Source organism: Eubacteriales bacterium mix99 (genome assembly GCA_038396605.1).
Classification (GTDB): domain Bacteria; phylum Bacillota; class Clostridia; order Caldicoprobacterales; family DTU083; genus UBA4874.
This window is the reverse complement of the sequence record CP121690.1, coordinates 2,710,558-2,768,228: the sequence shown is the minus strand read 5'-3', so window position 1 is coordinate 2,768,228 and position 57,671 is coordinate 2,710,558. Positions and strand designations below refer to the sequence as shown.

Genomic DNA, 57,671 nt, shown 5'->3' with positions numbered 1-57,671 from the left:
ACATATTTCGTATTTCTTTGATGAATCTCTTCCCGCGTCTGCAGACACAGTGCATCCGGGAAAAGGCAGACCTGAACTTTGATCTTCTCTGCATGGCGTATAAAGGCCTCTATGACGATTGCTGCACGTATGAAAAGACGAAAGAATTCATAGACAATGTTGTATACGGCAGAGACAATGTTCGCAAATACGTGAAGCAGCGTATCAAAGATGTCTCTGTTATGGCAGAAAAGGCTCAAAACTATAGGGATTGGATCAAGGTCGCGGAGACAAAATCCGAGATTGATGTCTTCTGTGCAGCTTATGAGATCGACGCGAATGCCGAGTTCGTACAGGAACCATTCTTGAAATTTATACTTGAAGGCTTCGGCAAGCTTTCAGGAAAGATTACTTCAGATCGGGAAACACCGGTGCTCGTCAAGGGCGCGATGGATTACATACATAATCACAGTGACAAGTTCGTGATTATTGTCATGGACGGAATGTCAGAATTTGATTGGACCATATTGTCGCGAAGCTTCGGAGACATAAAGTACGAACGATCTGCGGCTTTTGCCATGATTCCGACGATCACATCACTTTCCCGGCAGAGCCTTGTTTCCGGCAAATATCCACTTCAGCTTTTGAGCCCGTGGAGTACCAGCAAGGAGGGTAAGGAATTCACCGATTGCGCCATAAGCTTTGGCCTGCGTAAAGAGCAGGTTGAATATCATCGAGGATACGATGCCGACTTTGGGCCGACGATTCGGTGTGGTTGCGTCATCATCAATGACATAGATGATATGGTTCATGGTCAACAGCAGGGGCGCTCTGGCATGTATCGTGATGTGGAATACCTGTCCAGTACCGGAAAGCTCGCGACACTTGTCCGGAAACTACTCAGTAAAGGCTTTGATATCTATATATCAGCTGATCACGGTAATACTCCATGCGTCGGTCAGGGGAGACTGATGAAGCTTGGCGTCGAGACAGAAACAAAGAGCCATCGTATGTTGGTTCTGGAGAAGTTTGCAGACAAAGAGAAAATGAAGGAACAATATGACATGATCGAGTATCCGAAGTACTTTCTTGACAAGCAGTACGATTACTTGATCTGCAACATTGGGAAATCCTTTGATGCGAAAGGTGACAAGGTGATGACACACGGAGGCATAACGGTGGACGAGGTGATCGTGCCATTTATTAAAATAAAGGCGGTGGATAACAATGGGTAAGATGGTCGGACTTTCGAGAAATTTGAAGATGACATGGCTTAATAAGGCCGTCGAGCTGTTATCCGAGAATCTGCCAGAACAAGAATATAAGGACAGGCTGAATGAATACCTCAGCTTTGAAATCAAGAGTCCTACAAACTTACGTAAAACCAGAGAGATTCTGATGAACTTATGGTATTACGAGAATCCGGAGACGAAATCTCTACGTACACAGGCACGGGCTCTTATCGAAAAGGATTCTGATAATTCGCTTGCAGCACACTGGTGTATTATCCTCGCCACTTATCCGATATTTGTAGATGTATCGAGGATCATTGGTAAGCTCTCCGAATTCGAAAAGGAGTTTACACTCCAGCAACTAAAGCAGAAGATCTTTGATGAATGGGGTGAACGCGCTACGCTGTTCCACTCCATCGACAAGATCATCGCAACAATGAAAGCAATTGGTGCTTTAAAAGCTGAGAAGCCGGGTCGCTACACTATCGTAAAGCATGAAGTGCGAGACGATAAAGTAAATGCACTTCTGGCAAGTGCCGGTATGACTGTCGAAGATAAAGGAAACTTTACCCTTCAGGACTTACGCGAAATGGGCTATATGTTCCCGTTCCAATACCAAATTGAGAGGGAAATGCTTATGATGAATGACACGTTTACCATCACGAACATCGCTGGCGAAATGATAGTGAGCCTGACGGCGAGCTTATGATGACCTGGAAACAATTCTACGATGGTTATCTTTGCTGGTCTGATAGCACTGTCTCTTCCAGACTTTCACAGATATCCGACCTTCAAAATGCGGATACCACCGAGATTGTAGATTGCTGCCAATGTATAGATGAGGCTCTTGCCCGCCGCCTTCTTCGCAAGGCAGAGAAGGTACAGCTTTCCTTCACCTATGCTCAGGTTGCGGAGCTTGCTGCATTTATCGGCGACGAGGAGCTTTTGAATACTCTCGCGATAGCGGCAACGGGTCCTTGTACGCAGGAGGTTCTGGAAGAACTCAATAATAACGAGATTCGGGACGATGTGATAACAAATATCGCTAAGCGATACAATCTGCAAGATCCGAATGAAGGTGCTATCTGGCAGCCGGGAGTTCTTCAGAAACAGATCGACGACCTCGCGGAAAGTGCGGGACAGCTTGCGGACAACCTGAACCGGATTAACAAGAATCTCGAAAAGCAGAAACGAAAGAAAAAATCAGGATGGTTTGCTTTTCTCGGTGTGCTCGGAGATTCAAACCGAGCCAAGTCGTCGTCTGGCTTTAGAGTTGGTGATCATGTGCGAGTGAAGTATCGCGGCCAAGAAGGAACGATAATTGACATCAATGGGAACCTGATAATGGTTTCCCTTGATGACGGAAAACATGTGGATTCCTACGAGGCGTCAGAGCTTGAGAAAGCATGGTGACGCCGAGTAACCTTTCAACGATAGCCATACCTTTTAACGATTGCAGATTGGGGGGAGGGTGTCGCTTTTGACTACAGAAGCCACGGCAGCATATACATACAGGACCACAGACGTAATCCTGCTCTATACTCTGAGACGAAGAAAAGCCCAGAAACAGCATGGTTTCCGGGCTAAAAGCACATATGGGCATTGTATCCGAAGATGAGGTCTTGATAGACAAGCCTAACAGCCGAAATCAGAGGTACAGGAAAAAGCAACTTGATCGGTGACCGACCAAGATAAGCGACCAAGATGCCGACCAAGTTAACGGCATACTGGGTTGAGGCCTTGATCATAAACCGATTGAGCAGAGGAGAGCAGGTCGAGACGATGGCTTCCCTCCTGCCCGCCGTATTATAGGTAGAAAAAGCATGTGGACAAGTTCCCGCAAACGGAGAGCACCTGTAAAAGCGCCGATTTTCGGCTTAGAGCAGTTCCCGCGAACGGACGGAAATGTGTACGGAATCCAGACATTCAGGTGCTTGCCTCGTGCCATGTTGAGTGTGTCGTGTTGATGTCACGCAGAGATAAATAAATAGGCCCAGAAATGGCTTAGTCAAAGGTTTTCAGACTTTCGGTAACAATCGCCGATTGCTGGAAGCCTTATTTTTTGCTCGTTTAGCTAGGTCGGAACCTAAAAAAAGGTAGTGTTGAGACTAGGGAACTACTTTTTGCTTTGCGAGTTTAGAGAACTGTTGTTTTTAGGATAGGTTGAAACTAGAGAACTGTTGTCAAGTGGGTAAAGAAAAGGCGGCAGCCCTTTTATAGAACTGCCACCTCGTTTTTATCTTGCGAGATCTTCGCGATTTACTTGCTGCTGGAGTATTGTACGCATACGCTTAATCATATAATTTACAGTTGTTTGTGGCTTACCAATAAGCTCGGCTATAGCATACTGAGATTTTCCATCATAAAGCATCTCGAAGATGTATAATAAGTTTGCATTAATTTTTATATTTTTAATTTCGCTTGACATATTTTGCATGTGGTGTTATACTCATATATAACACTATTATACAATAACACTACAAGTGAAAGGAGGACGCCATGAAGTCAGCTCTGGACAGTAACCGTCCCATTTATCTACAAATCAAAGAGACGATTGAAGAGGATATTCTCAACGGGCGGCTGGAACCTGATGAACAAATACCCTCAAACAGCCAGCTTGTCAGCCATTACAACATAAATCCTGTCACCGTACTGAAAGGAATTAATCTTCTGGTAGATGAGGGCATAATTTATAAGAAACGCGGGCTTGGAATGTATGTGAGCCCCGATGCCCCAGAAAAGCTTAAAAAACGATTTTCACAGGCTTTTTTTCAGGAGCAGATAGAGCCTCTGACAGCTCTGGCAAAACCCCTGGGTTTTTCCCTCAAGGAGATTCATGAAATGATCGATAGTGCATGGAAAGGAGAAAAAAATGATTAATCTCGAAAATGTATCACTTAAATACGGAAATACCGTTGCGCTCAATAATGTAAGTTTAAAACTTCCCGAGCAGGGAATATGCGGGGTGCTTGGCAGGAACGGAGCAGGAAAGACCTCACTTTTGTCGTTGCTCTGCGCCTATCGCAGGGCAACCTCAGGAACAATAACTATATCTGGCGAAAATCCTTATGAAAACAGGAATATAATGCCACGAGTTGCCTTTATCTATGACGATCAGGGTGAAATAGAAAATGCCTTTAAGGTAAAAGACCTTTTTAAAATAGCAGCTGCACTCCGTCCTAACTGGGATACCGCTTATGCAGAAAAACTTATAAAGCTGTTTGAAATACCTGCAAAAAAAGACAATGGGAGACTTAAGTCACGGTATGCGTTCGGCAGTACGTGTGATTATCGGGCTAGCAGGACAGACGCCGATTACCATATATGACGAGGCATATCTCGGCATGGATGCCGCCATGCGCAAACTGTTTATCAGCGAGCTTTTATCAGACTATACGCAGAGACCAAAGCTTATTTTGTTTTCAACACATTTTGTTAATGAGATGGAGGGGCTTTTCAGTGATGAGTATTCCGGTTCCGGTGACACCACCTGTCCGGTATTAGGAAACCGTCATTCCGGAATAACGGAAACCACGATTCCGGTAGTGGAAACCGTTTATAAATATCCTTTATAATGTATCCATGCACCGTTGGTGTAAATACATTTTAAAGGAAGTCACACCATGACCAAATACCGAGAGATTCTTAGATTATCTCATCTGGGGCTCAGCCAGCAGAGCATTGCAGACAGCTGCAGTGTCTCAAAGAAAACGGTCAATCGGGTTCTTAAGCGGGCAAAGGATATTCAGCTTTCCTGGCCGCTTGAAGCGAACCAGACTGATCAGGTATTGGCAGATATATTGTTTCCGTCTGCCAATAAGCATTCGGCATCTTCGCAAAAGCGTATGCCGGATTTCAACTACATCCGCAAGGAGTTGCTCCGCAATGGGGTCAATAAAAAGCTCCTGTGGACGGAATACATGGAAGAGTGCCGTTTAGCAGGCGAGAACCCGCTTATGTATTCCCAGTTTTGCTATTACATCCAGCAGGATGAGCAGAAACGCCGTGCAACAATGCATATCGACCGTAAACCCGGCGAACAGATCGAAGTAGACTGGGCCGGAGATCCGGCGCACATCATTGATCCGGATACCGGTGAAATCATCGACGCATGGCTGTTTGTTGGTGTTATGACCTACAGCATGTATCCTTATGTGGAGGCTTTTATTAACGAGAAGCAAAACGCATGGATTTCTGCCCATGTCCATATGTACGAATACTTTGGCGGTGTCGCTAAGATTCTTGTACCGGACAACTGCAAAACAGCCGTTATACACAATAAGGACTGGTATAACCAGCAGGTCAACACAGTTTACCATGAAATGGCTGAGCACTATGGCACAGCCATCATCCCAGCCCGGGTCAGGGCACCCAAGGACAAGCCGAATGCGGAAGGCAGTGTGAATGTCATTTCCACCTGGATTACCGCCGCATTACGCAACGAACAGTTCTTCTCAGTGGTCGAATTAAATCGTGCTATCCATGAAAAACTGGAAGAATTCAGCCATCGCCCTTTTCAAAAGAAAGAGGGCAGCCGGTTTGAAATCTTCCGCAACGAAGAACTGCCATTGCTGGCTCCCTTACCTGCGTCCCCTTACGAACTGGCGGAATGGAAACAAGCCACCGTTCAGTTCAATTATCACATATCTTGCAACGGAATGCTATATTCAGTTCCGTATGAATACATAAAACGCAAGGTTGATGTACGGATAACCGATAAGACTATTGAGATTTTCTATAACCATAACCGCATTGCCTCCCACCGCCGTCTGTATGGCCGTAAGGGGCAGTATGCCACCATTGTGGAGCACATGCCGGAAGACCATCAGAAATACCTGGAATGGAACGGCAATCGATTCCGCAGATGGGCTGAGCGGATTGGTGCCAATACGTACCAGGTCGTGGATGCCATCCTTACCTCCAAATGTGTGGAACAGCAATCTTATCGCAGCTGTATGGGGCTACTGAAGCTGGCAGACAAATATTCAGCTGACAGACTTGAAGCCTCCTGCAAAAAGGCCCTTAGTTACACGGCCTCGCCCAGCTATAAGAGCATAAAGAACATACTCTCTGCCGGGCGGGATAAAACAGCTGATACGTCCGTCGACAAAACGACGGAGTCCGAAACCACACAGAACAGATACGCCATCACCAGAGGCGCTGATTATTACAGGAGGTAAATGACCATGACCAATCAAAGTACGATTGATAAATTAATTGAAATGCGTCTGACATCCATGTCAAATGCATTCATCAACCAGCTAAACGACTCCAGGATGAAGGATATCCCTTTCGAAGACCGTTTCTCCATGCTGGTAGACATTGAATACAGCAATCGAAAGAACAACCGCTTAAAAAGGTTGATCAAGAATGCTGGATTCGACCAACCGGAAGCGTACATCGGAGATATCGATTACAAATCCGGCCGCAAGCTGAACCGGTCTCTTATCAGCAGACTGGCGACTTGCGAATATATCATTGAACACCGAAATCTTTTTATTACCGGTGCAACAGGCAGCGGTAAGACATACATGGCTTGTGCTTTTGGCATAGAGGCGTGTAAACACTATTTTACGACCAGGTATGTCAGACTTCCCGACCTTCTAATAGAACTGGAGATGGCCAGGAATGAAGGCACTTACAAGAAGGTTCAGGCCAAATATGCCAATCCCATTCTTCTCATCATTGATGAATGGCTGCTGTTGAAACCGACTGAGACAGAGCAGCACGACATCCTGGAGTTGCTTCACAGGAGGCGGAAAAGATCATCAACCATCTTCTGCTCCCAGTACCATGATAATGGTTGGTTTGATCAACTTGGCGGGGAGTCCAGCCCTCTCGCAGAAGCAATCCTTGACCGCATCAAATATGATGCCTATAAAATCAGCATAACCAGCACGGATCCGAACAACTACAGATCCATGCGTGAGGTATATGGACTGGACAAGTCCTTAAGCGAGTAAACTCGCATGCGGTTTCCCAGTTCCGGACTCTCGGTTTCCAATTTTCCGGAACTGCGGTTTCACCGCACCAGAATATTCAAGTGAAGCTATAATTATTAACAAAGGCCAAATAATAGCCCACGACGACTGTGATACCTTACGCTCAAAAGGAACAGCCGTAACAGGATTTAGCGAAGTTGTAGACAACTTCACAAACGGTCGTGAAATCCTGTCCCAGCGAGCCTTGGGACGGCAGAAAGAGGTTGTATTTTTTGGGGAGCTGTCAGAAAATGATCGCCTTGCTGCTGAAAAAGCAGGTCTTGAATTCTCTCACCCCTCGCTGCAGGATTTATTCATCTATATGACCGAAAAAGGAGGGAAAGAGTAATGACGAAAAAAGCTTTGAAACTTCTACTTTCAATACAGGCTAAGAGCACATGTTGGTTTATAGGTATCTATGCCTTAATAATGGCTATACTTCATATAGTGTTTTATTTTGTACCAATTGATGATACTTCATGGATACCGATTTCCATCGTATATGCCCCTAAAATATACCTTCTGGTAATAGGGATTGTATATCCGTAACCGTCAACCCGGCCGTCACATTGCAGGAAAGGCGTCAGAAAGGGTACAATTTACTTCAAAAGAGTTCAAAACGCTCTAAGAAGTGTTTTGAAGCAAATTGGAGTGAATTGAGTGGATACACAAAAAATTGTGACGAGGTTCCGGCTGTCGGGCTGGGGTGAAGAGGTAAAAGAACGGATAACCAGCGGGCAGACCGTAAACGCATTCTGCGAAGAAAAGGGAATCAGCAAAGCCACCTATTACTACAGACAGAAGAAAGTACGGGAAGCTGCCTGTAGGGGGCTGTTGGAGAAACAAGGCGGCGAGGGTGGGCTTGTGCCGAACGGATGGACGCAGCTTGAGGAGCCTAAACTTGCCGCCGGTGCCGAAAGTATGCTGACCATCGAAATCGGCGGCTGTCATATCAAGGTAACTGCTTCGACGGATTTGGAACTGCTGGCGAAGGTCTGCCGCGTACTGAGGTCGCTGTGATGCGCTTCGACGAAAAGCCCGTGATGTCCTCGCGTTTGAAGCCGCTGTGAGAATTCAGGAAGTTTTTAAGTATGGCGTGAACGCGGTTGACCGGATTCATAGGGTTCACATTGTCAGGCATCCCTTTTAAGGATTTAGAAGGATGCACTACGCTTTTCAGCGAAAGCTTCTTAATCAGGCGGCTGTGCGAGGTGTCGCCGTCATGGATTAAGAGCGACCCTTGTCTGATATGTTCCCCGAATGCCTCAAATGTCCTCTTTTGCGAAGGTTTGCCCGTGCCCTCCAGCAGAACCACACTGTTTTTCTTGTCTGTGGCAACGCCAATGCAGAGCTGGTTCACAGACAGCCCTCTCAGCTTGTCGCCGTTGTCCTTCCGCACCATGTCTTCCGCCCGGACGGAATAGAAGGTTTCGTCGAGCCAGATGTCGCCCGACAGGACGACCCCGTCCTGCACCCCTTCGAGCGTCAAGAAGAGCTTCTGAAGCCAGTATCTGGACGTTCTGAATGCGTTTTTGTTGTTCCAGGAGTCAGCGGTGATGCTTACGTGGTGGAATAAATTTAAGCAGTAGTCAGTCCATTCGCTGATTGGGATCCGGTGTTCATCGAAAATCGTGCCCGTAGTGGGCAGGAAGGTTTTGCCGCAGATGCACATATAGCGTTGCACCCCGCTGCGCGTATGGCCGCTCTTCTTAAAGCCTTCCGCCCCGCAGTATGGGCATTTAGCGGGGATGTGGGAATTAATCATCTCGGCTTCGCAACTATCGGCAACCTTCTGATGGCGGCTTTCGTAGCTGGCAATGTAGCGTCCCTGCAAAAATTTCTGTGTCGCAGTCATGTTTTCAGTCCCTTCCCATGGCGTTTTCCTGCGTGATTTCGCCCGTTCCATTCTATCCCTCCTGCATTTCCGTATGACGAAAGCATATCATACGAACAACAGAAAAGCAACACTATGCATTAGGGGATTTTAAAACATATATATTATGCGGTAAGCGGTAATGCATCAAAGATAGATGAAACCCAAAGGCTCATAAGGTTCTGTAGCAGAAACAGAATGGCATTGAAATTTAACGATAATGTTTTTGAGGATTTTGTAGATGAGATAGTTGTAAATTCCAGGGAGGAGATTGTATTTAAAGTGAAATGCGGTCTTTCCTTAAAAGAAAGGCTGGTGGATTAATGACACATACACCATATGGTTACCGCATTGAAGGCGGTAAGGCAGTTATAGATGAAACGGCAGCAGGTCAAGTAAAAGAACTCTTTGAAAGTTATAACTCTGGGTTGGCTCTTACAGTGGCTGCCGAAAAAGCAGGACTTAAATTATACCACGCTTCAGCAAAGAGAATGCTACAAAATGAGCGTTATGTTGGGGATGATTATTACCCTTCCATTGTTGATAGCGAAGTTTTTAATAAGGCAAACAATGAAATACGGAGACGGGCACTGGCTCTTGGAAGAATAAAGGAATATAGAGAGCCATTACCGCCCACTCCACAAACAAGATTTAAAATGAGCAGGCAGACGAAGTTTTTTGATGATCCTTTTGTACAAGCTGAATATATGTACGGCCTGATAGAAAGCGAGGTGGAGTGATGGCCAATATAAATGTAGGCAAAAATGTTACTGTCATTCCGGCTCGAAAACGGGTTGGCAATACAGTATCAACAGAAAATATACCGAAACTCAGAGTTGCAGCCTACTGTCGTGTTTCTACGGATACAGATGAACAGGCTACAAGTTACGAGGCACAGGTGGAGCATTACACAGATTTCATTAGGAAAAATACTGAATGGGAATTCGCAGGCATCTTTGCTGATGATGGTATCTCAGGCACAAACACGAAAAAGCGTGATGAGTTTAACCGTATGATAGATGAATGCATGGCGGGCAACATTGACATGATTATTACCAAATCCATTAGCCGATTTGCTCGTAACACCTTGGATTGTCTAAAGTACATTCGTGAGCTAAAGGCAAAGAACATTCCGGTATATTTTGAAAAGGAAAATATTAATACAATGGATGCCAAGGGTGAGGTGCTCCTTACCATTATGGCGTCCTTAGCACAACAGGAAAGTCAGTCACTTTCACAGAATGTTAAACTTGGCCTTCAATATAGATACCAACAAGGCAAAGTGCAGGTCAACCATAACCGATTTCTTGGATATACAAAGGACGAGGATGGAAACCTTATCATTGAGCCAAAAGGTGCTGAGGTTGTAAAGCGAATTTTCAGAGAGTACCTTGAGGGCGAGAGCCTCGCAGGAATTTGTAAGGGTTTGATGAAAGACGGAATTTACACAGCGGCGGGCAATTCAAAATGGAGACCAGAAACAGTCCAAAAGATACTGCAGAACGAAAAGTACATGGGAGATGCACTGTTACAGAAAACTTACACGGTGGATTTCCTAACAAAAAAGCGTGTCAAAAATGAAGGCATCGTTCCACAATATTATGTTGAGAATAATCACGAGGCTATATCATTCCAAGAGAGTTATATCTGCAAGTGCAAGAAGAAATGAAACGCAGGAGCCTTTTATTCAAAGGCAAAGAAGGAAGGAGAAGGATATATAGTAGTAAGTATGCATTATCCTCCATCACCTTTTGTAGTGATTGTGGAGACATTTATAGACGGACTTATTGGAACAACCGTGGCAAGAAGTCTACTGTATGGAGATGCGTTACACGATTGGAAGATGGGCCGAAAGGTTGCACATCAAGGACTATTTCTGAGGAAGACCTCCATGCTGCAGTAACAGATGCATTTAACCAGGTTCTTAGCGGTGGCGAATCGATGATTGCGATTTTACGAGAGAATATTGAGTCGTTGGTCCGCGAGAGCAATGAACAAGCCATTGCCAACATTGACAAGCAAATGGAAGAGAAACAGATGGAACTCATCAGCTATGCTAATTCCGGCAAGGACTATGAAAAACTTGCTGATGAAATACAGGCTCTTAGCGAAAGAAAGCAAGCCATCCTTACGGCGGAGGCGGAAAGCCAAGGTGAGAAAGAACGAATTACAGAGATGATGGAGTTTATAGAAAAACACGTCGACCAGAGCCTCAATTATGATGAAGAATTGGTAAGGCTCTTAGTTGAGAAAGCAACTATATTTGAAAACAACGTAGTTGTTAGGTTTAAGTCAGGAATTGAAGTAGAAATCTGATTAAAACCGAAAAATGCGGCACACCCTTTAAACAATAATGTTTTGGGGGTGTGCTTTTTGTCTGTAACTTTTTTGCGAATTTTAATTAATACATATTGACAACTATCGATATGCTTGATATTATTATTTTAGGATATCGAGAACCTTCGATGTCATTGATACATATAAATATATAGGGAGGTAATTTTATGGAGCGATTATATTCTGAATATGTACCTGCAATTAAGGCTATGTCAGATGAAACACGGTTAAAGATTATTGATATGCTATCATGTGGAGAAATGTGCGCATGTGATATATTAGAAGAATTCAGTATTTCCCAATCCACTCTTAGTTATCATATGAAAATTTTAACAGAAAGCGGACTTGTAAATGGAGCACGCGACGGGGCATGGATGAGGTATACGTTAAACAAGGAAAAAACAAATGATATCATAGCTTTTTTTACTGGCATAACTTCCGAGGAAGAAGATTGCATTTGCAAAAAGTGTAAAAATAAAAAATCAGATAATCAATGTTGTTAAGGAGGTATTTGGCTTTAAGAATATTAAGTTCACACCGAAGCAACAAAGTAACAAAAAGTAAAAAATAAGTTTAATGGCCTATATAGGCATTTGAGGAGATATTATTATGAGCAATGAAAAAACACAAGGTATTAGTTTCTTTGAGAAGTATCTTACAGTTTGGGTCTTACTATGTATGGCTGTGGGGATTTTAATTGGCAGGTTTTTACCGGGGGTTCGTTCGATTTTAGAAAGTATGCAAATAGGTGGTCAGAACATTCCTCTTGCAATACTTATGTGGATTATGATTTATCCAATGATGTTAAAAGTTGATTTTAAGTCTGTAAAAAATGTAGGAAAGAATCCGCAAGGCGTCATCATATCTACCCTTGCAAGTTGGGGTATTAAGCCCTTTCTGATGTTTGGATTGGCTACGGTATTTTTTCAGTATATATTTAGTTCCATCATTCCGGCAAATTTAGCAACAGATTTTGTAACGGGAGCTGTGTTGTTAGGAGCAGCACCTTGTACCGCTATGGTGTTTGTTTGGAGTACGTTGACAAAAGGCAATCCCGCACAAACGCTCGTTCAGGTTTCTGTCAATGATTTGCTTATTTTAGTATTGTTTGTACCAATCGTTCAGTTCTTGCTTGGCATTAATAATGTGGTGCTACCAATTGGTATCCTTATTATGTCAATTGTCTTATTTGTGGTAATACCTTTGGTCGCAGGTGTTCTGTCCCGAGTTTTAATTACAAAGCATAAGGGTGAAGATTATTTCAATAAAAAGTTTGTGACTAAGTTTGATGGTGTAACAACTATCGGTTTGCTATTGACACTTGTTATTATCTTTATATTCCAAGGAGATATTATTGTAAAAAATCCTCTTTATGTACTGTTAATTGCTGTACCGCTTGTTCTTCAGAATACCATTTCATTTGCCTTGACATATGCCGTAAGTAAAGCAGCAAAATTACCTCGTGATATTGCAGCACCCGCTTCTCTGATTGCTGCTTCTGATTTCTTTGAATTATCAGTGGCAGTCGCAATAGCACTCTTTGGTGTGGATTCACCGGTGGTTCTTGTTTGTACTGTCGGGGTATTAACCGAGGTTCCCGTAATGCTTCTGCTTGTCAAGTTTGTCAATAAAACGAAGCGTTGGTTCCCTCAAGCAACGACCGATAGCAAATTACCCCATCAATCATAAAGGAGTTGTTTTCTATGAAAGAAATAACTATTGATTACCTTTATCTCGATTTAAATACCTGCGACCGCTGTGTCGGAACAGATGAAGTTTTAGACGAGGTCTTAGATGTTTTAGAACCGGCATTGCAACTGGCTGGATATATAGTCGTTCGACGTAAAATAGAAATGTCTACAGCGGAGATAGCGGCTGAATATCAGTTTCTATCATCCCCGACTATTCGTGTAAACGGTAAGGATATCTGCCTTACCGTAGAAGAAAATGATTGCGGGTGTTGCAGTGATATAGCCGGATGCGACGTGGAATGCCGCGTTTTTCGATATGAAGATGAAGTCTACGAAATTCCTCCGAAAGAATTGCTCGCATATGCCATTTTGAAAACCCTGTTTTCCGACAATATTGACATTACCAAAACAGATTATATCATGCCAGAAAATCTTAAAGAGTTCTATGCAAGTAAAAATAATAATAATAAGAATGGAGAATTTACTATGAAAAAAATATCTATTTATGAGCCAGCTATGTGCTGTGAAACCGGAGTTTGCGGAGTCGGCGTTGACCCTGAACTGCTTCGCATTTCAACTGCATTCAGTAACTTGAAGAAATACGGTGTAGTGGTCAACCGCTATAACTTGAGCAATGCTCCACAGGAATTTATAAAGAACGTTGAAATCAATAAACTTATTATGGGTGATGGTGTTGAGTCACTGCCTGCAACGGTAGTGGACGGAAAAATCGTTATGACAAAGAAATACCCGAGTAATGCTGAGATTGCAGAATTGCTTGGTGTTCCGAAGTCTTATCTTGGTGAAGAAAAAAAACCAAGTGGCGGTGGCTGCTGTAACGGTGGAGGTTGTTGTTAATGAAAGACTTTGATGTAAAGAATATTCCCCTAACCAAATATATGTTTTTTACCGGCAAAGGTGGCGTTGGAAAAACATCAATTGCCTGTGCTACTGCGGTTACCCTTGCTGATAACGGTAAAAAGGTACTACTCATTAGTACCGATCCGGCTTCCAATCTTCAGGATGTATTTTCTACTGATCTAACAAGTAAGGGAGTTCCGATTAATGAAGTCCCCGGTCTTATTGTTGCGAACCTTGATCCAATTCAAGCCGCAGCTGAGTATAGAGAAAGCGTAATTGCCCCTTATCGAGGTAAGCTACCTGATGCTGTCCTTGACAATATGGAGGAACAACTTTCTGGTTCCTGTACAGTTGAGATTGCTGCATTTAACGAGTTTTCTAATTTTATAACTGACAAAACAGCCGAGAGAGAATATGACCATATCATATTTGATACAGCACCTACAGGACATACGCTTAGAATGTTGCAACTTCCGTCTGCTTGGACTAATTTTATTAGCGAAAGCACACATGGTGCATCTTGCTTAGGTCAACTTTCAGGGTTAGAGGAACGAAAAGATATATACAAACAGGCAGTCAATACGCTTGCAGACGGTAATGCTACTACGCTTGTATTGGTATCTCGACCCGATAAAACACCACTAAAAGAAGCAGAACGTGCTTCCGGTGAGCTTGCAGATTTGGGTGTGAACAATCAAATACTTGTCATAAACGGTGTTATGCCTTCCTTTGATGATAGCGTATCTGAAAGCCTTTATAATAAACAGCAAGCAGCATTGGCCGAGATACCCAATAATATTAAAAAGCTTGACTTGTACTCTGTTCCGCTACGGGCATATAACATCACAGGAATGGATAATGTTCGCGCACTTCTGTCTAAGGATAGTTTTGAAATCAGCGAAGAAACTATAAATGCAACTACAGTACCTTCTTTGAAAAATGTGATTGATGATTTGTATCAGAATGACAAAAAGGTCATTTTTACAATGGGAAAAGGCGGAGTCGGTAAAACCTCTATTGCTGCAGCAATTGCATTTGCTTTGGCTTCTAAAGGCAAAAAAGTACACCTTACAACTACCGATCCAGCAGCGCATCTGAAGTATGTTGCCAAAGAAACAGAAAACATCACCATGAGCCATATCGACGAAGAAGCGGAATTGAAGCGCTATCAGGACGAGGTGCTTTCCAAAGCGCGTGAGACAATGTCAGAAGATGATGTTGCTTATGTTGAAGAGGATCTACGTTCACCCTGTACACAGGAAATTGCCGTATTCCGCGCCTTCGCTGAGGTGGTAGAAAGGGCCGATAATGAGGTTGTTGTCATAGATACCGCACCCACAGGGCACACGCTTTTATTGCTTGATTCCACGCAGAGCTATCATCGTGAGGTGAAACGGACGCAGGGAGATATTCCTGAGAATGTTAAAAAGTTGCTGCCTCGCTTGCGCAACGAAAAAGAAACCGAAGTTATTATCGTGACGCTTGCAGAAACCACTCCTGTATATGAAGCTATGCGTTTGGAAGAGGATTTAAAACGTGCAGAGATTTCCACAAAGTGGTGGGTAATTAATTCATCAATGTACGCTACCGAAACCACTAACCGCTTACTAAAAGCAAAGGCCAGTCATGAAATTGAGTGGATAAACAAGGTCGATACTCATACGGAGGGTAACTTTGCTGTTATCAGTTGGAGTGCAGAGGATATAACAGGAAGTAAATTATTAGAATTGATAAAATAATGGAGATACGATTATGAGAGAAAATAAACCAAAGGTCGCATTTATATGTGTTCATAATTCATGTCGAAGCCAAATAGCTGAGGCACTTGGTAAACATTTTGCGGGAGATATATTTGAAAGCTACTCTGCTGGCACAGAAACAAAACCACAAATTAATCAAGATGCTGTTCGCCTAATGAAAGAACTTTATGGTATAGATATGGAGAAAACTCAACATTCAAAGTTGCTTGAAGAAATCCCTTCAGTAGATATCGTTATTACAATGGGATGCAATGTGGAGTGCCCTTACCTTCCATGTAAACACAGAGAAGATTGGGGACTTGATGATCCAACTGGAAAGAGCGATGAGGAATTTAAAAAAATAATCTCTACAATAGAAACAAAAATCAACGAGCTAAAAGGCAGACTAAAGTCATAATATTTATAACGCCAATTACAAATATAGTAGTTGGCGTTATAGTATTATATTATCGAAATGTGCGTAACCGTCAACCCGGCCGTCACATTGCAGGAAAGGCGTCAGAAAGGGTACAATTTACTTCAAAAGAGTTCAAAACGCTCTAAGAAGTGTTTTGAAGCAAATTGGAGTGAATTGAGTGGATACACAAAAAATTGTGACGAGGTTCCGGCTGTCGGGCTGGGGTGAAGAGGTAAAAGAACGGATAGCCAGCGGGCAGACCGTAAACGCATTCTGCGAAGAAAAGGGAATCAGCAAAGCCACCTATTACTACAGACAGAAGAAAGTACGGGAAGCTGCCTGTAGGGGGCTGTTGGAGAAACAAGGCGGCGAGGGTGGGCTTGTGCCGAACGGATGGACGCAGCTTGAGGAGCCTAAACTTGCCGCCGGTGCCGAAAGTATGCTGACCATCGAAATCGGCGGCTGTCATATCAAGGTAACTGCTTCGACGGATTCGGAACTGCTGGCGAAGGTCTGCTGCGTACTGAGGTCGCTGTGATGCGCTTCGGCGAAAAGCCCGTGTATCTGTGCTGCGGATGCACGGACATGAGGAAATCCATCAATGGGCTGATGACGCTTGTGCAGCAGAGCTTTTCTCTGGACCCTTTCGCCGATGCGCTGTTCGTTTTCTGCAACCGAAACCGTGACCGCATAAAAATACTTGAATGGGACGGCGACGGCTTCTGGCTGTATTTCAAGCGGCTGGAACGCGGACATTTCCGTTGGCCGTCGTCGGATGGAGAAGCGACAATGGCGCTGAACAGCGAAGAATTATCCTGTCTGATTGACAGTGCAAGGCTTGCAAAGAAGCTCAGCCGAAGCGAGGTTTCCGAACGTAAAATTTCGTAAAATATCGGGTGCAAAAAAGCCGATATTTCTTGATTCCATGCGGTTTTTACGGTATAATTAGAGTATGGAAAAGCGAGAGAAAACAGTTGAAATTCCGCTGCATGTTTATGAGAATTTTCTCAAGCAGGCGGAGCAGATTGCCGAGCTGAAACAGCAGGTAGAGTGGCTGACGGAACAATTTCGACTTGCCAGTCACAAACGATTTGGCACGTCCAGTGAGCAGACGGACAACGGACAGTTGTGCTTATTCAACGAAGCGGAGGAAACCGCCGATTTGACCGCACCGGAGCCGGAGATCACTAAAGTCAAAGCGCATTATCGCCGGAAGACCCGTCTGACCACCGACAAGCTGCCGGAAGATTTGCCCGTCGAGGTCATCCTGCATGAGCTGCCGGAAGAAAAACGTGTCTGTCCTGACTGCGGCTGTCCTCTGCACAAGATGGGCGAAGAGGTGCGCGAGGAACTGAAAATCATCCCGGCAAAAGCCGTGCTTGTCCGCCATGTACGGCATATTTACGCCTGCCGGCACTGCGAGGAATCTTCCGACCGTGTGCCGATCGTCAAGGCGAGCATGCCGGAACCCGTCATCAAAGGCGGTTTCGCATCGCCCGAATCGGTCGCCCACATCGCTGTGCAGAAATTTGTGATGGGCAGCCCGCTTTACCGGCAGGAGCGGGAATGGGCACAAAACGGCATTCTGCTTTCCCGTCAGACGATGTCGAATTGGCTCGTAAAAGCCAGTGAAGGTTGGCTGGAGCCGATATACAAAGAGATGAAACGGCAGCTATGCGAGCATCAGGTCCTTCACGCAGACGAAACCACCCTCCAAGTGCTGCATGAGGACGGCAAGCCCGCCCGGAGCAAGAGCTATATGTGGCTTTACCGGACAAGCGGCGAGGCGGAACACCAAATTGTGCTGTATGACTACCAAAGGGACCGAAAGTATACCCACCCGGAAACCTTTTTGAAAGATTTTTCGGGTTTTCTCCATACGGACGGTTATGACGGCTATCACAAACTCCCTGACCGGATTACCGTTGTGGGCTGTTGGGCACATCTGCGCCGAAAGTTCGACGAGGCGCTGCAAACGCTGCCGAAAGAAAAACGTGACTCGTCCGATGCCCAAAAAGGGATCGCCTACTGTGACAGGCTGTTTCATTTTGAGAAACAGTTTGCTTTGCTGTCCCCGGAAGAACGCCGGGAAAAGCGTGAACAACTCTCCAAACCGATGATGGAGGCTTTTTTCACATGGGCCGATTCGCTTCGCGCGCTGCCAAAGTCCCTGCTGGGCAAGGCGGTCTATTATGCGCAGAGCCAGCGCAAATATCTCAGAGCTTATTTATTGGACGGCAGGCTTGAAATCAGCAACAACCGTGCTGAAAATTCGATCCGTCCCTTTGTGATGGGACGCAAAAACTGGCTGTTTTCCAACACCCCTAACGGCGCGAGAGCCAGCGCGGTTTATTACAGCCTGATCGTTTCCGCCAGAGAAAACGGGCTTGTGCCGTTTGAATATCTCACGAAGATTTTCACTCAAGCCCCGAACGGCGTCGATCCTAAAACCCTTATGCCATGGAAGGTGTCACCCTTGGCTTGACGGTTACTATACTTTGTATTGATTATCGTATTTATTGCTACGCTATACCCTTTTTATTATTCTGTCATTATCTCATTCAATGAGGGAATCGATGCGTCCAGAGGAGGGATTTTTTTCTGGCCGCGTAAATTCACATTGGAGAATTATAAAGCTGTGTTTTCCAATGAAGATCTTTTAGGAGGGTTTGCCGTCACAATCGCGAGAACTCTGATCGGTACGGTTACCGGTTTGTTTTTTACCGGATTGTTTGCTTATAGCTTGGCACATAAAGACTTAATGTATAAGCGGGTTTATATTGCCTTAATGATTTTCTCTATGTATTTTTCGGGAGGGCTGATACCTTTTTTTATATTGATCAAGAATCTTGGATTGTTTAACTCTTTTTGGGTATATATTATACCGAATTTATTAAGCTCTTTTAATACGATGATCATGATGAGCTTCTTTCGAGACATTCCGGCATCTCTTGAGGAATCCGCTAAAATTGATGGAGCAAACGATTTGGTGATCTTTTTTAGAATAATATTTCCGATATCGTTGCCGGTTTTTGCGACGATAGCTTTATTCATTGGAGTAGGACATTGGAATAATTGGTTCGACGCGGCTTATTATGTAACGGACAAAAAATTAAAGACGGTAGCATTTATGCTTATGGAGCTAATTAATCAGGCTAATCTGACGGCTGTCCAGGCAGGCGCCTCAACTGCCAGTGTTGAAAGAAGCGCTACGTATGCCGCACAGACATTTACGGCTGAAACGATCCGTATGTCTACTATGGTTGTTGTGACCGTGCCTATTATTTGTGCCTATCCGTTCCTTCAGAAGTACTTTGTAAAGGGAATTATGATTGGATCAATTAAGGGGTGACTGCAAAAGAGCAGGTAGTTTACCGGGCTGAAAAGGTCCGATAAGCCACCGGTATTGAGTTTTTGGTGTATTAGTCAGCCATACAATTAATGTTTACTCTGGCGGAGAGACCTAAACCTCTGCCAGAACCACCCTTCCGGAACGCCCGGTTTGCCTCATATCGATGATCCGCTGATTGGAAGAGCCCCGGAACAGCAACTGGTAGCTCTTTTTTTCCTGCATAAAGGGTCCGTCGATCAGAATATCCGCCACATCCAGCAGCTCACCCCATTCGGGGCGGATATCGGCATATCGGAGGATTTCCTCATAGGTATAACCGGTATAGACGAAGACGTTTCGATCCTGATGCAACGCTTTCACCCTCCGGGCAAGCCCCGCGAAGGCGGACGCCTGCTCAAAGGGTTCTCCGCCGCTGAAGGTTATGCCGTCCAGCAGCGGTTTTTTTTCTATTTCCTGAAGGATATCGCCGATCTTCATCAGGTTTCCCCCGTCAAAGGAGTGGGTCTGGGGATTATGGCATCCCGGGCAGTGATGCCCGCAGCCCTGGGCGAATACCACATACCGGATCCCGGGCCCGTCCACAATGGATTCCCCGATTACCCCTGCGATTCGTAATTTAGTCGGCGATGAAGTTTTTCGGATGCCTTTTTTGTCATTTACTATGGTCTCTACCGGCATATTGCTTTTACTCCTTTTTCATTTATAGAAAGGCTGTTTATTGATTCACCTGCAACAAGTTCTGTCGCTGCTATTTGCTTTCGTGGCTGCAGCGGATAAGTTTTTGCGGCAAAAGCTCGATTAAACCTGTACCCTTTCCTTTGCTTGCGGCATATGCAAGCTGCCGGTGGAATGCCGGACCCGGCCCCTTACCTCCGCTTTTTTGGCGTCGTTGAAGCGGTCCAGGGTCCCCACCAGATATCCGGTGATCCTCCGGATCCGCTCGAATGGCACATCGCCTTCCTCCCGGCCGCAGGCGGGGCAGGTATCATCGATAATCCCCGTATACCCGCAGACCGTATCCCGATCCACCGGATGGTTTATGGATCCGTAGCCGATCCCGGCTTCCTTCATTGCCCGGATGATCTTTTCAAATGCCGTGAGGTTTTTCAGCGGATCCCCGTCCAGCTCCACATAAGTAATGTGCCCGGCGTTGGTAAGCTCGTGATACGGGGCTTCCAGCCGAATCTTGTCAAACGCGCTGATTTCATAATAGACCGGGATATGAAAGCTGTTTGTGTAATATTCCCGATCCGTGACGCCCGGTATGGAGCCGAAAATCTCCCGGTCCATTTTGACAAACCGGCCCGACAGTCCCTCCGCGGGGGTCGCCAGCAGCGTGTAGTTCATCCGGCGGGCTTTGCTTGCCTCATCCATGCGCCGGCGCATATGCCCGATGATTCGGAGGCCCAGCTCCTGCGCCTCCTCCGTTTCCCCGTGGTGCGCGCCCGTCAGAGCCTTCAGGCATTCGGCCAGACCGATGAATCCCATGGAGAGCGTGCCGTGCCGGAGGACTTCCCGGACTTCGTCTTCCTGCCCCAGCTTGTCCGAATCCAGCCAAATGCCCTGCTCCATCAGGAACGGATAGTTCTTTACCTTTTACCTCGCCTGGATCTCATAGCGTTCCCAAAGCTGATCGATCACCAGATCGATGACCCGGTCCAACTCTTCTCAAAACCCGGCGGTGTCCTTCGCGTTTTTCAATCCCAGCCTCGGAAGATTCACAGACGTAAAGCTTAAGTTTCCCCTTCCGGAAACTACTTTCCGGGAAGGATTGTAAACATTGCCGATGACCCGGGTCCGGCAGCCTATATAGGCGACTTCCGTATCGGGATCGCCGGGCTTATAGTATTTCAGGTTATAGGGAGCGTCCAGGAAAGAGAAGTTGGGGAAGAGCCTTTTCGCGCTGACTTTGCAGGCCAGCCGGAACAAATCGTAATTGGGCTCACCCGGATGATAATTGACCCCTTCCTTCACTTTGAAGATATGGATGGGGAATATGGGGGTTTCTCCGTTTCCCAGACCCGCTTCCGTTGCCAGCAGCAGGTTTTTGACCACCATTCTCCCTTCAGGGGAGGTATCCGTCCCGTAATTGAGGGAGCTGAAAGGAATCTGGGTGCCTGCCCTGCTGTGCATGGTATTGAGGTTATGAACCAAGGCTTCCATGGTCTGAAAGGTATTTCGGTCGTTTCCTTTTTGACGCTTTTTTCCGCGAATGCCTGAATCCTGTTACCCGTCTGTTCGTCGGGAAGAATACGGTTCAACAGCTCCTTTTCCGCTTCCTGATAGTGATTGGTATTCTTCAGGGAGGGCACAAGGCGATGTTCCTCCCGAACGGTCCCGATGATCCGGAGGGCCTGTTCCGCCGCGTCTTCCCGATCCGCAAGGAGTTCCAGGGCCTTGGCCAGATTCTGCCGGTAAAGTTTTGTATAGGTTTTGGCAACGCCGGAAGCCATTCCGTAATCGAAATTGGGAATACTCTGCCCCCCGTGCTGGTCGTTCTGGTTGGACTGGATGGCGATGCAGGCAAGGGTCGCATAGCTCTGGATATCCTGTGGTTCCCGGAGATGCCCGTGGCCGGTGGAAAAACCATGCCGGAACAGTTTTTCGATGTCGATCTGGCAGCAGGTGGTGGTCAGGGTCAGAAAGTCCATATCGTGGATATGGATGTCGCCGTTCCTGTGGGCCTCGGAATGCTCCGGCTTCAATATGTACAGGCTGTTGAACTGCTTTGCCCCCTCCGAGCCGTATTTCAGCATGGTCCCCATGGCGGTATCCCGTTGATGTTTGCGTTCTCCCGTTTCAGATCGTTGTCCCTGGCATCCTGAAAGGTCAGTCCCTCATATATTTTCATCAGCCGGGTATTCATTTCCCGGACGCGGGTCCGCTCCGCCCGGTAGAGGATAAATTCCTTGGTCGTCCGGGCATGGCCGGACTCGATAAGTATCTTTTCCACGGCATCCTGGATCTCTTCCACGGCGGGGGTCCTCTTGTTGTAGTGCTTCATTTTAAATTCTTCTAAATCAGCAAACAAACAGCAAATTGTGTTCTGTTTGCTTAGTACATAACAGATATTTGTATGCCGTAATATACGGCACTTTTTTATCAGTAAGTATTGACCGATGTACATAATATACCATATAGTTAATGGGTATATAAAAAGAGAGAAAGAGTATACGCCCACAACAGCTGCCTCTTTCTCTCTTTTGCACCATGCAGCCTTAAGGAGCATGGATCAACCGGGGGGATAACCCCCCGATGTACATTGAGGTACACTACTATGATAAGAGGTTTTGGACTGTTTCACAAGCTAAATTTAAAAAATCTATCTGCTGAGGACCTATTCAACAAATATATGTCTGAATTCAATCCCGGGGAACACAGCTGCCCATGGTGCGATACAAAAGATCCTCGCTTCTTTGACAGTAGAAAACAGAACAACGATTCCTGAACCCCTTGCAGCCGATAGGCTACAGGGCTTTTTTTAAACCAAAATTATGATAAATAATAGTAGACAATCGTAGAGATATATGGTATAATAGATATATATTACACCGTTTGGAGAGGTTTTGTCATGTATCTAAAAACTGTAACAAACAAAAAAACTGGACGTACATACTTAAGCATGGCGCAAAGCTATCGGAAAAAAGGAAAGAAATATCCAGGCAGTACTACTGTCGAGTCCTTCGGGTATCTGGATGATCTTCAAAAAGTTTACGATGATCCCATTGCCCACTTTAAGGCCTATGTAGAGGAGAAGAACAAAGAAAAGGCTTTAAACGATGCGGAATATATCGTAAAAGAACGTAAGGACACTGTTCTCCCTGAAAATACAGCCGGCCGTAAAAATTTTGGATATATTGCCATTCTAAAGATCTACTATGAGCTGGGATTGGACCGGCTCCTTCTCAACAGGCAGAGAGGCAGGAATTTCGACTACAACACAAGCACCATATTGAAACTGCTTGTCATATCGCGGATTCTTGAACCTGCATCAAAGAAACGCACCTTTGAGCATCGGAGCACCTATTTTGATTTCGAGAAGAAAGATGATTTCTCCCTTATTGACATATACCGGTCACTGAGCTTTTATGCAGGGATCGATTCTGCCATACAGCTTCAAATCCATAAGCGGATTACAGAGCAATACAGCCGGGACACCAGCCTGGTATATTATGATGCGACGAATTACTACTTTGAGATTGATATGGAAGACGAACTGAGGGCAAAAGGTCCTTCCAAGGAACACCGGCCCGATCCCATTGTACAGCTGGGCCTTGCCATGGATGCGGATGGCATTCCGATTTCTTACGAATTGTTCCCTGGTAACAATTCGGAAAAGCTGCACCTGAGGCCTATGATTGGAGAGCTTGTACGAGCCTATGAATCCGGCAGAGTTGTCGCAGTGGCTGATGCGGCCCAAAATACCGGGAACAACATCTATTACCTGGAAAGCGGCAAATGCTCCTACGTATTCAGCCAGACGATCCGGGGAGGAAGCAAAGAATTCAAGGATTATGTTAATAATCAATCCGGTTACAAGCAGTTCAGTGATCAGTACAAGCGCAAGTCCCGGGTAATCAGGCGGGAGATAGAAGTCGATATGTTAAAGGAAGGCGGAAGAACATATAAAAAGAAGGTACTTGTGGATCAGCGGCAAATCGTTTTCTATAACAAGAAGTATGCGGACCGCTCCAAAGCGAAACGGGAAGCTGTGCTCAAAAAGGCCCAGTGTATCGCCTCAACACCGTCTGCATACACAAGGGCCACGTCCTATGGGGCTCTCAGATATGTTAAGAATATCAAGGTGGATAAGAAAACAGGTGAAATCAAAAAAGCTCCCAAAGGCCGGCCATGTATCGACATGGAGAAATTCAGGGAAGATGAAAAGTATGACGGTTATTACTGCATCGTGACAAACCTGTTCGATGAAGATGGATCCGACACATTCTCTGATGACAGGATCATCGATATGTACCGCGGGCTCTGGCGAATTGAGGATAATTTCCGTGTTACAAAAAGTGATCTTGAAACGCGGCCTGTGTACGTTTCCCGTAAAGACAGGATTCATGCGCACTTCCTCATTTGTTATATATCGCTGGTAATCCTCAGACTGATCCAAAAACGTCTTGGTGGCGCGTACTACCCCGAAGCTATCATCAATGCCCTGAAGAACATTACCTGCTCACCTGAATCCCAAAATATCTATCTTTTTGATTACAGGTCAGATGTAACGGATGCAATCGGTAAGGCAATGGGCTTCGATTTTACAAAGAAGAGACTTACCCGATCCGAAATTAAAAAAAGTTTAGGACAAGCAAAAAAAGATAATTTTCACTACAACTTCTTCTCATATGATAAAAGCCGCAACCTTGCTCATACCTAAGGCTTACGGCTCCTTTTTCTCTTTTTTACTGTCAAACTTGAGATTGAGGTACACTACTATGATAAGAGGTTTTGGACTGTTTCACAAGCTAAATTTAAAAAATCTATCTGCTGAGGACCTATTCAACAAATATATGTCTGAATTCAATCCCGGGGAACACAGCTGCCCATGGTGCGATACAAAAGATCCTGATTGGAAAAAGCATGCAATATATGGCCGCTGGCTGATCTCCTTTGAAAATGGAGCCGTAGTTACATACCGTATTGAGAACATCCTGCGGAACTGGTGGCGCAAACGGGGGAACTTGGAGGATTACGAATTCCTCCAAGGCAAAGGGAATGTTGAAATCGACGAGGTTTTCAGCGTAGTCATGGGCTTGCCTGATAAATACAAGATGGTTATCTATCTCTATTATTATGAAGGCTACGACAGCGTCGAGATTGCCAAGATTCTCGAAAAACCGCAATCCACAATCCGCAATTACCTCAGCGAGGCGCGCCGCATCCTCCGGGAAAGGTTAGGTGGTAACTTCTATGAAGAATAGACGAATCATTGACTCTTGGAACAAGATTGAACCGGACAGCACCGCCGATGAGCGAATGCTTTCCGCAATCCTCGCCCGTAACCATTCGGGCAAATCTGAAAGGAAAAAGGTGTATCATATGAATAAAACATTGAAGCGGCTCGCACCCATAGCGGCTTGTTTCGTGGTGGTTGTTGCGATAGTCGGCGTTTTTGGCAATAATGCCGGGTGGTTCGGCGGTAAAACGCTTGTTTCTGATTTGGGTGACAGCGGAACGCTGAACTTCTACAAAGCCGACAGCGTAGGCGGAGCGGCAAGTTTCTCTTGGAACGCTGATTGGGGCGACCATATTGACCGTGACCTTACCGCAGATAAAAGCAAGGTATTGTTTGGAGAACTGAACGCAACCGGTTATGCGACATTCCGTTCGACAGATAACGCCCTTGTACACTTTGAGGGCAAGACTGGAGAAACGAAAATAATCCTCTCCGCGACCGACACACCCGTGACCGACACAGTAGTCAAAGGCAATGAGGAAGTATCCGAAATCAACGGCATACCCGTCAAGGCGGGCTACTTTGTAACTGATGCAAATAGCAAAGACATTAAAAATATCATTTGCTTTGCTGATTTTGACGTTCCCGGCGCGACCATCTACGTTGAACGGGGTGGTGCCGAATCTGACAGCGAGGTCCTCTGCGATGAAATCGGCGGCGTTGTTGAGCAGCTTACAAAGAGCCCGCCAGATATTACACAAATAACCGCAGATTAAAAACCAAAAAACAAGGCGACCTATGCCAAATTCACATGGAGCGCCTTGTTTATTTTGCCCTTATTCTACCACATCCACCGTCACGCCGGACTTGAATTCTACGGTGAATTTTCCCTCGAAGACGGTAACCTTTTCAATGAGCCGCCGTATAAGCGCCGCATCGTATTCGGTAATGTCGGTGGGCTGTTTCTGCAGGAATGTGCTCATATCGGCTATTGCTTGGAGATGTGTCAGTCGTTTAGAGGAAAAGGCTCTGAATGTACGGCACCTACCATAAACGAGGAAACAGGGTTACGGTGCATGGTGACAGAATTGAGGTGGAATTTAAGTCAAGTATTACAATAGATATAGAAAATTAGATATAAGACTTGCCGCTGATTAAGGGAAACAGCTCTTGATTGGCGGCTTTTCGTTTTTATAATGCTTATGTCATACAGGAAATTGAAAAAACTTAACGGCAAGTTGCACAAGCTACTATTTTTATAAAATACTGTCTATTGGATAATTCTACATTCGTATGGTCTACGGAGCGTGGATTATATTTTGAGATACATTGTTTTATACTAGAGTCGAGGTGAAAACAATGGATATAAAAAGGAAAAAAGAGCTCTTAGAAGCCTATAAAAGCAGACATCCTGAAATGGGCGTAATATCTTACCGTTGTAAAGAAACTGGCGAGGTATTTTTGGGTATCTCCAAAGATACAAAATCAGACTTTAACAGCACTAATATGAAATTGGCAGCCAACTGGCATCCTAATAAACGATTACAGGAACTCTGGAACAAATATAGCTCTGAAGGCTTTGAACTATCAGTTATTAAAGTGTTAAAGTATGATGACCCACATGAAGATCATACAGCAAAATTAGAAAGTTTGAGAGAACAGTGTCTCGCTGCTGATCCAAATGCAAGGAGGATATGGCGATGAATGAAAAAGTTGTTATGGTGTCAAATGATTATGACCGTATAGATGGCAGAAATGCTTATCAATCTGACATCAAACGTTTAACGCTAGGTGCGCCTAGGTTGGAAGAAAATAAAAAAATGCAGATTGCCGCACAGATCTGGGAAAATGATAAAGATGGTGAATTGATTTTGGCCCAGGAGCTGCCCATCCATCAAATATTTGATTTGATGATTTTTTTGTCCAGGACATTGCTTTACTTCAAGGAGGCTTACCGGCTCCCCCTTTTATATGACCCGGAAAAACCCACAGTGGAGCGAGTTGGAGTACAAGGCGGGGTATTACCAGTAGAAGTGTGTGTAGACAATCAAAACATCAATGAGGACATCAAAGCATTTGCCCAAAGTTTAAATGATTTAGGAGAAATAATTGGAGAACGCAGGCGGGTGCTTAGCCGCATACTAGAAGAGTTGGAGTGTTACTAACAATGAAACAGACTTGTATTTTGTCACCGGACAGGCAGCTGACTGAAGAGGAACAGTCGCTTGTCTGGAAAAAGCCGCCTTCACATATTGAAAGTGAAGCAGAAAAACGAATATATGAAGAGATCATACGAAATTGGAATCGCGGTGAAATGAAAATTAGCACCATTTTGCTGGAGGGGGATGCTGGTTCGGGGAAAACCCAGATTGCCAAAGCTTTATCTGCTGATTTTAACCTGCCTTATACGAAAGTAACCTGTTTTGCAGATATGGATAAATCCGATGTCCTGGGTTCGATTCTTCCGGTGCTGTCAGAAGAAGATGGTCATTCTGATAAGGTTGAATATCGCTATTATCCTTCTGAAATTGTTCGTGCATATGAAAATGGATGGCTCTTGGAGATTCAGGAACCGACAGTGATTCGGGATGCTGCTGTTTTAATGGCGCTAAATTCCGCATTAGAACTAGATGGCAGTCTAAACTTGCCAACTCGTATCGCGCATCGTCACCCTGATTTTATTGCGGTTATCACAACAAACCGCGGTTACAATGGCTTCCGGCCTTTAAATGAAGCTTTGCGAGATCGAGTGCAGCATGCAGAAAAACTGGATTTACCACCCAAAGAGGTTATGATGGAACGGGCAAAGGCTAAGACTGGTTATCAATCTGAACCTGTACTATCTCTATTAGCTGAAACGATTATGGTGCTGGATGAGACAGCCCGGGCTAATGCCATTAAAGGTGTGGCCGGTATGCGTTCTTATATCTTTTGGGTGGATGCCGTTCAAAGTGGTGCCTCAATCCAAAAAAGTTTGTATTATAAGGCGTTATACAAAATCACGACCGATCCGCAGGAGCTTGTTATTTTAGAGCAGGCACTGGCTAGTCAAGGCTTGACAGAAAAGCTTGAGGAATTGGAACACATATGTCAGTCACAAAAAGACGGAGAAAATCCTGAAGTACCTGAAGTAATGGAACTTAATATTTCCGAAAACGGAGAATTCTCTGCCAAGACAGATCAAGCTGATAAAAATACAGTGCGTCTGAGAAAATCAGAAGACAGTGAAGGGCATTCTGATACGAGCAGTGATGAAAATACTGATATTTCAAGCAATGATAATGGAGAAAACGGCACTCCGTTTTATCATGAGCTTAATAAATCCGATACAAACGAAATAGAAAAAAAAGAATTTCGTAAACAGTTGAACAGGGAAGCAAGGCAAAGTGTTCAAGGCAGCTGCCATGAAGAAATCAGGCTTATTGTCCATCGTCCGGAAGTTACCGACCAGAACAGGGAAGAGTATAACAGCATGATTGCAACCTTGATGCCAGTTATTCGGGAACTAATCAGAAAAGCAAACCCGCTTTTAGAGCATGAAGTATCAGCTGAATTCGCGAAATCGCAGTTGTATGGCACAAAATTTTGCGCGGATCAGGTTGCCTCTATGGATTTTCGCACATTTGCCCGCAAGCGTCCGCCTGAGGAAGAACCCTCTATTGCGGTTGCTCTCAGGATTGATGAATCGGCTTCTATGTCAGCCTTCGGCCGTTTAGAGGCAGCAAAACAGGCAGCAGTTGCTTTATATGAATTCTGCACCGGGTGTGGCATTCCGATAATGGTTTACGGGGATACAGCAGACCGCTCCAAGCTGGAGCAAATGTCTGTCTATGCCTATGTAGACTTTGAAAGCAAAGATGCAGATGAAAAATATGCTCTTATGAACATTCAGGCTCGCAGCAACAATCGGGATGGTATGGCATTGCGCATTATTTCTGATAGATTGCTTAATGCGCCCCAAAAATCCAAATTAATAATCAGCATCAGTGACGGGCAGCCTAAGGCTATGCCTGATTATTCAGGTGAAAAGGCAGCGCATGATATGAAAGATACTTTGCAGGAATTTAGGCGAAAAGGCATCCAGTTCCTAGCTGCAGCTATTGGACAGGATAAGGAAGCTATCCAAGAACTTTACGGTGCTGAAAACACACTGGATATAACTGATTTGAAGCAGCTTCCAGCAAGATTGGTACAAGTAATCGCAAGGTTCATGTAGTATGATATACTAAGCAGAAATGGAGGTGGTGGCATGGATTGTGTGAAAATAGGCAATTTAATCGCCAAACTGCGAAAGGAAAAAAACCTTACCCAGAGAAATATTGCAGATGCGTTGGGTATTCAAAATAAAACGGTTTCAAAATGGGAATGTGGTTTAGGATGTCCTGACCTATCGCTATGGCCAGAACTATCTACTATTTTGGGTGTTGATATGAAACAGATGATGGAGGGTGAAATCACATCAAATAAGCCGGATAGCGGCAATATTGGTAAAGTACGTTTTTACGTCTGTCCTTCCTGTGGAAATATTTTGGTGAGCACAGGAAGTGCCTCTATCTTCTGCTGCGGAAGAAAATTAGAACGTATCTTGCCTACTGTTGCAACTATTGTACCAAAAATCACGGTAGAGGAAATAGATACTGATTACTTCATCACTTTTGACCATCCAATGACCAAAGATCATTATCTTTCTTTTGTGGCCTATGTTAAAAGTGACAGAGTATTTCTAAATCGCTTGTACCCAGAACAAAGTCCAACTTGTAGGTTTCCTATAACTACCGGTGGCAAACTGTTTGTTTATTGTATTAAGCATGGCTTATCGATATATTCAGGTAATCTATAATGAAATCAATATTATCTTCCTGGGATGTATATGTTTGTTGTACTGTCCGTGGCTTTTTTTTAATTGTTAGCGTAAAGTTACCGTAGGGATTAAGAGTAATAAATTACCATAAGGATTGAAAAGAAGGTGGCATCCTGCTAAAATATTGATCATCAACAAAAATATCAAGAAAGGGTGCCACCTTCCATGTACAGTATACAAGATTTTAACGAGTTTGCAAGAAAAACAGAAAATAAGGTAAGAAAATTTTTAAGGGAAGGTAAGGATCTGGCGGAACTGACTCTGGGGCTGCAGGAGGATCTGTTTGAACTTGGTCGGAATATACTGGTGGAGACTCTTGAGGGGATGGATGAACAGCTTCGAAAGTCCGGGGTCAGGAAAAACAATTGGGAGATTGTCAGGAAAGATGAGACAGGGATCTTAACGACCTTTGGAACGATCAAGTATAATAGAACGTATTTTAAGCCAAAGAGTGGTGGCAAAAGGAAATATCTCGTTGATGAGCTTGTTGGTCTTAAGCCACATGACAGAGTGAGTGCAGATGTGGTGATCAATGTGGTGGAAGAGGCCATAGACAGCAGCTACAGGAAAGGTGGAGAAAGAGCCGGATATATGGATGAAATAAGCAAGCAGGCTGTTATGGATAAAATACATAACCTTGAGATCAGCGAACATGAGCATAAGGTGGACAAGAAGAGGGATGTCAGGATACTGTATGTTGAAGCAGATGAAGATCATGTTTCCCTGCAGGGAGAAGACGATAAAAGCAAGATAGCTATGCCCAGGCTGGTTTATGTTCATGAAGGCGTAGATCCCGAAAAAAGCAGCCAAACGAGGACCAGACTTAAAAACGTTAAATATTTTGGCGGCATGTATGATGAGAGTGAGGATCTGTGGCTGGAGGTCATAGAATATATAGACAAGCAGTACAACATGGATTTCATTGAAACCATATACCTTTCCGGGGATGGGGCATCATGGATTAAGGCCGGGCTTGACTGGATTCCCAAAAGCAAGTTTGTGCTGGACAATTTTCATCTTAAGAAATATATGATAACTGCGACTGCACACTTAAACGATGGAGACATCTATCAGGAGTTGAAGGATGCATTGGATTGGCCGGACAAGGACATGGTCAAGGATGTTTTCAAGAAGATCCTCAAACGAACGGTTTCCAAAACGAAGAGGAAGGCAGTTAAGGATGCCAGACGGTACATATTGAATAACTGGCATGGAATAGAGATAAAGGCTGATAAGGGCCATGAACTGATAGGATGCAGTGCCGAAGGTCATATAAGCCATGTGTTTTCAAGCAGGCTAAGCAGCAGGCCTAAGGGATGGTCTGAAAAAGGTGTTGCCAGGATGTCCAAACTTATCGTATATAAGAAAAATGGCGGCAGGATCTATGACCTGGTTATGGCACAGAAGCTTAAGGAGAAGGAGAACAGGAAACATGAATTGCAGGATGAATTAATCAAGGAAGTAAGGAAATCATCAGAAAGCAGATATGCTGGTTCATGGAGTAGCAGCCCAACTGTAATTACCATGGGGAAAAAGACAGGGCTGTTTAATGAGATGAGGAGTATGGCCGGAATACGCTATTAGGCCCTTCATAAAGCTCGTTATGGCGTTTTTAATAGCCGGGACGACATAGATCAAGCGTTTATGCCGCGAAAGCTGCTTGATAACGAGAAGTCGGTGTGGTAGCATTGAGGTACGGCAGCAACCGCTCCAAAGCCTATCCCGCTGTTAGAGATGGCTGCTGCCGACATCTGCCGTAAGCCACACCGGCAGAGGCTCGTTGTCAAGCAGATCGTGGAATAAATGCAGCTGACAAGATTGATTGCTGTTAAAATTAATGAAATCAATCAAGACCACTGTTGCTAGTAAGAATATTTCAGGATGTCTCTATTCTTTCTTTCCCTACAGTAAATTGACGCTATCTTTAACCTCTATGTAGTTGACGGTTATCTGTCAAATGCTTATAATGAAATTAGAAGTCTGCTTTTGTTTTCATCAGGGCTCTTCCAAGCAACTGCCTTTAGTATCGGGGAAGCATCAGGTACCGGGGAACAGATGAAACGCTCAGAATCAGGTACCGGGAGGAGCTCGGCATCAAAAGCTACGAGTTTCTTAAGAAGCTGTGCAGTTCAGCCTGTTTGTGACGAGTCCGGCGGACGATGTGAACGATTCGGTATGGCCGGTCTGTCAGACGTTCCTATGAGACGAGCAGATAAAGACGGAAGACTTGCGCGGTCCACGATATTCTGGCGATGATATCATAGTAGATATGAGCGGAAGAAGCCATGATGCAGCCCTGTTATGAGATCGTCCGTCATATCTGGTTCATTCAGAATTACGGGGATAAAGAATGGCATGGGCGGAAACAAGTGGGAAATGCAGGACACTGATGGCGAGAACTGCTTCCCTAACCATAGATTGGAGTTCAATATAAGAATTAATGTTATATTCCATACGAGCGATGGAGGAGAGACCCGTGGATGAGAACATAGAAAAATGGTCGACACTTAAAGAAGTACAGGAATATCTCGGAGTCGGACGCGAAAGCATCCTGCAATGGATCAATAAGCGTAATATGCCTGACTATAAGGCCGGCAGGTTTTGGAAATTCAAGCTGTCCGAAGTTGACGGATGGATCAGATCCGGCGGCGCATCAGACGAGAACGACACGGAAGATAAAGAACAGGCTTAAAGGAGGGAAGCTCCGTTTGTGAAAAAGCTGATAGATATTCAGAGCAGTCCGGTAGCCCCTCTTTTGGACTTGCTTCTTAAGAATAAATCGACAAAGAAAAACATCATCTGGGCGACCGAAACCTATGATAAGCTGGGAGACGACTTCACAGATAAGGAACAGATAAGCCGCAGCTTTCTCTTGCAGCACGCGGACATCATCAAGCCGAGAATCCAGAAGTCACAGGAAGCGCAGCAGGAGCGCACACGAAAAAAGGCCGAGGTTTTCACCCCGGCATGGCTGTGCAACCTGATGAACAATTATTGTGATGAAGAATGGTTCGGCAGGAAAGACGTATTCAATGTAGAGAACGATGACCATACATGGACGGTTATCGAAGAACCGATTGAGTTTCCGAAGCGCAAAACATGGAAACACTACGTGGACTCCAGACGGCTGGAAATTACTTGCGGTGAAGCACCTTACCTTGTTTCCCGGTATGATGTCTCGACCGGAGAACTCATCGTTCCACCGAAACGGAGAATCGGACAGATGGATCGGAAACTCCGAATCGTGAATGAAAATGCCAGGGACTATGATGAATGGGTGAAGTGGACGATCCGGGCATTCGAAGCATCCTATGGGTATGAGTACCAAGGGGACAATCTTCTGATAGCGCGAATCAACCTGCTGCTGACGTTCATCGATTATTACAGGGAGCGTTGGGATAAAGAACCGGACGAAAAGCTTCTGCAAACGATCGTGAACAAAATTGTATGGAATATCTGGCAGATGGATGGCCTTAAGGACACAGTACCCCTTGGAAAGCTGTACGAGGAATTCCGGCAGATGACGTTTTTCGATATGTACTCTGAAATGACGGATATGGCAGATGAAGAACCCGAGGCCATACCCTGTAAGATATACAACTGGAGAAAGAACAACTCCATTCTCTTCAAAAAGCTTAAGGAGATGAAAGTCATGGGCAAAAAACTTTTTAATTTCGTTATTGGCAATCCACCGTATAACGAGGACTTTGAAAATTCCGGCAGCAACAAGAATTTTGCAAAACCTGTATATAACCAGTTTATGAATGCGGCATATGAAGTCGCTGATAAAGTAGAACTTATTCATCCAGCACGTTTCCTTTTTAATGCTGGCAGTACACCTAAAGCATGGAACGAGAAAATGCTTAATGATGAGCATTTTAAAGTTCTTGAATATGAAGCAAACAGTACTGCTGTGTTTCCTAATACGGATATTAAAGGAGGAGTTGCGATAACATATCATGACTGTGATGTGAAATATGCTCCAATTGAAATCTTTACATCATTTCCTGAGCTTAATTCCATTCTAAAAAAGGTAAAGCCATTGTCCGATGCTTTTTTAAGTACCATCATTTCTGGCAGAGGTGTATACAAACTTTCAGATAAGGCTCTGGAAGAACACCCAGAAATAATTGAAATTCAGTCTAAGGGACACAAAAAGGACGTAGGCGCTGGAGCTTTTAAGAAACTTATAAATATTGTCTTTTTTGAGGATAAGCCCTCGGATGATTATGAATACGTGAAATTCTTAGGCCTTGTATCAGGAAAAAGAATTTATTGTTGGGGAAGAAAAGACTATCAGGATGTTCCAGAGAGTTTTTACAAATATAAAGTGTTTATACCAAAAGCCAATGGAAGTGGTGCACTCGGTGAAGTACTTTCTACACCCATAATCGGGGAGCCCATAATCGGGGCTACTGAAACATTTTTATCCATAGGATCTTTTGATACTTCAGGAGAAGCGGAGCATTGCCTTAAGTATGTGCAGAGTAAATTTGCCAGAGTAATGCTTGGTATTTTGAAAATTACACAAGATAATACAAAAGATAAATGGTCATATGTCCCGCTTCAAGACTTTACCTCATCCTCCGACATCGATTGGTTGAAATCCGTTCACGAGGTTGACTTGCAGCTTTACCGCAAGTACGGGCTTGATGAAAAGGAGATCAATTTCATAGAATCACATGTAAAGGAGATGGCGTGATGGCAGCAATCAAGATTAAAGCAGCCACAAAAGTCACTCCTCAATGCTATGCGTACACGACGCCGGGAGTGCCAGCGCATGACGGCTGGACAAAGATCGGATTTACAGAGCGGGAGGTTGAGACTCGCATTAAAGAGCAGACACATACAGTTGGTGTGCTGCATAAAACGTGGTGGCACCTGCGCGCTGCATACATGACGGAACCGTTCGGAACATTTACAGATAAGGACTTTCATGCCTATCTTAAGAAGCTTAGCGTTTCCAGAGAAGAAGGTACGGAGTGGTTCCGCATTGAGCCAAACACCGCAAAGGGTAATTTTTTCGATTTTACCCAGAATCACGGCGTTGTTTCCGATGATGACGCGGACGCTGTCATTCCGTATCAGCTCCGCGACGAGCAGAACAAAGCTGCTGAGATGACACTTGATTATTTCAAGTCTCACAGCAATGGTGAATTTTTATGGAATGCGAAGCCGCGTTTTGGGAAAACACTTTCAGCTTATGATCTGTGCAAGAGACTTGATGCAACGAACATTCTCATCGTTACGAACCGCCCGGTGATTGCGAACTCATGGTATTCGGACTATGAGACGTTTTTCGGTCCGCAGTCCGGCTATCTGTTTGTCAGCAGTGTGGACGGCATCAAGGATAAAAAATATGTGATGAGCCGTCAGGAGTATCTTGATAGGCTGATGGATGAACACCACCAAATCAAAGGATGCATTGAGTTTGTGAGCTTGCAGGATCTGAAAGGTTCCATCTATTTCGGCGGGCAGTATGACAAGTTATCAGAAGTAAGCGCAGAAAAAGGCCTAAACTGGGACATTCTCATTGTTGATGAGGCTCATGAAGGCGTGGATACCTACAAGACGGATACAGCCTTCAGTCATATTCATCGCAAGTGGACGCTTCATCTTTCTGGAACACCGTTTAAGGCATTGGCAAGCGACAAATTTGCGGATGATGCGATTTTCAACTGGACATATGCGGACGAGCAGAAGAAAAAGCGTGATTGGGATGATTCCAGCGAGATAGAGAATCCGTATGAAAACCTTCCACGGCTCAGTCTGTTTACATACCAGATGTCGGATATTGTCCGCAATAAGGTGAAGCAAGGCATTGAGCTTGCAGACAATGATGTTGAGGAATACGCGTTTGACCTGAACGAATTCTTCAAGACGAACGAATCCGGCAAGTTTATACATGACACGGATGTGGACAGGTTTCTCGATGCACTGACATGTCAGGAGAAGTTCCCGTTCTCTACATCGGAACTGCGAAATGAACTGAAGCACACGTTCTGGCTATTGAACCGTGTGGCGAGCGCAAAGGCTCTGGCAAAGAAGCTTGAACTGCATCCGGTGTTCAAGGATTATAAGATTATCCTCGCTGCCGGTGACGGCAAGCTGGATGACGATGACGAAAATGAGAAGGCATTCGATCGCGTCACCGAGGCCATCAAAGAAGATGATAAGACCATTACCCTGTCTGTTGGCCAGTTGACGACCGGGATCACGATCCCGGAGTGGACGGCAGTTCTTATGCTTTCTAACATGGCGAGTCCGGCACTGTACATGCAAGCCGCTTTCCGCGCACAGAATCCATGCCTGTTCCACGACGCGCAGGGTTTCTACAGGAAGCAGAACGCTTATGTCTTTGACTTTGATCCGGCGCGTACACTGACTATATTCGAGCAGTTTGCCAATGATCTGATTCCGGAAACATCAGGGGACAAGGGAGACTTCGACCAGCGTAAGCAGCATGTGCGCGAGCTTTTGAATTTCTTCCCTGTCTATGGTGAGGATGATCAGGGCTCTATGATCGAACTGGATGCCGAGTCCGTTCTCACGATTCCTCGACACATCCATGCTAAAGAAGTCGTGGAGCGCGGTTTCATGTCAAACTTCCTTTTCACCAACATTTCCGGTATTTTTAGTGCACCAAAGGAGATCATCGACCTTATCAATGGAATGCAGGCAATTGAGGAGCCTAAGACGCTTACGCCTGTTGACATGGATGAAAATACGGCGGACGGGCTGAATCTGAATGATAAAGGTGAAGTTGAGATTCCGAAAGAGCAGGTTATTGGCACAGCACGTGAACTTTTCGGAGACAAGGTCTATAGTGATGTGGATAAAGAACTTACGCAGGCGGTTACTGATATTACGGAGCAGCATGCGAAGAATCCGAAGAAAGATGAGCTGAAGGAACTCAGAGAGAAATTCAGCAAGCCGATAGCGAGCACGCTCATCGAGACTGCGCGTCAGCAGTATGGGCGTGACTTGAAGAAATCCACGCAAAACCAGCTGGAGCGGAAAATTCAGGAAACCACGGACACTGTAGTCAACCAGGAATACGGTGATTACACCATCCGCGATCACCAGCTCGTCAAAGAACGTGACGACAAGATCTCCGAGGCACAGAAGTCCGGTGCTTCCATGTCGGAAATTTCAAGACTCGACAATGAGTACACGAAGAAGAGGCTTCAGGGCTATAAGGACACGGTGGAGAACATGCAGAAGAAGCTTCATGATGATGAGGCTGTCAAGAAAGCCGCTGAAACCATCGTGGAGACAGTCGAGACGGAAAAGCTCAACACGCAGAAGGACTCCATTGAGGGAAGCGTGAGGGATCATCTACGCGGATTCTCCCGTACCATACCCGCATTTCTTATGGCTTATGGGGATGAGAACACGACGCTCGCCAATTTCAACACGCTCGTGCCGGCTGCCGTATTCTGGGAAGTGACTGTTAATCCACAGAGCGGAGAAGGCGTGACCTTGGCTCAGTTCCGCTTGCTGCGTGATGGCGGTGATTACTACCAGAAGGACGAAAATGGGAATGAGATCCGAGACGAGGAGCACAAGAAGCGTTTCAACGGACATCTGTTCGATGAGGTCGTGTTCAATGATGCCATCCAGGAGTTCATGAAGAAGCGCACGGAACTTGCCGATTATTTCAGCGGCGACAGCAAAGGTGACATCTTCGATTATATTCCGCCACAGAAAACAAACCAGATCTTCACGCCAAAGCACGTAGTCAAGGACATGGTTGATCGCCTGGAGCAGGAGAATCCCAGATGCTTCGATGATCCGAACAATACGTTTGCTGACCTTTACATGAAGTCAGGCATGTACATCACAGAGATTGTCACCCGCCTGTACCAGAGCAAGTGTATGAAAGCTTTATACCCTGATAATGCGGAAAGATTGAATCATATCTTTGCAAAACAGGTATATGGTTGTGCACCGACGGAAATCATCTACCGGATTTGCCTAAGGTATATTCTTGGATTCAGTGATGAGATCCATATTGATAAGTACAACATTAAGCTATGCGACACATTGGAGTATGCAAAGAGCGGAACACTTGAGGGAGTAATGAAAAAACTGTTTGACCTGTAAGGGATGAATTGATCCCGATGGGATTGCTGTGGAATTCAGTGCTTGATTTTACAAATAAGAAAGTGGGATTGTGCATTGAATAAGGTGTCATTTATTGACTTGTTACAGCCGGCTGCAAGTATTCAGGCATTGATACAGGAGGACTGTTATGCTCGGAGCAATCATCGGCGACATTGTAAGGTCGCGTTTTAAATTCAATAACTATAGGAGCAAGAACTTCGACCTGTTGGCCGCAGGTTGCTTCGTCACGGATGACAGCATCATGACCCTTGCCATTGCAAAGGCGATCCTTGCCTGTGAAGGCGATTGGGAAAGCTTTGGTGAACGGGCTGCAGGGTTTATGCAGGAAATCGGACACAAACATCCGGATTGCGGCTTTAGCAGTATGTTCAATCGCTGGATTTTCAGCGACGACTCGAAGTCGTACTATAGCTTCGGGAGCGGCGTCGCCATGCATGTTTCGCCGTGCGGGTTCATCGCCAGGACCGAGGAAGAGGCAAAACTGCTCTCCAGAAAGGTCGCGGAAGTAACACACAATCATGCAGAAGGCATCAAGGGTGCCGAGGCGGTCACCATCGCAATCTTTCTGGCTCGCAGCGGTGCGACGAAAAAGGAAATCCGTGAGCGGATCGAACGCGATTATTACAAATTGGACTTCACCCTTGACGGTATCCGTGACACCTGCCAATTCAGCGAAACCTGCCAGGAAACCGTGCCGCGGGCGATCGTGGCGTTCCTTGAATCCATAACCTTTGAAGATGCCATACGAAATGCGATCAGCATTGGCGGCGACAGCAACACACTTGCTGCGATAACCGGTGCCATCGCCGAAGCATATTATGGTATACCATTCCCGCTGAAGCGCAAGGCACTCACCTATCTTGATGACGAGCTGCGCGGCATCTGTCGCGAATGGGAACAAGCGACCCGTAGAGGTAAACCCAACCGAAAATTTGATTTCATTACGAAATATATTGGTAAGCTGGATGACAGGGACAATTGGCAGGACTTTTATAGGGAATTCTATATCTTTGCTCAATTGAATCCCGAATATGGATTGAAGGATTATCAAGCTATTCTCGAAAAGCAAGGCTTGAAGTGGACTGAAGAATCCATGAAAACCGCCGATGTTGATATACTTGACGAGCAAACGGTTCTTGCTCTGATCCTTGGCGCACACCGTGCTGAACACTTTACGGAGGGCGTGCTGGAAACGTTTATCTGCGAGGGATATATTACAAAATGGCTCCGTCGTTTGAAAACGATTGACGACAAGCGTAAACCCGAGCCGGACAGGCCTGTCCTGAAGCAGGTCAGGGTCAGTCTGCAGCCTATCCGTGGGGGCAGCACAAGTGAATTACTCGTAACCAATGAGCAGGTGGTCATTAAGAACAGCATACCTGAGGGCGGCAGCGTCACCCATCAGTATGAAATTGAAGCGGCTTTGGGGATCGGGGAAGATTCCCTGAGCATAATGGAGGACTGCCTTGACGCGGAAGGTTGGCAAGATGATGCCCGGTCCTTTAGCGGAACAAGCTCTGTGTTCAACGTTTATGAATTGAAAGCTGAGTACGAAGGCGGCAAGACTGTCGTTCACAAGGGTATTTTCGACCGTGCCCACATGCCGGAAAAGCAATTTATCGTGTTCATCGATGCCATTCATGCCATTATCCGGTCGTTTGGGTTTGGCGGCATTGTCGGTCTTTCCGGCTTTATGTCCGCGCTGAAAAAGGGCGAGGTCAAATACTGCGGCGTTGAGTTCCCGGATGGCGGAAAGATCTATCACTATCGCACCGCTGATTTGCGAATTGATATCGGCGATGAGGTCGTCGTGCCCGTCGGAGAAAGCAATTACGAGCGGGAAGCAACGGTCAGGACCATTGAGTTCTGCCATTGGGACGATACGCCATACCCGCTTGAAAAGACAAAAGAGATTATCTGCCTGGTGAGCGACAAAGAGGAGCCGTCCGTATCGAACCTGTTGACTGGATCCGTCGGGGACGAGGAGGATGAAGATGATTGAAACAGAAGATTTGATATCATATTATTCCAGTGCATTTGAACAAACTTTCCGGGTACCAGATGAGTAAACAGCTGGAGGCGCAGAAATGATTGACATCGAAAAATTAAAAGATATTCTTGAGGGATACAAGACGTATTTTCCGGGCCATTTCAATGACGAGAAGTACAAGTGGGAGGCGGTAAAGTGTTTTCAGGATAATTGGAATATAGACGCTCCAAACTTTGGAGACATGTTTAGGATCGCTACGGATAAGACCGATAACCTGCTGACTTCCGGATATGTCTATCCCCGGGGCATGATTCTGAACTTTGCGAAAGTCGATGATGAAGCAACAAGGCAGATGTTCCGCAATCTTTATGATAAATCCCGTGATCTTGGTGAGCGGGTTGACGATTTCCAGTCCGTCGCCGAAACTCTCCGTGCGAAATACGATGACGGAACGTGGAAGAATCATTATCAGAGTATAAATGCTGTCAGCACTTATCTATGGCTTCGATTTCCGGATAAATATTACATCTACAAGTATGAACTATACAAGAATGCAGCGACAGAGCTTGCCGCAGATTATAAGCCGAAGCGAAATGGCTCTGCCGACAATATGACTGGTGGATTTCAGATGTATGATGAGATCTGTAAAGCAATCGCCGAAGATGCAGGGGTTGTTGCGATGGTGCAGAGTGCGTTGACGGAAAGTTGCTATCCGGATCCGAAGTTCAAGACCCTTACAGTCGATGTGGGATTTTATCTGAGTAGATTTTATCTTGATGATATGGGCAGATGGTTTCCGAAAGATTATTCGCCCAGGCTTTCTGTAAAGGATTGGGTAGAACTTCTGAACAACAATACTGTCTTTACATTGAGCAGCCTCCAGATATTAAAGCGAATGAAAGATTACGGGGGACAGGCCACCTGCAAGCAACTCTCCATTAAATACGGTGAGAGCAGTAATTTCTACAATGTCGGTTCCTCTGCGCTTGCGCGAAGAGTCGCCAAAAAGTCCGGTTGCCCGGTTATGACAAAAGACACAGAGAACTCCAAATGGTGGCCAATTCTCTATATTGGCAAATATGCTGACAGCCACACGGATGGCATATTCATATGGAGAATTCGGGATGAACTTTCAAGCGCTCTGGATCAGGTGGATTTGACGGGTATACCATTGTATGCTGATACGATACCGGGTGGAGTTGTTCCAAAATACACAAAAAAAGACTTCCTCGGTAAAGTTTATATGACGGAGGAACATTTTGATGTACTGAAAGCTTTACTCAGCAATAAGATGAATATCATTCTGCAGGGCGCACCGGGCGTGGGTAAGACTTTCACGGCAAAGAAGCTGGCCTATGCCATGATGGGTGAAATGGATGATTCCCATATTGAGATGGTGCAGTTTCACCAAAATTATTCGTACGAGGATTTTATGCTCGGGTACCGGCCTGAAGGCACTGATTTTAAACTGACGAAAGGGGTTTTCTTCAGGTTCTGTCAAAAAGCTGCCAACGATCCTAATAAAGATTATTTCTTTATCATTGACGAAATCAACCGAGGCAATATGAGTAAGATCTTTGGTGAGGTGCTAATGCTTATTGAAAACGATAAGCGAGGCCCGAAGAATAAAATTACGCTTGTATATAATGAATTGCCTTTTTATGTTCCGGAAAATTTATACATTATTGGAATGATGAATACGGCAGACCGAAGTCTTGCCATGATGGACTATGCTCTTCGCAGACGTTTCAGTTTCTTTGAAATGGAACCGGGATTCAGTTCTGAAGGCTTCAGAAGCTACCAGGCTGGACTAGCCAGTGAAACATTTGATACCCTTATGGAACAGATCAAAGCTCTGAATAAAGAAATTGCAGAGGATGAATCTCTGGGCAATGGATTCCGAATCGGCCACAGCTATTTTTGCGGATTGAAACCTGAGACGTGTATCATAGACCAGCTGCACTCCATCGTTGAATTTGATATCCTTCCGTTGTTGTCGGAATATTGGTTTGACGAACCGGCAAAGGTGCAACGCTGGGAACAGAACCTGCGTGGTGTATTCGATGACTGAAGATAAAGGGATCTTCATCAAGAATATTTATTATATGCTGTCCTATGCTTTTCAGGTTTTGAAACAATCCAATTACGAGAGTATAGCAGCAGAGGATTTTGAAAATGTTCAGGACTTATTCGCGGCGATTCTTAATAGGGGCGTAGCACAGCAGCTGAAGCAGGGACTTTACCGGGAGTACGTTCCCAGGAACGAAACTTTGGCTGCAATGCGCGGCAAAATTGATATGTCGGGAACAATCCGGAACAGAGTTCAGCGAAATCAAAAGCTGGCCTGTGAATATGATGAGCTTTCAGAAAATAATATCTTCAATCAGGTATTGAAGACAACTATGTTCTGTCTTGTGCGGGATGCCGGTGTAGCTGCGAAACAAAAAGCCGGGTTGAAAAAAGTCCTTGTGTTTTTTGGTGACATAGATCTTCTGATGCCATCGAAAATACAGTGGAACAAGCTCCATTACCAGAGGAATAACCGAAGCTATGAGATGCTCCTGAATATTTGCTGGTTCGTTCTTGACGGAATGCTTCAGACGACGGAGAAAGGCAAATATCGTATGGCCGCCTTCGCGGATGAGCATATGGCCAGACTGTATGAAAAGTTTATTCTTGAATATTATCGTCAGAACTGCACCTGCCTTTCGGAGGTAAGAGCAGCTCAGATAAAATGGGATGTAAGGGATGAAAACGGGGAAAACACGGCAATTCGCTTCCTTCCGGTCATGCAGACAGATATCTTTCTTCGGAAGGACGATGTTGTTTTGATCATCGATGCAAAATATTACGGCAATACGCTACAGAAGCGATTTGATAAACCCACTCTTATCTCAGGAAACATTTATCAGATTTTTACTTATGTCAAAAATCAGGATAAAAATCATACCGGGAAAGTGTCCGGATTACTGCTGTATGCCAGGACAGATGAGGATATTGCCCCGGATTGTTCCTTCAATATTGGCGGTAATCAGATAGGAGCAAGAACTCTTGACCTGAATAAGGATTTCAAAATCATCTCCGCACAGCTGGACGGTATTGCAGAGAAATATTTCGGAAAACCGGAAAAAAAGCTTTGACACCGTTAAATCTGGATCCGGCATCCGTCAAGGATCTAGCCAGAATTACATTTACCAGCGGAGACAATGGTGCTACCCAGGAATACGAGCCGCAAAAGAATATAGAGCGTCGCCCATTATGTGGCGTTGCGTTGGACGAAAACGGTGTATGCCCAAAATGTGGATATCGGAAATAGTCTGATTTAATATTTAAAGTATATTGTTGATGAATGGAAAAGGAAACGAGTTCGGCATTCTATTACGGAATGAAAGTGCTAATTTCCAGCATAACCGGGGATTAGCACTTTCATTTTATATTTAGCAATGTATTTTATCTGGAGTACGGAGCGCCTGATTTTCGTTATTATGAGAAAAACAAATCAGAGGCTGCTTTTTTACCTCAGCTTATGATAGAATGCCTGTGACAGGGAAAAGGCTATCTCGGTAGGGCAGACAGAGTTTTTATGCTCCTGCCCGGTTAAAAATTTATGAAAGAAGGGGATCAGATGAAAACGCTGGGAAGTGCAATCCAGATCAGCGAACTGAAATTGAAAAATCGATTGGTCATGCCGCCGATGGCAACAGAGAGCTCAGATGAGGACGGGAATATATCAGAAAAGTTGCTGCGTTATTATGACGAGAAATCCCGCGGCGGTTATCTCGGAATGATCATTACAGAGCATAGCTTTATTGCTGCGGATGGAAAAGCAAGTGACAGGCAGGTTTCGATCGCTTCCGATGACAAGTTGACCGGACTTAAGGAACTGACAGATGTGATTCATGAAAATGGAGTCCGGGTTGCCTGCCAGATCAATCATGCAGGTGGAAATACGCGAAGCAGTATCACCGGATATCCGACAATGGCCCCATCTGTTGTTCTTTCAGACGGTGCAAAATTTGCCGACCGCAGTATGACACATACTGACATCCGGACTGTTGTACAGGAGTTTGCCGATGCGGCCCGCCGGGCAAAGAAAGCGGGATTTGATGCGGTAGAGATCCATTCTGCACACGGATATCTCCTGAATGAGTTCTATTCCCCTTTGATAAATAACAGGACAGATGAGTACGGCGGCAATCTTTCCTGGAGAATCCGAATCCATTTGGAAACAATAAGGGCTGTAAAAGAGGCCGTGGGAAAGGATTATCCTGTATTGATCCGTTTGGGAGGCATTGATGACACACCGGGCGGCAATGGTATTCAGGATGCTGTAGAGGCATCAAAAGCTTTTGAACAGGCGGGTATCAGTCTCATTGATATATCCGGCGGCATAACCGGTTATGTACGACACAATATGGAACAGGTGCAGGGGTATTTCTCTGATGTGTCGGAAGCGGTAAAGCAGGCCGTTTCCGTCCCGGTACTCGTAACAGGCGGCATCAACGATCCACATGCTGCCGACCGGATTATCAGAGAGAATAAGGCGGATCTTGTGGGAGTCGGCAGAGCGATTCTTCGGGATTCCGCATGGCCGAAGAAGGCGCTTGAAGAAACTGAAACTTGACGGCATTCTCTATTTTCCTTATAATAATACTCAGTCAGTACCATTTTCCAGCCATGGCACTGCTTTTATTATTTTCGAGGTGCTTTTATGAAACTTATTTTAAAATATACCTGGCGTTACAGGAAATACTTATTGCTCAGTCTTTTGGGAGTGGCGGGCTTTGTGCTTATTCAGATGGGGGTTCCCACCCTGTTGAAATATATTATTAATGATTCCCTGATGACGGGCAATTCCTCCCGTCTTTTATCCCTGGCACTGCTGATGCTGGCTGTCATTCTGGCAGGAGGCCTCGGGGAAGTCTGTATGTCCTACGCCAACAGCCGCATAGCTTCCAATGTCATCCGCGACGTTCGGAATGACACTTTTCGGAAGACCCAGAGCTTTTCCCACGCGGAGTTTAATCAATTCAGCGTGTCTTCGCTGCTTACCAGCATTACCAGCGACGCCTACCAGATTATGCTTTTCGTTCAGAATATGCTGCGCAGTGCCCTGATTACTCCGGTGATGACGGTCAGTGGGTTCGTCCTGATTGTCAAAACCAATCCCCAGTTGATCTGGGTGGTTGTGCTGGTCATTCCCATACTGCTTTTCGGAGTGTTCTTTATCAGCCGTAAATCCATTCCCTATTCCCGCGCCCAGCAGCAGGGACTGGACAAAATCAACTTAAATATGAGGGAAGGTATTTCCGGACTTCGTGTCATCCGTGCTTTCGGAAATGAGGGCTTTCAGTCCGAACGTTTTGGGGATGTAAGCCGGGAATACTGCGGCGTATCCAAAACGGTGTACCGGATCGTATCTATTTCCCAGCCGGGTTTTTATCTGCTGTTCAATACCATGATCGCTGTTATCCTGTGGAAAGGCAGCAAATCCATCGGGCTTGGAGCGCTGGATGTGGGAACCCTGAGCGCATCCATCGAATATGTGTTTCACATTTTGTTTTCCTTCATGATGCTGGCTGTTCTGTTCCTCATGTATCCCCGTGCGTCGGTATCGGCCCGCCGGATTCAGCGTGTTCTGGAAAGTACTCCGGGTATCGATGAAAACCTGAAAAATGGTGTTACCAAAACGAGGGAAAAGGGTACAGTGCGTTTTGAAAACGTAACCTTTTCCTATCCTGATTCTGAAGAACCCATTCTGAAAAATATCAGTTTTACCGCATCTCCCGGACAGACTGTGGCCTTTATCGGAAGTACGGGAAGCGGGAAATCCACGTTGGTGCAGCTTATTCCGAGGATGTATGATGTGACCGAGGGCAGAATTCGGATTGATGGGGTGGATGTACGGGATTACAATATCCAGGTTCTCCGCGACCGGATCGGCTACATCCCTCAAAAGGCCCAACTGTTTACCGGAACCATTGCAGATAATTTACGTATTGGCAAAAAAGAGGCGACTACAGAGGAAATGGAGAGGGCAGCAGAAATTGCCCAGGCGTCTGAATTTATTGCACGAAAGGAAAGCGGCCTGAACGAAATACTTTCCGAAGGCGGAAGCAATCTATCCGGCGGACAGAAGCAGCGGCTTGCCATTGCCCGCGCCATTGTGAAGAATCCGGAAATTTATATCTTTGATGATTCCTTCTCCGCCCTGGATTATGCTACGGACAAAAAGCTGCGGAAGCGTCTGAAGCAGGAAATCACGGATGCAACGGTTCTGATTGTAGCCCAGAGAATCAGCACAATCCGCTATGCGGATAAGATTATCGTGCTGAATGAAGGGGAGATGGCTGCAGAAGGCACACATGAGGAACTGTTGAAGACTAGCAGAATTTACCACGACATCGCAGCTTCCCAGCTGACAGAGGAGGAATTGGCTTGACACAGATTCAGTTATCCAGGGCGAAAAAGCTTGTCCATCTGTGTTTTTCGCCTTATAAATTACAAATCATACTGCCCATTGTATTTACGTCTCTGGGCAGTATTTTGGGAGGGTTGAATCCCTTTATCATAGGGCTTGGAATTACAGAGCTTGGAAAAAACGTAAAGGATATGAAGGCAGGCACACCGGGTGCGGGGGTTAATTTCCCCTATATATGGAAGGTTGTCCTTGTGCTTATCATTTTTAATGTGGTGAGACAGTCTCTCACCTATATTTCCAGCTTTATGATGGGCGGCGGCGTACAGGATGCGTTCAAGGATTTGCGGACCCGCATTTATGCAAAGATGAATCGCCTGCCGGTATCCTATTTTGACAGGCACCAACAGGGAACCGTACTGAATACGGTGACAAATGATGTGGATGTGGTAAGCAATGCGGTTCTTCAATCCCTCTTGGCCATGACGTATTCGGTTATCAGCGTCATCATTACCTTTGTCATGATGCTCTATATCTCTGTCCCCCTGGGGTTGGCCTCCATGATCATGATACCGGCATCCTTCTTCCTGTCACGCTATTTCATGAAACGTTCCCAGGGGGATTTTCTTACCATGCAGAATGCCCTGGCGGATCTAAACGGTTATGTGCAGGAGAGATATACCGGTTTTACGGTCATTAAACTGTATAACAATGAAGAGGAAACGATCAGGGGGTTCTGGAAGATCAATGAAAAAATCAACCGGGTCGGTTTCAGGGCCAACTTCAAATCCTCACTGATATCACCTGTCATGGAGTTTATGGTGAATTTCACCTATATCGTCATGGCAGTGCTGACGGGGTATTCGGTGCTGTTTTCCGGGATGACGCTGGGAAACATGCAGGCCTTCGTTCAATACATCTGGATTCTCTATGATCCGCTGGGACAAATTACCCAGCTTTTCCCGGCACTTCAAAGCGCCGTTGCTTCCATGGAGCGGATTATGAATTTTCTGGATGAGGCAGAGGAAAGCGCCGGGAAAGTAAGCGATACTCGGTTGGAACCGGAAAAATGCAGTGGCCATGTGCAGTTTGAACATGTGCAATTTTCCTATACAAAGAAGAAGCCGCTGATCAGGGATTTTTCCCTGGAGGCAAAGCCGGGGCAGACCATTGCCATTGTTGGAGCCACCGGAGCGGGGAAGACCACGATGATCAATCTGCTGATGCGCTTTTACGATGTGGACGCAGGAGATATCAGGATTGACGGGGAAAGCATTTATGATATGCGGAGGAGCTCGGAACGAAAGCTGTTTGGCATGGTACTGCAGGACGCCTGGCTGTATCACGACACGATCCGGGACAATATCCGCTTTGGAAAACCGGACGCTACCGATGAGGAAGTTGTACAGGCTGCCAGGGCTGCCAATGTGCACCACTTTATTCAGACAATGCCGGGCGGATATGACATGATGATCAACGAAGAGGGCAGCAATGTTTCACTGGGGCAGAAACAGCTTCTTACCATTGCCCGGGCTATTCTGAAAAATCCCCGGATTCTCATTCTGGATGAGGCGACCAGCAGTGTGGATACCCGGCTGGAAGTGCTGATTCAGACAGCTATGAAACGGGCTATGAAAGGAAGGACCAGTTTTGTAATCGCACACCGGCTGTCCACCATCCGGGATGCAGACCTCATTCTGGTAATGGAAAACGGAGACATTGTGGAGCAGGGAACCCATAGGGAACTGCTGGCTAAAAAGGGTGCGTACGGGAAGCTTTATAACAGCCAGTTCGATGAGGAACAGGCTGACGATTCGCTGAAAATGTAATCTATGGAGGACACATGCATTTACTTTTACCAATCATCTATATTGCTTTTATCAGTCTTGGCCTGCCCGATTCCCTTCTCGGTTCTGCGTGGCCTGTTATGTACAGGCAATTTGGCGTACCGTTGTCCTATGCCGGAATCATAACCATGATAATAGCCGGTGGAACGATTGTATCCAGCCTTATGTCAGACAGGCTGACAAAAAGGTTTGGGGCAGGGTGGATCACCGCAGTCAGCGTAATGATGACAGCAGTCGCACTTTTCGGATTTTCTGTTTCCGGATCAATGATCTCCCTCTGCTTGTGGGCGATTCCATACGGACTTGGAGCAGGTGCGGTGGATGCAGCCTTGAACAACTATGTTGCACTTCATTATGCGGCAAGGCATATGAGCTGGCTTCATTGCTTTTGGGGCGTTGGTGCGGCAGTAAGTCCCTATATCATGAGCTATTGCCTGAAAAGGGGATACAGATGGCATTATGGCTATCGCTCAGTAGCGATCATACAAATTGTTCTGACTGTGATGTTTTTCATGAGTCTTCCGCTTTGGAAAAGAAAATCACCTGATGACAACAACAGCGATTCTCCTGTGAAGGCTTTGCCTTTGCTGCAGGCTTTGAAGATTCCCGGAGTTTCATTCGTTCTGATCACCTTTTTCAGCTATTGCGCCCTTGAAACGACAGCGGGGCTATGGGCCAGCAGTTATCTTGTACAATCCCGTAGGATCGAAACCGGGACTGCGGCGAGTTTTGCTTCGTTTTTTTATCTTGGCATCACCTTTGGACGTTTTCTGTGTGGCTTTGTTTCGGAAAAGATCGGTGACAAACGGCTCATTCGCTATGGAATCCTTTTAGCTGCAACCGGCATTGTTCTGATCGGACTTCCTGTAAAGGCCAGTACATTGGCATTGATTGGATTGGTGCTGACAGGTCTGGGATGCGCTCCTGTTTATCCTTCCATTATTCATGCAACCCCTTCGAATTTTGGCAAGGAAAATTCACAGGCAATCATTGGTATTCAGATGGCAAGTGCATATGTGGGAAGTACTTTCATGCCGCCGCTTTTTGGTGTGATCGCCGATCATATCAGCATTGGAGTGTATCCGTTCTATTTATTGTTCTTTGCCGTACTCATGCTCGTCATGTCCGAATGTTTGTCCAAACTCATTGTAAAAAACAAATAAAGGCTGAAATCTCAAAAATGGAAAGCATCTGTTGTTGGGCTTTTGTTATCTGGATGCCATATCGAAGGAGGAAAGGCAGGCTCTTTCAACAGAGGGACGTTGGAAGGATACCCATAATCTATGCTATAATAGGGGATAAGAAGAATGATGGCCTTCTGAAAATGGGAATTCAGAGAGTTCATAGCGTGAAACAAAGTACATGGAGCAGAGCGGATTGGAAAGTGAATTCATAACAAAAAAAGGAGAGCATGGTATGGACAATTTTACGCAGTATGCACCAACGGAAGTCGTGTTCGGAAAAGGAACGGAAAATGAAACAGGTAAGGAAGTGAAGAAGTGGGGTGGTTCCAGGGTTATCCTGGTTTACGGCAAAGGCAGTGTGGTAAGAAGTGGGCTGCTTGGGCGTGTTGAAAAATCACTGAAGGCGGAAGGCGTCGATTCTGTGGAATTCGGCGGAGCGAGACCGAATCCGACGCTTGCACACGCCGAGGAAGGTGCGGCACTGGCAGCAAAGAAGCATTGTGATTTCGTCCTCGCTGTTGGGGGTGGCAGTGCCATAGATACAGCCAAGGGGATTGCTCATGGAGCTGCGAATCCCGGCATTCAGCTCTGGGATATATGGACGCAGAAGGCTCCGCTTACCAAGTCGATGCCGGTAGGTGTAGTGCTTACCATTGCGGCAGCAGGAAGCGAGATGAGCGACTCCGCAGTGTTGACCAATGAGGAAACGGATATTAAAACCGGTCTCAGTACCGAGTTCAACCGCTGCAAATTTGCGGTTATGAATCCTGAGCTAACCTTTACACTGCCGGATTACCAGCTGGCAGCAGGCATTGCGGATATTATGATGCACACGATGGAACGATATTTTATTCCCGGCATTCAGTGCGACCTTACTGATGAGATCGCAGAAGGGCTGCTGAGGACAGTTGTAAAAAATGCGAAGGCGGCTCTGAAGGACCGCAGGGATTATGATGCCATGGCGGAAATCATGTGGTGCTCGAGCCTTTCTCATAATGATCTGACCGGATGCGGACGTGGCAAGGATTTTTCAGTGCACAAGATTGGAATGCCACTCAGTGCCTTTTATGACTATACCCATGGCGCGACGCTGACGGCAGTATGGGCTTCCTGGGCACGCTTCCAGTACAAACAGGCAGTGGACCGCTTCGCCAGGTATGCGCGCAAGGTATGGGGCATGACGGAGACCGACGATGAAAAAGCGGCCTTTTCCGGGATTGAAGCCACAGAAAAATTCTTCAGCGAGGTAGGTATGCCGGTATCTTTGCATGAGCTGGGGCTGTCCGCCACGGAAGATGATATAAAAGCACTTGCCCTCAATGCCACACAGGGTGATACGCTGAAATTCTCAAGGCTCATTCCGCTGGGAGCAAAAGAAATTGAAGAGATTTACAGAATGGCAAGATGATGGATGCTGCAGATGTGTCGCAGCGGAAAGCAGCATCTGGAAGGAAACCATACGCTGCGACGGGATACTACGGGGTGTGTTCCGATGCTGCTTCGATTTTTGCCGAAAAAGGGCCTGTAATATCCGTATGGATACCCATTCGGATAATCTGACCATGCAGCATGTCGTGGAAAAGGATGGCTTTGAAAGATGCGGCATTATATATGAGAAGGATGGATCGCCGCGGATAGCGTACCAGTATACCGCTACTTGGATGTACAGGTATATGGAAAGGAAGGTGGGGAAATGATCGTAAGTGCAAGCCGGCGGACTGATATACCGGCGTACTACTCGGACTGGTTCTATAACCGGATCAGGGAAGGGTATGTTTTGGTGCGTAATCCAATGAACTTTCACCAGATAAGCAGAATCCGGCTTGCACCGGATGTTGTGGACGGCATTGTATTCTGGACAAAAAATCCAGTACCGATGCTGGACCGGCTTGCCGAGCTCAGGGATTACATGTACTGCTTCCAATTCACCATCACGCCTTATGGCAGGGATATCGAGCCGAATCTGCCGGACAAGCCGGATACGATTATTTCTTCTTTCAGGCGGCTTTCCGATACGATTGGTGCAGACAGGGTTATCTGGCGATATGATCCCATTCTCATCAGCAAACGATATCCGATGGATTATCACATTCATGCGTTTGACAGGATTGTAAAAGAATTGAAGGGCTATACAAAAAAGGTGATTTTCAGTTTTATTGATAAGGATTACCGGGGGGTCCAGGGCAATTTAAAGGAGATGGCATTGCTGGACTTTCCACCTGCAGATCAGATGGGACTGAGTGCCAAACTCGCTGAAATTGCCCATAGCTATGATCTGGAGATGGACGCCTGTGCAGAATCAATTGACTTACGGCAGTATGGAATAGGGCATGCACGCTGCATTGATGACCGGTTGTTCACAAAGCTGCTTGGTTTTCATTTGAATGTCAGCAAGGACAGGAACCAGCGCCCCGAATGCGACTGCGTAACCAGTATGGACATTGGTATGTACAACACCTGTAAAAACGGCTGCCGCTATTGCTATGCCAATTATAACAAAAGGGCTGTGGATGGCAACGTTACCAGACACAACCCGAAATCACCGCTGATTTCAGGCGAGGTCGGCAGGGATGACAGAATAAGCAACCGCGAAGTGAAATCATGTCGTGATACACAGATGCGGTTTTTTGGCTGAGGCAGGCAAAGACATTTCCCGCTATAGGAATGGGATTTACTTTGTCGTAACCGACGGTGAGATTTGTTGGCATTTCGGTGATGACATCCCCGGTGAACCGTTCTTCGTTATGTCAGGCCCTCCATAAATTTAATGATTGTAGTCGTGATTATGTTGTGGTAAAATGTAAACATTTGATTGAACTGTTCAATCTATTTTTTATGAATGAAGGTACTTGATATGGGCGAGAAGAAAATGAAACGGAATGATCATGAAATGAGGGAGATATGTAAGTTGTCGCCGGAAGATGTGTGCCGGGAGACGGGCAGTGCAAATGGTGGATTGACACCGGAAGAGGCGGCGGCAAGGCAGCGCAGGTATGGGAAGAATGTAATAAAGGAGGCCAAAGGCAAGCCTGTGATCCTGGTTTTCCTGTCGAGCTTCATAAGCTTGATGGCTATTTTGCTCTGGGCAGGTGGCATCATCGCGTTCGTTGCCAAAATACCGGAGCTTGGCTTTGCGATCTGGCTGGTGAATATCATAAACGGAGTTTTCAGCTTCTGGCAGGAATACCGCGCCGGGAAAGCCACCAATGCGTTGAAAAAGATGCTTCCCTCTTATACGAATGTTATACGGGATAACAGGGAACAGCAGATACTGGCTGAGGATTTGGTTCCGGGAGATATAATGGTTTTTTCCGAAGGCGATAAGATATCTGCCGATGCGCGATTGATTTCGAGTAACGACCTTCAGGTAAACCAGTCCACGCTGACAGGAGAATCCAATCCGGTCCGCAGGACACATGACTCTGTTCTGAGGGAGGACATGTCGATATACGAGATCCCGAATCTGATATTCGCCGGCACGAGTGTGTCAAGCGGTACCGGCCGGGCCGTCGTAGTTTCGACAGGGATGGATACCGAGTTCGGAAAGATTGCCAATTTGACGCAAACGGTTCAGGAGGAGCAGAGCCCTCTGGAGAAGGAACTGGACAGATTGACAAAGCAGGTTTCATTCATCGCAGTCGGCTTTGGAGTAGCTTTCTTCACTGCGGCGATATTTATCGTGCACCAGCCTTTTGCGCAGGCTTTCATCTTTTCGCTGGGGATGATTGTCGCGTTTATACCGGAAGGACTTTTGCCGACTGTTACGCTGTCTCTTGCGATGGCGGTTCAGCGGATGGCAAAGGAACACGCGCTTGTGAAGCGGCTTTCAGCTGTGGAGACGCTTGGCTGTACCACTGTAATATGTTCGGATAAAACAGGCACTCTGACCCAGAATGAGATGACAGTTACCAATTTATGGACTCCGGAGGCGGAATACAAGGTTACGGGACTCGGATATGCTCCCGTCGGGGATATCATGGCTGGGGACAGGAAAGTGACCGCAGCCGACAATAAGGGATTAAAGCTTCTCCTTAAGGGGGCAAGTCTTTGCAGCAACGCACGCGTGGTTCCTCCCGACGGGGGAAGTGATAAATATACCGTGCTCGGCGACCCGACCGAGGCCTGCCTTGGGGTAGCAGCAAAGAAGGCAGGGCTTAATCCCGAGGATATGTTTACATCCACTCCGAGGCTGAGAGAACTGCCGTTTGATTCAAGGCGCAAGAGGATGACGACCATCAATCAGCTAAAACAGCCCGTTGATGGAACTTGGAGGATCGCATATGTGAAGGGATCACCGAAAGAGGTTCTGGAGCTCTGCAGCGGCGTATTTACAGACGGAGGGCGGCATGAGATCACGGATGAGCAGAGAAAGCGGATAATGGCCGCCAATGATGGCTATGCGCGCAGGGGATTGAGGGTGCTTGCAGTTGCATACAGGCTTTTAAAGAAGAACGATAATCTGCCATCGGCGCTGAGTGCGTATACGTCGGAGATGGTTGAGCAGGATCTTACCTTTGTCGGGTTAACCGTAATGATGGATCCGCCGAGACCGGAAGTTGCAAAGGCTGTTGACCTATGCCACAAGGCTGATATTCGAATCATAATGATAACCGGCGACTATGGCTTGACTGCCGAGAGCATTGCAAAACATATTGGCATTGTAAATGGTGATCATCCGCGGATTATATCGGGAATAGAGCTGCAAAACATGCAGGATGATGAGCTTAAGAAGGCTTTGCAGGATGAAGTCATCTTTGCCAGAGTGGCGCCCGAGCAAAAATTCAGGGTGGTGTCCAACCTTCAGGAGATGGGTCATATCGTCGCGGTAACGGGCGACGGTGTAAACGATTCTCCCGCACTTAAGAAGGCTGACATAGGTATCGCAATGGGGATGACAGGTACCGATGTCGCGAAGGAAGCCGCCGACATGATCCTGACGGATGATAATTTTGCCTCAATCGTGAAGGCAATAGGGGAGGGGCGTGCTGTTTACAGCAACATCAGGAAGTTTCTTCTCTACATTCTCTGCAGCAATATGCCGGAAGCAGTGCCTTCTGCTTTTTTCCTTTTTTCGCGGGGCAGAATACCGCTGCCTCTGACTGTGATGCAGATATTATTGGTTGATCTGGGAACCGATATGATGCCTGCACTCGGATTGGGCATGGAATTGCCTGAAAAGGGTGTTATGGACAGACCGCCCCGTCGGCAGAGCGAGCCGTTATTGAACAAACATGTTGCCATTAAGGGCTTTCTATGGTATGGAATGATGGAATCTGCTTTCTCGATGCTGGCATATTTCTATGTGAACAAGCTCAACGGTTGGCCTGCCGTACCGCTTGCAGGCTCAGGAACAGTCTACGCACAGGCTACGACTATGGCGCTTGCGTCCATTGTCTTCTGCCAGGCCGGTATGGTGCTGAACTGCCGTACGCAATCGGGATCCCTCCTGGAGGTGGGGCTGTTCAGCAATAAACAGGTGGTCAGAGGGATCGTGTTTGAAATATTGTTGATCAGTGCGATAATCTATGTACCGTTTTTGCAGGATATTTTCCAGACCGCTTCGATTGGCGCAAGGGATTGGCTGTTTTTGATAATGCTGCCTCTGATCGTTGTGCTGGTTGAGGAGCTCAGAAAGTATTTTATGAGGAAATGTGTTAAAATAAAATAGAAGTGAGGTGTTGGACACTATGAAGGTCATCATAGTTGGTTGCGGAAAGCTGGGTTCGGGGCTGGCCCTGAATCTTTCGAAGAAGGGACACAGCATAACCGTTATCGACGTCAATGCTGAAACCTTTAAATTGCTCGGTGAAAATTTTAAGGGCAAGACGATTTTGGGTGTTGGATTTGACAAGGACATACTCGAGAAAGCCCGGATCCGGATGGCGGATGCGCTTATCGCATGCAGCAAAAGCGATGATGTGAATGCTTTGGTAGGAAGGGTCGCGAGGAATATATACAGGGTACCGCGCGTCATTTCAAGATTGTATGACCCGCGCAGCGCGGAGATCTACCGCAGTCTCGGCATTCAGACGATTTCCACGACGACATGGGGCGTGCAGCAAGCGACCGAGATGCTGAGCTACGATCAGTTTGACAGCCTTTTGCAAATGGGGGATATGGAGATTGTCAGGGTTGAGATTCCGGAACTGCTTGTCGGAAGATCCGTAAACGAGCTTATAGTGTACGGTGAGATACAGGTTGTTTCCATTATGAGGGGCAACAAGGCGTTCATGCCAACAAGAGGGACGATATTTCAAAGCCATGATATACTGTATATCGCTGCTTATTCATCCTCTCTGGGAAAGCTGAAAAAACTGCTTGGGCTGGGGCAGAAAGGTGGGGAATACAGATGAAGGTGATCGTAATAGGTGGAGGCCAGGTTGGAGCTTACATCGCCGATTTGCTGTTAAAGAGCGACTGCCTGGTAAAAGTGATTGAGAACAGGGAAAATGTATTGGCTAAACTGAAGGGGGAACTTCCTCACGATGTGATCATACGCGGCAGCGGGACGGAACCGAATGTACTCGAATCCTCAGGTATCGTCGATGCCGATGTGGTTGCGGCCGTTACGGGCGCGGATGAGACAAATCTGGTTGCGTCCACGATCGCAAAGTTTGAGTTTGCCGTTCCGCGCGTGATTGCCAGAGTGAATAATCCTAAAAATTCGTGGCTTTTTGATTCCGGAATGGGAGTCGACGTAAGGATCAGTCAGGCAGATTTGATGGCCCACATCGTTGTGGAACAGATGGACCTGAAGAATATGCTGACTTTGATGAAAATAAGCACTGGAGATTGTTCAATCGTGCAACTGGCTGTCGATGCTGCTTCAGAGGCTGTGGGCAGGCCGGTGAAGGATATGATCATACCGCAGGATTCGCTGCTGATTGCGATACTGCGTGGAAATGACGTAATCATACCGCGGGGAGATACCATCGTCTGCGCCAATGACAAGATTCTTGCACTGACAGACGAGGATTCACAAGTCGTTTTGAACAAACTCTTCGGACCTTTTTCGAGAATCGGGTAGTTGCTTTTTCCTATTGAAAAAGTCAGGCATATGAAAGTATGACTATGGGATCATGGGATCAATCATCTGAAGAAGAGAGCGGGTTATCATGAAAAGTTTGAAAGTTGCATTGTTACAGCTTTTGCCGGAAGGCACCCTGAAAGGCAATCTGCAAAAGGGAATGGAATATTGCAGAAAAGCAAGGGAAAAAGGTGCAGACATAGTATTGTTCCCTGAAATGTGGAGCATCGGCTACCACATGTCGGAAGATCCTGAGGAATGGAAGGCAAACGCCGTATCAGCCAATGATGAGTTTGTCAAATCATTTGGCCGGCTCGCGAAAGAACTTGGTATGGCAATCGGTATCACTTTTCTTGAAAAGTATGATCCGTTGCCGAGAAATACCCTATGCCTGTTCGACCGTTTCGGCAACAAGATACTTACTTACGCAAAGGTACATACCTGTGATTTTGATGTGGAAAGCAATTTAACAGCTGGTGATGATTTTTATGTCACGGATCTGGACACGGCACAGGGGAACGTAAAGATCGGTGCAATGATCTGTTATGACCGCGAATTTCCCGAAAGCGCCAGGATTCTGATGCTGAAGGGAGCCGAAATAATTTTAGTGCCGAACGCTTGCCCGATGGAGATTAACCGCATTTCCCAACTGCGGGCAAGAGCCTTTGAAAATATGCTTGGCATTGCGACAGTCAATTATCCAACGGGCAATCCCGATTGCAACGGCCATTCCACTGCTTTTGACGGGATTGCATATCGGCCTTCTGAATCCGGTTCAAGGGATACGCTGTTCATGGAAGCCGGTGAAAAGGAAGGAATCTATATCGCAGATTTTCCTGTTGATGAGATCCG

The 57,671-nt window shown here is 45.9% G+C and carries 48 protein-coding genes and 3 pseudogenes (2 of these 51 only partly in view); 47 read left to right on the top strand and 4 right to left on the bottom strand.

What is annotated here, in order from left to right; translation table 11 throughout:
* The 9 genes from QBE55_12370 to QBE55_12330 form a co-directional block, all read left to right on the top strand.
* Positions 1-1,214 carry the 3' portion of a PglZ domain-containing protein gene (locus tag QBE55_12370; protein ID WZL78297.1) on the top strand. It extends 262 nt beyond the left edge of the window, so the window shows 1,214 of its 1,476 coding nt (coding positions 263-1,476); its start codon lies off the left edge, out of view; its stop codon occupies positions 1,212-1,214.
* On the top strand, positions 1,207-1,920 hold the full coding sequence (locus tag QBE55_12365; GenBank protein WZL78296.1) for a hypothetical protein: 714 nt from the start codon (positions 1,207-1,209) through the stop codon (positions 1,918-1,920). The genes QBE55_12370 and QBE55_12365 overlap by 8 nt, the downstream gene beginning before the upstream one ends.
* A complete protein-coding gene (locus tag QBE55_12360; protein WZL78295.1) occupies positions 1,917-2,624 on the top strand; it encodes a hypothetical protein in 708 nt (235 codons plus the stop codon). Before QBE55_12365 ends, QBE55_12360 begins: the two co-directional genes overlap by 4 nt.
* 1,086 nt (positions 2,625-3,710) lie before the next feature.
* On the top strand, positions 3,711-4,091 hold the full coding sequence (locus tag QBE55_12355) for a GntR family transcriptional regulator (protein WZL78294.1): 381 nt from the start codon (positions 3,711-3,713) through the stop codon (positions 4,089-4,091).
* Positions 4,084-4,539 carry an ATP-binding cassette domain-containing protein gene (locus tag QBE55_12350; protein WZL78293.1) on the top strand — a complete coding sequence of 152 codons (456 nt, stop codon included), beginning with the start codon at positions 4,084-4,086 and terminating at the stop codon, positions 4,537-4,539. Before QBE55_12355 ends, QBE55_12350 begins: the two co-directional genes overlap by 8 nt.
* On the top strand, positions 4,478-4,786 hold the full coding sequence (locus QBE55_12345) for a hypothetical protein (GenBank protein ID WZL78292.1): 309 nt from the start codon (positions 4,478-4,480) through the stop codon (positions 4,784-4,786). The genes QBE55_12350 and QBE55_12345 overlap by 62 nt, the downstream gene beginning before the upstream one ends.
* 48 nt (positions 4,787-4,834) lie before the next feature.
* A complete protein-coding gene (gene istA / locus QBE55_12340; GenBank protein WZL78291.1) occupies positions 4,835-6,391 on the top strand; it encodes an IS21 family transposase in 1,557 nt (518 codons plus the stop codon).
* A gap of 6 nt (positions 6,392-6,397) precedes the next feature.
* Positions 6,398-7,174 carry an ATP-binding protein gene (locus tag QBE55_12335; protein WZL78290.1) on the top strand — a complete coding sequence of 259 codons (777 nt, stop codon included), beginning with the start codon at positions 6,398-6,400 and terminating at the stop codon, positions 7,172-7,174.
* A gap of 678 nt (positions 7,175-7,852) precedes the next feature.
* Complete coding sequence (locus QBE55_12330; GenBank protein WZL78289.1) at positions 7,853-8,212, top strand: IS66 family insertion sequence element accessory protein TnpB; 360 nt, start codon at positions 7,853-7,855, stop codon at positions 8,210-8,212.
* On the opposite strand, the gene QBE55_12325 is transcribed toward QBE55_12330, so the two are convergent.
* The gene (locus QBE55_12325) at positions 8,145-9,098 is read right to left on the bottom strand and encodes a hypothetical protein (GenBank protein ID WZL78288.1); all 954 of its coding nucleotides are present in this window, start codon (positions 9,096-9,098) and stop codon (positions 8,145-8,147) included. The genes QBE55_12330 and QBE55_12325 overlap by 68 nt on opposite strands.
* Positions 9,099-9,263: 165 nt before the next feature.
* On the opposite strand from QBE55_12325, the gene QBE55_12320 reads away from it, so the two are divergent.
* The 13 genes and pseudogenes from QBE55_12320 (at position 9,264) to QBE55_12260 (ending at position 19,463) form a co-directional block, all read left to right on the top strand.
* The gene (locus tag QBE55_12320) at positions 9,264-9,389 is read left to right on the top strand and encodes a hypothetical protein (GenBank protein WZL78287.1); all 126 of its coding nucleotides are present in this window, start codon (positions 9,264-9,266) and stop codon (positions 9,387-9,389) included.
* Positions 9,389-9,805: a recombinase gene (locus QBE55_12315; protein WZL78286.1), complete on the top strand. Its 417-nt coding sequence runs from the start codon at positions 9,389-9,391 to the stop codon at positions 9,803-9,805. Before QBE55_12320 ends, QBE55_12315 begins: the two co-directional genes overlap by 1 nt.
* A pseudogene (locus QBE55_12310) lies at positions 9,805-11,381 on the top strand (recombinase family protein). The gene QBE55_12315 and the pseudogene QBE55_12310 overlap by 1 nt, the downstream one beginning before the upstream one ends.
* A gap of 188 nt (positions 11,382-11,569) precedes the next feature.
* The gene (locus QBE55_12305) at positions 11,570-11,905 is read left to right on the top strand and encodes a metalloregulator ArsR/SmtB family transcription factor (protein ID WZL78285.1); all 336 of its coding nucleotides are present in this window, start codon (positions 11,570-11,572) and stop codon (positions 11,903-11,905) included.
* A 106-nt stretch (positions 11,906-12,011) separates the two neighbouring features.
* Positions 12,012-13,091, top strand: a complete 1,080-nt coding sequence (gene arsB, locus QBE55_12300) for an ACR3 family arsenite efflux transporter (protein ID WZL78284.1) — start codon at positions 12,012-12,014, stop codon at positions 13,089-13,091.
* A 14-nt stretch (positions 13,092-13,105) separates the two neighbouring features.
* Positions 13,106-13,399, top strand: a pseudogene (locus tag QBE55_12295) (DUF2703 domain-containing protein).
* A gap of 180 nt (positions 13,400-13,579) precedes the next feature.
* Positions 13,580-13,951: an arsenite efflux transporter metallochaperone ArsD gene (gene arsD / locus QBE55_12290; GenBank protein WZL79940.1), complete on the top strand. Its 372-nt coding sequence runs from the start codon at positions 13,580-13,582 to the stop codon at positions 13,949-13,951.
* Positions 13,951-15,693, top strand: a complete 1,743-nt coding sequence (gene arsA, locus QBE55_12285; GenBank protein ID WZL78283.1) for an arsenical pump-driving ATPase — start codon at positions 13,951-13,953, stop codon at positions 15,691-15,693. The genes arsD and arsA overlap by 1 nt, the downstream gene beginning before the upstream one ends.
* A 13-nt stretch (positions 15,694-15,706) precedes the next feature.
* Complete coding sequence (locus QBE55_12280) at positions 15,707-16,111, top strand: arsenate reductase ArsC (GenBank protein ID WZL78282.1); 405 nt, start codon at positions 15,707-15,709, stop codon at positions 16,109-16,111.
* A 178-nt stretch (positions 16,112-16,289) separates the two neighbouring features.
* Positions 16,290-16,649: an IS66 family insertion sequence element accessory protein TnpB gene (locus QBE55_12275; protein WZL78281.1), complete on the top strand. Its 360-nt coding sequence runs from the start codon at positions 16,290-16,292 to the stop codon at positions 16,647-16,649.
* Positions 16,649-16,999 carry an IS66 family insertion sequence element accessory protein TnpB gene (tnpB, locus tag QBE55_12270; GenBank protein WZL78280.1) on the top strand — a complete coding sequence of 117 codons (351 nt, stop codon included), beginning with the start codon at positions 16,649-16,651 and terminating at the stop codon, positions 16,997-16,999. The genes QBE55_12275 and tnpB overlap by 1 nt, the downstream gene beginning before the upstream one ends.
* A gap of 64 nt (positions 17,000-17,063) precedes the next feature.
* A complete protein-coding gene (locus QBE55_12265) occupies positions 17,064-18,596 on the top strand; it encodes an IS66 family transposase (GenBank protein WZL78279.1) in 1,533 nt (510 codons plus the stop codon).
* 153 nt (positions 18,597-18,749) lie between these two features.
* The gene (locus QBE55_12260) at positions 18,750-19,463 is read left to right on the top strand and encodes a carbohydrate ABC transporter permease (protein ID WZL78278.1); all 714 of its coding nucleotides are present in this window, start codon (positions 18,750-18,752) and stop codon (positions 19,461-19,463) included.
* A gap of 111 nt (positions 19,464-19,574) precedes the next feature.
* Here the strand turns inward: QBE55_12260 and nrdG are convergent, their stop codons facing one another.
* Together nrdG and QBE55_12250 are read right to left on the bottom strand one after the other, a co-directional pair.
* Positions 19,575-20,141, bottom strand: a complete 567-nt coding sequence (gene nrdG, locus QBE55_12255) for an anaerobic ribonucleoside-triphosphate reductase activating protein (protein WZL78277.1) — start codon at positions 20,139-20,141, stop codon at positions 19,575-19,577.
* Positions 20,142-20,261: 120 nt separating this feature from the next.
* A pseudogene (locus tag QBE55_12250) lies at positions 20,262-22,455 on the bottom strand (anaerobic ribonucleoside triphosphate reductase).
* A gap of 579 nt (positions 22,456-23,034) precedes the next feature.
* On the opposite strand from QBE55_12250, the gene QBE55_12245 reads away from it, so the two are divergent.
* From QBE55_12245 to QBE55_12235, 3 genes are read left to right on the top strand one after another with little or no spacing between them, the layout of a single operon-like run.
* A complete protein-coding gene (locus QBE55_12245) occupies positions 23,035-24,846 on the top strand; it encodes an IS1634 family transposase (protein WZL78276.1) in 1,812 nt (603 codons plus the stop codon).
* 58 nt (positions 24,847-24,904) lie between these two features.
* The gene (locus QBE55_12240; GenBank protein WZL78275.1) at positions 24,905-25,390 is read left to right on the top strand and encodes an RNA polymerase sigma factor; all 486 of its coding nucleotides are present in this window, start codon (positions 24,905-24,907) and stop codon (positions 25,388-25,390) included.
* A complete protein-coding gene (locus QBE55_12235; protein ID WZL78274.1) occupies positions 25,380-26,141 on the top strand; it encodes a hypothetical protein in 762 nt (253 codons plus the stop codon). The genes QBE55_12240 and QBE55_12235 overlap by 11 nt, the downstream gene beginning before the upstream one ends.
* A gap of 60 nt (positions 26,142-26,201) precedes the next feature.
* Here the strand turns inward: QBE55_12235 and QBE55_12230 are convergent, their stop codons facing one another.
* On the bottom strand, positions 26,202-26,348 hold the full coding sequence (locus QBE55_12230) for an integrase (GenBank protein WZL78273.1): 147 nt from the start codon (positions 26,346-26,348) through the stop codon (positions 26,202-26,204).
* A 376-nt stretch (positions 26,349-26,724) separates the two neighbouring features.
* Here QBE55_12230 and QBE55_12225 point away from each other — a divergent pair, with 376 nt between their 5' ends.
* From QBE55_12225 to QBE55_12120, 22 genes are all read left to right on the top strand, one after another.
* The gene (locus QBE55_12225; protein WZL78272.1) at positions 26,725-27,069 is read left to right on the top strand and encodes a GIY-YIG nuclease family protein; all 345 of its coding nucleotides are present in this window, start codon (positions 26,725-26,727) and stop codon (positions 27,067-27,069) included.
* Positions 27,066-27,530: a DUF6530 family protein gene (locus tag QBE55_12220; GenBank protein ID WZL78271.1), complete on the top strand. Its 465-nt coding sequence runs from the start codon at positions 27,066-27,068 to the stop codon at positions 27,528-27,530. The genes QBE55_12225 and QBE55_12220 overlap by 4 nt, the downstream gene beginning before the upstream one ends.
* A 2-nt stretch (positions 27,531-27,532) precedes the next feature.
* The gene (locus QBE55_12215) at positions 27,533-29,581 is read left to right on the top strand and encodes an AAA family ATPase (protein ID WZL78270.1); all 2,049 of its coding nucleotides are present in this window, start codon (positions 27,533-27,535) and stop codon (positions 29,579-29,581) included.
* A gap of 33 nt (positions 29,582-29,614) precedes the next feature.
* Positions 29,615-30,205 carry a helix-turn-helix domain-containing protein gene (locus tag QBE55_12210; protein ID WZL78269.1) on the top strand — a complete coding sequence of 197 codons (591 nt, stop codon included), beginning with the start codon at positions 29,615-29,617 and terminating at the stop codon, positions 30,203-30,205.
* Between the two features lie 186 nt (positions 30,206-30,391).
* Complete coding sequence (locus QBE55_12205; GenBank protein WZL78268.1) at positions 30,392-31,810, top strand: ISLre2 family transposase; 1,419 nt, start codon at positions 30,392-30,394, stop codon at positions 31,808-31,810.
* Between the two features lie 892 nt (positions 31,811-32,702).
* Entirely contained in the window at positions 32,703-32,918 is a 216-nt protein-coding gene (locus QBE55_12200; GenBank protein ID WZL78267.1) for a helix-turn-helix domain-containing protein, read from the top strand.
* Between the two features lie 18 nt (positions 32,919-32,936).
* Positions 32,937-34,928 carry an Eco57I restriction-modification methylase domain-containing protein gene (locus QBE55_12195; protein ID WZL78266.1) on the top strand — a complete coding sequence of 664 codons (1,992 nt, stop codon included), beginning with the start codon at positions 32,937-32,939 and terminating at the stop codon, positions 34,926-34,928.
* Positions 34,928-38,332, top strand: coding sequence for a DEAD/DEAH box helicase family protein (locus QBE55_12190; protein WZL78265.1), 3,405 nt, complete (start codon positions 34,928-34,930; stop codon positions 38,330-38,332). The genes QBE55_12195 and QBE55_12190 overlap by 1 nt, the downstream gene beginning before the upstream one ends.
* Positions 38,333-38,480: 148 nt before the next feature.
* Positions 38,481-40,355, top strand: coding sequence for an ADP-ribosylglycohydrolase family protein (locus QBE55_12185; GenBank protein ID WZL78264.1), 1,875 nt, complete (start codon positions 38,481-38,483; stop codon positions 40,353-40,355).
* An 85-nt stretch (positions 40,356-40,440) separates the two neighbouring features.
* A complete protein-coding gene (locus QBE55_12180; GenBank protein WZL78263.1) occupies positions 40,441-42,414 on the top strand; it encodes an AAA family ATPase in 1,974 nt (657 codons plus the stop codon).
* Entirely contained in the window at positions 42,407-43,483 is a 1,077-nt protein-coding gene (gene mcrC / locus QBE55_12175) for a 5-methylcytosine-specific restriction endonuclease system specificity protein McrC (GenBank protein ID WZL78262.1), read from the top strand. The genes QBE55_12180 and mcrC overlap by 8 nt, the downstream gene beginning before the upstream one ends.
* 485 nt (positions 43,484-43,968) lie before the next feature.
* Positions 43,969-44,967, top strand: a complete 999-nt coding sequence (locus QBE55_12170) for an NADH:flavin oxidoreductase (GenBank protein WZL78261.1) — start codon at positions 43,969-43,971, stop codon at positions 44,965-44,967.
* A gap of 87 nt (positions 44,968-45,054) precedes the next feature.
* Positions 45,055-46,785 (top strand): ABC transporter ATP-binding protein, encoded by a 1,731-nt coding sequence (locus QBE55_12165; protein WZL78260.1) that lies wholly within the window; start codon positions 45,055-45,057, stop codon positions 46,783-46,785.
* Positions 46,782-48,590: an ABC transporter ATP-binding protein gene (locus QBE55_12160; protein WZL78259.1), complete on the top strand. Its 1,809-nt coding sequence runs from the start codon at positions 46,782-46,784 to the stop codon at positions 48,588-48,590. Before QBE55_12165 ends, QBE55_12160 begins: the two co-directional genes overlap by 4 nt.
* Positions 48,591-48,604: 14 nt before the next feature.
* Positions 48,605-49,771 (top strand): MFS transporter, encoded by a 1,167-nt coding sequence (locus QBE55_12155; GenBank protein WZL78258.1) that lies wholly within the window; start codon positions 48,605-48,607, stop codon positions 49,769-49,771.
* A gap of 253 nt (positions 49,772-50,024) precedes the next feature.
* Complete coding sequence (locus QBE55_12150; GenBank protein WZL78257.1) at positions 50,025-51,200, top strand: iron-containing alcohol dehydrogenase; 1,176 nt, start codon at positions 50,025-50,027, stop codon at positions 51,198-51,200.
* Positions 51,172-51,489 carry a hypothetical protein gene (locus QBE55_12145; protein WZL78256.1) on the top strand — a complete coding sequence of 106 codons (318 nt, stop codon included), beginning with the start codon at positions 51,172-51,174 and terminating at the stop codon, positions 51,487-51,489. The genes QBE55_12150 and QBE55_12145 overlap by 29 nt, the downstream gene beginning before the upstream one ends.
* Complete coding sequence (locus tag QBE55_12140) at positions 51,486-52,427, top strand: DUF1848 domain-containing protein (GenBank protein ID WZL78255.1); 942 nt, start codon at positions 51,486-51,488, stop codon at positions 52,425-52,427. Before QBE55_12145 ends, QBE55_12140 begins: the two co-directional genes overlap by 4 nt.
* A gap of 219 nt (positions 52,428-52,646) precedes the next feature.
* Positions 52,647-55,460 (top strand): cation-transporting P-type ATPase, encoded by a 2,814-nt coding sequence (locus QBE55_12135; GenBank protein WZL78254.1) that lies wholly within the window; start codon positions 52,647-52,649, stop codon positions 55,458-55,460.
* A 19-nt stretch (positions 55,461-55,479) separates the two neighbouring features.
* A complete protein-coding gene (locus tag QBE55_12130; GenBank protein ID WZL78253.1) occupies positions 55,480-56,145 on the top strand; it encodes a TrkA family potassium uptake protein in 666 nt (221 codons plus the stop codon).
* Positions 56,142-56,819, top strand: coding sequence for an NAD-binding protein (locus QBE55_12125; protein ID WZL78252.1), 678 nt, complete (start codon positions 56,142-56,144; stop codon positions 56,817-56,819). The genes QBE55_12130 and QBE55_12125 overlap by 4 nt, the downstream gene beginning before the upstream one ends.
* 88 nt (positions 56,820-56,907) lie before the next feature.
* Positions 56,908-57,671 carry the 5' portion of a carbon-nitrogen hydrolase family protein gene (locus QBE55_12120; GenBank protein ID WZL78251.1) on the top strand. It continues 115 nt past the right edge of the window, so the window shows 764 of its 879 coding nt (coding positions 1-764); it begins with the start codon at positions 56,908-56,910; its stop codon lies beyond the right edge, outside the window.

What these genes read in the sequence shown, in the direction of transcription:
- arsA (WZL78283.1), top strand. Translation starts at nt 13,951, where the DNA reads ATGAAAGACTTTGATGTAAAGAATATTCCCCTAACCAAATATATGTTT.
- arsB (WZL78284.1), top strand. Translation starts at nt 12,012, where the DNA reads ATGAGCAATGAAAAAACACAAGGTATTAGTTTCTTTGAGAAGTATCTT.
- QBE55_12225 (WZL78272.1), top strand. Translation starts at nt 26,725, where the DNA reads ATGGATATAAAAAGGAAAAAAGAGCTCTTAGAAGCCTATAAAAGCAGA.
- QBE55_12180 (WZL78263.1), top strand. Translation starts at nt 40,441, where the DNA reads ATGATTGACATCGAAAAATTAAAAGATATTCTTGAGGGATACAAGACG.
- QBE55_12240 (WZL78275.1), top strand. Translation starts at nt 24,905, where the DNA reads ATGATAAGAGGTTTTGGACTGTTTCACAAGCTAAATTTAAAAAATCTA.
- QBE55_12365 (WZL78296.1), top strand. Translation starts at nt 1,207, where the DNA reads ATGGGTAAGATGGTCGGACTTTCGAGAAATTTGAAGATGACATGGCTT.
- QBE55_12315 (WZL78286.1), top strand. Translation starts at nt 9,389, where the DNA reads ATGACACATACACCATATGGTTACCGCATTGAAGGCGGTAAGGCAGTT.
- QBE55_12210 (WZL78269.1), top strand. Translation starts at nt 29,615, where the DNA reads ATGGATTGTGTGAAAATAGGCAATTTAATCGCCAAACTGCGAAAGGAA.
- QBE55_12335 (WZL78290.1), top strand. Translation starts at nt 6,398, where the DNA reads ATGACCAATCAAAGTACGATTGATAAATTAATTGAAATGCGTCTGACA.
- arsD (WZL79940.1), top strand. Translation starts at nt 13,580, where the DNA reads ATGAAAAAAATATCTATTTATGAGCCAGCTATGTGCTGTGAAACCGGA.
- QBE55_12350 (WZL78293.1), top strand. Translation starts at nt 4,084, where the DNA reads ATGATTAATCTCGAAAATGTATCACTTAAATACGGAAATACCGTTGCG.
- QBE55_12245 (WZL78276.1), top strand. Translation starts at nt 23,035, where the DNA reads ATGTATCTAAAAACTGTAACAAACAAAAAAACTGGACGTACATACTTA.
- QBE55_12280 (WZL78282.1), top strand. Translation starts at nt 15,707, where the DNA reads ATGAGAGAAAATAAACCAAAGGTCGCATTTATATGTGTTCATAATTCA.
- QBE55_12360 (WZL78295.1), top strand. Translation starts at nt 1,917, where the DNA reads ATGATGACCTGGAAACAATTCTACGATGGTTATCTTTGCTGGTCTGAT.
- QBE55_12215 (WZL78270.1), top strand. Translation starts at nt 27,533, where the DNA reads ATGAAACAGACTTGTATTTTGTCACCGGACAGGCAGCTGACTGAAGAG.
- QBE55_12230 (WZL78273.1), bottom strand. Translation starts at nt 26,348, where the DNA reads ATGAGCACATTCCTGCAGAAACAGCCCACCGACATTACCGAATACGAT.
- QBE55_12140 (WZL78255.1), top strand. Translation starts at nt 51,486, where the DNA reads ATGATCGTAAGTGCAAGCCGGCGGACTGATATACCGGCGTACTACTCG.
- QBE55_12305 (WZL78285.1), top strand. Translation starts at nt 11,570, where the DNA reads ATGGAGCGATTATATTCTGAATATGTACCTGCAATTAAGGCTATGTCA.
- QBE55_12130 (WZL78253.1), top strand. Translation starts at nt 55,480, where the DNA reads ATGAAGGTCATCATAGTTGGTTGCGGAAAGCTGGGTTCGGGGCTGGCC.
- tnpB (WZL78280.1), top strand. Translation starts at nt 16,649, where the DNA reads ATGCGCTTCGGCGAAAAGCCCGTGTATCTGTGCTGCGGATGCACGGAC.
- QBE55_12185 (WZL78264.1), top strand. Translation starts at nt 38,481, where the DNA reads ATGCTCGGAGCAATCATCGGCGACATTGTAAGGTCGCGTTTTAAATTC.
- QBE55_12135 (WZL78254.1), top strand. Translation starts at nt 52,647, where the DNA reads ATGGGCGAGAAGAAAATGAAACGGAATGATCATGAAATGAGGGAGATA.
- QBE55_12355 (WZL78294.1), top strand. Translation starts at nt 3,711, where the DNA reads ATGAAGTCAGCTCTGGACAGTAACCGTCCCATTTATCTACAAATCAAA.
- QBE55_12125 (WZL78252.1), top strand. Translation starts at nt 56,142, where the DNA reads ATGAAGGTGATCGTAATAGGTGGAGGCCAGGTTGGAGCTTACATCGCC.
- QBE55_12205 (WZL78268.1), top strand. Translation starts at nt 30,392, where the DNA reads ATGTACAGTATACAAGATTTTAACGAGTTTGCAAGAAAAACAGAAAAT.
- mcrC (WZL78262.1), top strand. Translation starts at nt 42,407, where the DNA reads ATGACTGAAGATAAAGGGATCTTCATCAAGAATATTTATTATATGCTG.
- QBE55_12325 (WZL78288.1), bottom strand. Translation starts at nt 9,098, where the DNA reads ATGGAACGGGCGAAATCACGCAGGAAAACGCCATGGGAAGGGACTGAA.
- nrdG (WZL78277.1), bottom strand. Translation starts at nt 20,141, where the DNA reads ATGCCGGTAGAGACCATAGTAAATGACAAAAAAGGCATCCGAAAAACT.
- QBE55_12150 (WZL78257.1), top strand. Translation starts at nt 50,025, where the DNA reads ATGGACAATTTTACGCAGTATGCACCAACGGAAGTCGTGTTCGGAAAA.
- QBE55_12320 (WZL78287.1), top strand. Translation starts at nt 9,264, where the DNA reads ATGGCATTGAAATTTAACGATAATGTTTTTGAGGATTTTGTAGATGAG.
- QBE55_12220 (WZL78271.1), top strand. Translation starts at nt 27,066, where the DNA reads ATGAATGAAAAAGTTGTTATGGTGTCAAATGATTATGACCGTATAGAT.
- QBE55_12265 (WZL78279.1), top strand. Translation starts at nt 17,064, where the DNA reads ATGGAAAAGCGAGAGAAAACAGTTGAAATTCCGCTGCATGTTTATGAG.
- QBE55_12190 (WZL78265.1), top strand. Translation starts at nt 34,928, where the DNA reads ATGGCAGCAATCAAGATTAAAGCAGCCACAAAAGTCACTCCTCAATGC.
- QBE55_12165 (WZL78260.1), top strand. Translation starts at nt 45,055, where the DNA reads ATGAAACTTATTTTAAAATATACCTGGCGTTACAGGAAATACTTATTG.
- istA (WZL78291.1), top strand. Translation starts at nt 4,835, where the DNA reads ATGACCAAATACCGAGAGATTCTTAGATTATCTCATCTGGGGCTCAGC.
- QBE55_12170 (WZL78261.1), top strand. Translation starts at nt 43,969, where the DNA reads ATGAAAACGCTGGGAAGTGCAATCCAGATCAGCGAACTGAAATTGAAA.
- QBE55_12155 (WZL78258.1), top strand. Translation starts at nt 48,605, where the DNA reads ATGCATTTACTTTTACCAATCATCTATATTGCTTTTATCAGTCTTGGC.
- QBE55_12235 (WZL78274.1), top strand. Translation starts at nt 25,380, where the DNA reads ATGAAGAATAGACGAATCATTGACTCTTGGAACAAGATTGAACCGGAC.
- QBE55_12345 (WZL78292.1), top strand. Translation starts at nt 4,478, where the DNA reads ATGCGTTCGGCAGTACGTGTGATTATCGGGCTAGCAGGACAGACGCCG.